We start from the raw sequence: 55,109 nt of genomic DNA, 5'->3' as shown, positions 1-55,109 counted from the left end.
CCCTGATGGTCCCGGTGATCCCCAACTTAGCAAGGGGATCACCATGACGACCCAGTAGTGCTACGGGACTTTCGCCGGCGCCGGCTCCTCGGCACGCTTGTCGATCACCTTGTCGACCAGACCGAACTCCTTGGCATCGTTTGCGGTCAGGAACTTGTCGCGCTCCAGCGCATCCTCGATCGACTTGTAGGTCTGGCCGGTGTGCTTCACGTAGATCTCGTTGAGCCGCTTCTTCAGGTTCAGGATTTCCTGGGCGTGCAGCATGATGTCGGTGGCCTGGCCCTGGAAGCCGCCGGAGGGCTGGTGCACCATGATGCGCGCGTTCGGCAGCGAGAAGCGCATGTCCTTCTCGCCGGCCGCAAGCAGCAGCGAGCCCATCGAGGCGGCCTGCCCCGTGCACAGCGTCGAGACCGGTGGGCGGATGAACTGCATGGTGTCGTAGATCGCAAGGCCCGACGTCACCACGCCGCCCGGCGAGTTGATGTACATCGAGATTTCCTTCTTCGGATTTTCCGCCTCGAGGAACAACAGCTGCGCGACGATCAGCGTCGACATGCCGTCCTCGACCGGGCCGGTCACGAAGATGATGCGCTCCTTCAGGAGGCGTGAGAAGATGTCGTAGGCGCGCTCGCCACGGTTGGTCTGCTCGACCACCATGGGCACGAGGTTCATGTAAGTTTCAACCGGATCGCGCATGAGTCACCTAGGGTTTTTCGGAGACGGACATCGCCGGGCCTGGCTGCCAGTTTGGCTGGATGTGCCGGAAGGGCGAATGGACGTCCCGTGATGCAGGAACTTGGTAGAGGTAGAAGACGTAGCGACAGATATAGCCCAATTCGCGCCTGACAAGTGCGGAGCGCATTAAGGGCTTAATCCGTCGGGGAGTTGAAGCTGATTCGCATAAAGAGGCCCAGCCGACCATCTGGCTAGCTGGACCTCTTTCCTGATCATCCTTAATAGAAAACTGTCCTAGAGCCCCGCTCCGATGGAATCGGAAAGGAGCTCTAGCTTCTATTTTTGACGCGTTTTCTTCACGCGAACCTGTATCCACTTCGCTCGAAAACGCTCCAGAGCCTTCAGGCAGCGGTCTTTTCCGCGTCATCGTCCTTGTAGAGGTCTTCGCGCGAGACCTTCTTCTCGGTCACGTTGGCGAGCTCGAGGATGAAGTCGACGACCTTGTCCTCATAGATCGGTGCACGAAGCTGGGCCAGCGCCTGGGCGTTGTTGCGGTAATAGTCCCAGACCTCCTTCTCGCGGCCGGGCATCGAGCGCGCGCGCTCGATCACGGCGCGGCCGACCTCATCGTCGGTCACGGTGATCTTGTTCTTCTCGCCGATCTCGGAGAGCACGAGGCCAAGCCGCACGCGGCGATCGGCGATCTTGCGGTACTCTTCCTTCGCCTTGTCCTCAGTGGTGTCCTCGTCGGCAAAGGTCTTGCCGGCGGAATCCATCTCGGCCTTGACCGAGTTCCACATCAGATTGAACTCCTCGTCGACGAGCGAGGGCGGCGCCTCGAAGCGATGCGCCTCGTCGAGGCGGTCGAGCAGCGCGCGCTTGACGCGCTGGCGCGTCGCGGTGGCGAACTCGGCAGAAAGGCGCTCGCGCGCCGCTTCCTTGAGCTTGTCCAGCGATTCCAGGCCGAGCGACTTGGCGAACTCGTCGTCGATCGCAAGGTCCTGCGGCGCCTCGATCAGGGTCGCGGTGGTCTCGAACTCGGCGGGCTGTCCGGCCAGCTTGTCGTTCATGTAGTTCTTGGGGAACGACACCTTCAGCGTGCGGGTCTCGCTCGCGCCGATGCCGATCAGCTGCTCTTCGAAGCCCGGGATGAAGGTGTTGGAGCCGATCACGACCTGGATGCCCTCGCCGGTGCCGCCCTCGAAGACTTCGCCGTTGATGCTGCCCTTGAAGTTGATGGTGACGCGGTCACCCGAGGCGGCCTTGGTACCCTCGCCCTTGTCGGCATAGGTGCGGTTGGAATCGGCGATGCGCTTGATCGCCTCGTCGACGTCGGTGTCGGAGACCTCGGCAACGGGCTTCTCGACCTGGAACGTCTTGAAGTCCGCGAGCGCGATCGCCGGCACCACCTCGATCGCGACCGTGTAGGTCAGATCGGTCTTGCCGCTCAGCAGCTCCTCGACGTCCTTCTGTTCCGTCGGCATGGTGATCTTCGGCTCGGTCGCGAGACGGAAGCCGCGCTCGGAGAACAGCTGCGTGTTGGTGTCGCGGATGGTCTGGTCGATGGTTTCGGCCATGACCGAACGGCCGTAGACCTTCTTCAGGTGCGCGACGGGCACCTTGCCCGGACGGAAGCCGTTGATGCGGACCTTGTCCTTGAGGTCGACGAGCTTGGCACCGGCCTTGGCATCGAGATCAGACGCGGGGACGCTGATCTTGAACTCGTGCTTCAAACCTTCCGAGAGGGTTTCTGTGACCTGCATGGCGTCCAATCTTCTTTTCGTTCGGTCCCGGCACGTCGCGCGTCGGGACGCTGTCATTAATCGATCCGGCGCGAGGCAAACGCCTCAACGCCGGTGGTTCATCGGACCGGCTCCAGACGGACGAACATCCGCGCGGAAGCAGGTCTCGTAATCCGTGCAAACGCGATAAGCGCTTGGTGCGGGCGGAGGGACTCGAACCCCCACAACTTTCGTCACTGGAACCTAAATCCAGCGCGTCTACCAGTTCCGCCACGCCCGCGTGAATTTGCATCAAGACCGGCCGCGATGCCGCGGGCGGCCGGGCTTATAGCATGTGCCTGACTGTTCGCAGCAAAAAAATGGCCTGATGGAGGCATGCTTCAAATAGGCACGGCGGCTGGACTTATCCAGCACGGCATGGTCCGGATCGTGCCATGACAACGCGGATCCATGCCCCACATCGGCGCGAGGTTTTGGCAGGCCTCGGTGCCTCGGCAGCCGGGCTGATCGCCGGCGCCGCCGCCCCGTCCATCACCGCCCAGCTCGCCCTCCAAGCAAGGTCGGCGACGCTGTCTCTAAGACCTGATCAGCCTGCTACACCAATCTGGGAGCTGGCCGCCGTAAGCCACCTCAGGGACGTCCGTCTCAAACGCGGCGACCGCTGCGAAGTGGTGTTTCGGAACGACCTGCCTGTGCCACTTGCGCCGGTCTGGTACGGCCTCAATGGAGTGCTCGCGACCGACCCGCTGCGAGGCCGCGCGCCCGCCGCGCCGGACACTTCAGAAACATCAATTATTTCAATACGAAGCGCAGGAACCCTGCTGACTGACTTCCGTCTCTTCGAGGCCGGCCTGAAGCAGCCCGCGCGCCCGCTCCCGATCATCGCGGCCGAGACCAGCCGGGTTGCCGTCGATCGTGACGAGATCCTGTTGATCGAGGAATGGCGCCTGCGGCCGGATGGCACCGCGGTCCCTCCGGGCCAGGACCCGAAGGACACGACACCGCTCTACACCGTCAATGGCAGAACTTCATTCGAACTCTCAGCCGCAGCTCATGAGCGGCTGCGGCTGCGCTTTATCAACGGCTCCCAACGTACTGTTCTGGCGATCAAATTGGAAAGCCATGAGGTCCGGGTCATGGCCCTGGACGGACAGCCAGCCGAGCCATTCCCCGCGCGCAACGGCGCGGTGGTGCTGGCTCCCGGCGCGCGAGCCGACGCGTTTGTGGATACGGCCATGTCGGCCGCATTCCTGCTGCACGACGGCAAGGAGGCGCGCCAGGTCGGACGTCTCGCCATCTCTGGGAAGCTGGAGCGCGCGCCGCTGTTGCCGCCGCAACCGCTCCCCTCGAACAACCTGCCTGACCAGCTCGACCTGAAAGGCGCCCTGCGGTTCGATGTCGCGCTCGGCGTAGCCGATGCTGGCTGGGCACGGCCCGCAAGCTTCGCCACCGCCTCCGCCCCCGCCTTCCGCGCCAAGACCGGCCGCACCGTCGTGCTGGCGCTCAAGAACCCTGCGCCTACCACGTCCGTGTTCCACTTGCACGGTCACCCCTTCCGCCTGCTCGACAAGCTCGACGACGGCTGGAAGCCCTACTGGCTCGACACGCTTGCGATCGAGCCCGGTCAAACCCAACGCATTGCGTTCGCGGCAACCTCACCCGGACGATGGCTGCTCGAATCCGTCGTGACCGACTGGGCCGCGCCGCGGCTGGTGCGCTGGTACGCGGTGGAGTGAGATTTTGTAGGATGGGTAGAGCGCAGCGAAACCCATCCTACCGCGCCGAGGTTTGAGATGATGGGTTTCGCTGCGCTCTACCCATCCTACCCGCCGTAGTGAACAGCTCAGTACTCCACGCCCAGCGCGCCATAGATCCGCCGGTGCACGGCCGGCAGCGTTTCGGTCAGATCCTCCGCGATCAGGCCTGGCCCGGCTTCGCTCGCGGCCTCGCCGTGCATCCAGACGCCGATGCTGGCGGACTCGAAGGCCGGCACGCCCTGCGCGAGGAGCCCTGCGATGATGCCGGAGAGCACATCGCCGGCACCTGCCGTGGCGAGCCAGGGCGGCGCGTTGGCAGCGATGGCGGCACGGCCATCGGGGGCGGCGATGGTGGTGTCCGGGCCCTTCAGGAGCACAACGGCGCCGGAGCGCTCGGCGGCGGCGCGGACGCGCTCGAGCTTGGAGCGGCCGGGATGCTTGTTGCTGAGGTCGGAGAACAGGCGTGGAAACTCGCCTTCGTGCGGGGTCAGCACCACCGCATTGTCCTGCGAGGACTTGATCGACTCGAATAGGTGCTCCGGGGTTGCGGCAAAGCTCGTCAGCGCGTCCGCGTCCAGCACCAGATGTCGTTGTGCGGCAAGCGCGGTGTGGACCATGTCGCAGGTGCGTTCGCCGATGCCGGCGCCGGGACCGATGATGCAGGTGTTGTAGCGCTTGTCGCCGAGCAGTTCGCCGAACTCGACCGCGGTGTCGACGGGGCGCACCATCACCGCGGTGAGCGCGGCAGCATTGATCGCGAGCGCATCGCGCGGTGAGGCGAGCGTCACCAGCCCGGCACCGGCGCGCAGCGCGCCGCGAGCCGCCAGCCGCGCCGCGCCGGTCGCGGCTGCATCGCCGGAGACCGCGAGCACATGACCGCGCGCGTATTTGTGGCCGTCGATGCGCGGCACCGGAAAGGCCGCGCCCCAGAGGTCCGGATCGTTCTCGAAGGTCTGCGGCGCGATCTCGTCCAGCACCTGCGCATTGATGCCGATGTCGGCGACGCGCACACGGCCGCAGTGCATGCGCCCGGGCAGCAGCAGATGCGCCGGCTTCTTGCGGAAGAAGGTGACGGTCTCGATGGCGTTCACCGCCACGCCCATCACGGCCGCGCTGGTGCCGTTGATGCCGCTCGGCAGGTCGACCGCGAGCACCGGGACGCCGTTGGCGTTGATCGCCTCGATCATTTCGCGCGCCTCGCCGTCCACGGTGCGGCTGAGGCCTGCACCGAACAGCGCATCGATGATCAGCGCCGGCCTTCCGATCGCCTGCGGATTGAACGGGAGCACCGGGTGCTTCCAGCCGCGCGCGGCGGAGGCCGCATCGCCCTGGAGCTGGTCGCGCTCGCACATGAGGATCACCGAGACCTCGCGCCCCTGGGCGGCGAGCTCGGCGGCTGCGACAAAACCATCGCCGCCATTGTTGCCGGGACCGGCGACGATCAGGATCGGCCCCTCCTCCACCAGCGCATGGGCGGCCTCGGCGACCGCCTGGCCCGCGCTCAGCATCAGCTTGAAACCGGGCGTGCCGGCCGCAATGGCGAGCTGGTCGGCCCGCTGCATCTCGGCGTTGCTCAGAACTTCCATGCCACTTCCTAGTACAAACGCCTCTTCAACAGGCATCTTCCTTGCCGATCCGACGGCGGGGACATCGATCTGCACATATATTGAACCGTTTGCCTATTTCGTAGTCTTCGGTATTTTGTGCAGATCGGCGCCACAGTCAGGGATGCTCGTTAGAAGGCTGATAACGCTCCAATAATCAGGGCATTTGCAACTTGGCATAGACCCTGCTTTCGAGGAAGCCGCTTCGGTTTGTCGTGCTCACTGGCATCGTACAGGGTGTGGCCGGCCGTCGTTGCCGGACTGGTCAGGGATCCCGGCATAGAGAAGACAAGATCGTGCGTTGAGAAATGCGCATCCTGACGAAGACGTTGCTATTTGATCGAAAGGCCGGGAGTCGCGCAGTGAAAAAAATCGAAGCCATCATCAAGCCATTCAAGCTCGACGAGGTGAAGGAAGCGCTTCAGGAAGTCGGTCTTCAGGGCATCACCGTCACCGAGGCCAAGGGCTTTGGCCGGCAGAAGGGGCACGCCGAGCTTTACCGCGGCGCAGAATACATCGTCGACTTCCTGCCGAAGGTAAAAATCGAGATTGTGATCGGCGACGATCTGGTCGAGCGCGCCATCGACGCGATCCGCCGCGCCGCGCAGACCGGCCGTATCGGCGACGGCAAGATTTTCGTCTCCAACATCGAAGAGGCGATCCGCATCCGAACCGGCGAATCCGGGCTGGACGCTATCTGAGCCGGGTGCTATCCCGCATTTTGCGACACTCCGATAAGAAATAAGGCTGCTTCGGCGGCCTGATTTCGTTTGTGCGGTCGCGCGCGAACTCGCCAAAAGCGAGAATAATCTTGCTCACCTGGAAACCGACCCGCAGAGCCATAAGGGGTATGCATGAAGACCGCCAAAGACGTCCTGAAATCGATCAAGGACAACGACGTGAAGTATGTCGACCTGCGCTTCACCGATCCGCGCGGCAAGTGGCAGCACGTCACGTTCGACGTCAGCATGATCGATGAAGACATCTTCGCCGAAGGGACGATGTTCGACGGCTCCTCGATCGCCGGCTGGAAGGCGATCAATGAGTCCGACATGTGCCTGATGCCCGATCCGGTGACCGCGACGATCGATCCGTTCTTCGCCGAGACCACGATGGTCATCACCTGCGACGTGCTCGAGCCGACCACCGGCGAGCCCTACAACCGCGACCCCCGCGGCATCGCCAAGAAGGCCGAGGCGATGGTGAAGTCGATGGGCGTGGGCGACAGCGTGTTCGTCGGCCCCGAAGCCGAGTTCTTCGTGTTCGACGACGTGCGCTTCTCCTCCACCCCCTACAACACCGGTTTCCGCCTCGACTCCTCGGAATTGCCGACCAACTCCGACACCGAATATGAAGGCGGCAATCTCGGCCACCGCGTCCGCACCAAGGGCGGCTATTTCCCGGTTCCGCCGCAGGACAGCGTGCAGGACATGCGCTCGGAAATGCTCGGGGCCATGGCCAAGATGGGCGTCAAGGTCGAGAAGCATCACCACGAGGTCGCTTCCGCCCAGCACGAGCTCGGCATGAAGTTCGACACGCTGACGCTGATGGCCGACCACATCCAGATCTACAAGTACTGCATCCACCAGGTCGCCCACATCTACGGCAAGACCGCCACCTTCATGCCGAAGCCGGTCTACGGCGACAACGGCTCGGGCATGCACGTGCACCAATCGATCTGGAAGGACGGCAAGCCGGTGTTCGCCGGCAACAAATATGCCGACCTGTCGGAGACCTGCCTCCACTATATCGGCGGCATCATCAAGCACGCCAAGGCGATCAACGCCTTCACCAATCCCTCGACCAACTCCTACAAGCGTCTGGTCCCGGGCTATGAGGCGCCCGTGCTGCTCGCCTATTCCGCGCGCAACCGCTCGGCCTCCTGCCGCATCCCCTATACCGCTTCGCCGAAGGCCAAGCGCGTCGAGGTACGCTTCCCCGATCCGCTCGCCAATCCCTATCTCGGCTTCGCCGCGATGCTGATGGCCGGTCTCGACGGCATCAAGAACAAGATCGACCCGGGCCCGGCGATGGACAAGGACCTCTACGACCTGCCGAAGGAAGAGCTGAAGCAGATCCCGACGGTGTGCGGCTCGCTTCGCGAGGCGCTCGAGAACCTCGACAAGGACCGCGCCTTCCTCAAGGCCGGCGGCGTGTTCGATGACGACTTCATCGACGCCTATATCGAGCTGAAGATGACCGAGGTCGAGCGCTTCGAGATGACCCCGCACCCGATCGAGTTCGACATGTACTATTCGGGCTAAATCGCCCGAACCGGACAAAGACAGGCAAAGGGCGCTCCGAAAGGGGCGCCTTTTCGTCTTGGATGCGTAGGACGGGTAGAGCCCTTGCGAAACCCATCATCCAACAACGTGCGAGGTCGATGGATTTCGCTTCCGCTCTACCCATCCTACTCGGCCGCTACCACGTCGCCGTGAACGCCTTCTGCAGGTCGGCCGGCGCCGTGACGCCGCTCGCGATCAGCAATTGGGCGAGAACGCGCGCCTTCTGCGGATTGAGGTCCTCGGACACGACGAAACCATTCTTATCGTCGTCGACCTCGACGTTCCTTGTGACGAAGCCGGATCGCACCCGCGTGGAGCGGACGACGAGGATGCCCTTCTTGGCCGCCGCTTCGAGCGCATCGAGCGCCGGCTTCGACGTGTTGCCGTCGCCGACGCCGGCCAGCACGATGCCCTTGGCGCCGCGCGAAATGGCGTCCTCGATGGGAACGGCATCCATGTTGGCGTGCGAGTAGACGATCGCGACCCGCGGCAATTGCTCGCCTGCCGGCAGCTGATAGGTCGCACGCTTGACGCCCGCAGCCTGGGTCATGAAACGGATGCCGCCGGCGGTGTCGACGTAGCCGATCGGCCCGTCATTGGGCGAGCTGAACGTCTCGATGCTCGTGGTGTTGGTCTTGGTGACCGAGCGGGCGCCTTGAATCTTGTCGTTCAGCACGGCCATGACGCCCCGCCCGCGCGAGCGCGGATCGGCGGCCACCTGCACCGCTTCGTAGAGATTGCCGGGACCGTCCGCGCTGATCGCCGTGGCCGGCCGCATCGAGCCGACCATCACCACCGGCTTGTCGCCGCGCACCACGTTGTCGAGAAAGAACGCGGTCTCCTCCAGCGTGTCGGTGCCGTGGGTGATGACGACGCCATCGGCTTCATTCTTCTCGAAGGCGTCCTGGATGCGGCGGGCCAGCGCAAACCAGACCTTGTCGTTCATGTCCTGGGATCCGATCGACGAAATCTGCTCGGCGTTCAGCTTGGCGAGCTTGTCCAGGCCCGGTACCGACTGCATCAGCTGCTCGCCCGTGATCTGGCCGGACTTGTAGGCGCCGGTCGCGCGCGGGTCGGCCTGGCCTGCGATGGTGCCGCCCGTCGCCAGCACGAGGATCCGGGGCAGATTGGCGGCAGGGGTGTCCTTGCCCGGCTCCGCGGCCTGCGCCGTTTCGCCGATCGGCCACGAACAAAGCGCGAAAGCGACCAGCGGAACGGCAAGCATGAATGTCCGACGCTGGCGGCGGCCTGGTGGACTAACGGCGTGCTTGGTCATCGAATGTTTCTCCCGTTTAAGTAGGCATCAACATTCGACACGCCCATTTGGGCGAAGATGGGTCGTCCTCGCCGCTACCCGCTACGGGTTGTTAGGCCGCGGCATAAAATGATCGAGCAAGCCGGTCGGGAGCGGAAACACCACGGTCGACGACCGTTCACCGGCGATGTCGTGCAGAGCCGCGAAGTAACGCAGCTGCATTGCCTGAGGCTCCTGCGCCAGGATCCGGCCGGCTTCGACGAGCTTTTCGGCGGCCTGCTGCTCGCCCATCGCATTGATCACCTTGGCCCGCCGCAAGCGCTCCGCCTCAGCCTGTTTGGCAATCGCGCGAACCATGGTTTCGTTGATATCGACGTCCTTAATCTCTATGCCGGTGACCTTGATGCCCCAGACGTCAGTCTGCTTGTCGAGGATCTCCTGGATGTCGGCGTTCAATCTGTCGCGCTCGGCAAGCATCTCGTCGAGCTCATGCTTGCCGAGTACCGAACGCAACGTGGTCTGGGCGAGCTGGCTGGTCGCCGCCATGAAGTCGCCGACCTTGATGATGGCGCGCTCGGGGTCGACGATGCGGAAGTACAGTACGGCGTTGACCTTGACGGACACGTTGTCCCGCGAAATCACGTCCTGCGGCGGCACGACCTGCACCATCACCCGCAGGTCGACCTTGACGAGTTGCTGCACGATCGGGATGAGGAGGATGAGGCCCGGGCCCTTCACACCGGTAAAGCGGCCGAGCGTGAAGACGACGCCGCGCTCGTATTCGCGCAGGATTCGAATAGCCTGGGATAGAAACATGACGACAAGCAGCGCGAGCGCCGCATACGTCAGATATTCCAGCATCATGATGTACCTCCCTCGCCTGTCCGGGCGGGTGTGCGGCGGATCAGCAGCGTCAGGTCGATGACGTTGGCGACTTCCACCGTCTCTCCGGGCTTGAACGTTTCCGCGCCGCGCGCCTGCCAGCGCTCACCATGGGCGAAGACATGACCTTCGTTCCCGTTCCAGTCGAGAACCTCGGCGGGCAAGCCGCGCATGGCCTGTGCGCCGACCAGCGCAGGAGCTTTGCCGACGCGCCGAAGCGAACCAAGCACGATCAGAGCAAAGCCGCTGAACACTGCCGCAGTGGTGCCGATCACCCACCACGACAGTTGGTAGCCAGGCGCCTCGCTCCTGAAAAGCATCATTGCTCCCAGCACGAAGGCGATGATCCCTCCGAAGCCGACCACCACGGTCGGGTTGAAGGCTTCGATGGTGAGAAGCACGAGTCCCACCAGCATCAGGGCGAGACCGGCATAGTTGATCGGCAGCAAATTGAGCGCATAGAGGCCGATCAGCAGGCAGATGGTGCCGACGACCCCCGGGGCAACGGCACCGGGAGACATGAACTCGAAGATCAGGCCGTAGATGCCGACCATCAAGAGAATGAACGCCACGTTCGGATTGGTAATGACCGCCAGGAAGCGCGATATCCGTCCCGGCTCGATGGCCTCGATGACCGCATCCCTTGTCACGAGGCGTTGTGTCTTGCCGCCCGCGACCTCCACCGCGCGGCCGTCGACCTGCCGCAGCAATTCAGCCTGGTCCCGCGCGACGAGATCGATGGCACGTGCCTCCAGCGCGCCGCTGGCGGACAGCGTGGCGGCCTCGCGAACCGCCTTTTCGGCCCAGTCCGCATTGCGGTTGCGCAGCTCGGCGAGGCTGCGGATAAAGGCGACGGCATCGTTCGTGGCCTTCGCGGTCATCGCGTCCTTCGGCTCATCCTTCTTGTCCTTGCCATCCTTGTCGGGTGTGCCGCTCGGCAGGCCCGGAAGCGGCCCGCCAATCTGCACCGGCGTCGCCGCGCCGATATTGGTGCCTGGTGCCATCGCCGCGATGTGGGTCGCATAAAGGATGTAGGTCCCGGCACTCGCCGCGTGGGCACCCGAGGGAGCGACATAGCCGATGACAGGGATGGGCGAGGCGAGCACATCCGCGATGATCTCACGCATGCTGGAATTGAGACCGCCGGGCGTGTTCATCCTCAGAAGCACGACCTCGGCGCGACGTTCGCCCGCCTCGGCCAAAGCCTCTCGCACGTAGCTGGCTGACGCTGGGCCAATGGCGCCGTCGATCGAAACGATCAGTGCAAGACGGCGGCTCTCCTCCGCTGAGCTGGGAAGGAGGCAGCAGGTCAAAGCCACGACGGTGAACGCCGCAACGAGGGCCGCCTTCATGGTCTGCACGGCAAGGGCTCCCTTGCAGGTCATATGGTGCTCTTCTCATGAACCTCAATGCTGCGCGTCGAGACCAACGTCGCGATTGTGCAACGCAATGCAAATGGCCATGCACGATGGGAAGTGATCGGCTGAGCAGAGGCAGTGGCGGACCATGCCGACGCCTGATCCGCCCTGCGTTAGGCGCTGCTATCGTGCCACCCTCACGCCGTCCGCTCCGATTGCGCCGAACGTGCTCGCGATGATCTCGCTCGTCGGCTGCATGCCGCCGAGCGACCGGTGCGAGGGCTCCTGCTCCTCGATCCTGACCCAGACGTTGCGGCGGATATCCGGGTTGCCCTGCCCTTCGACCTCGATCAGGACGTCGGTGACGCGTTCGAGCAGCGTCTTCTTAAGCGTCTGGCAGCTGAAACGGGATTTCGCGCCGCTCTGCTGCATCACGTGATTGGCGAGCGACAGGATTTCGGCGATCCCAGTGATCGCCGAAAGCATGCAACCTTCCAGCGCGAGAATTGCGGAGATCGTCAGCTTTCGTTCTGCATCTGACTCCAGTTCGTTCTCAAAGAACAAATCAGAGCCGCGAAAATCGGGACGGAGCAATTCCTACTGATTGGTTTATTCCATCCGGAATTTGGAATGCGCATTGGAAAAATCCGAGCCGCGATGCGGGTTTGAGGTTGTCAGTGGATCGCGGAAAGACTCTGGATTGCTTCGCTGCGCTCGCAATGACGGTGTAGCGAGATCATATCCCCACGACCTCTCGCTACGCTTGCCGCCTATGCCGCTGCCCTCTGCCTTGCCACCAGCGCTTCGCCAAAGGCTTCGAACAGCTTGCGGTTGATCGGATTGTGCTGCGGATCGTACTCCGCATGCCATTGCACGCCGAGCGCAAAGGTCGGAGCTTCCGCGATGCGGATCGCCTCGATGGTGCCGTCCTCGGCGATGCCCTCGATCAGCACGCGCTTGCCGGGATCGAGAATGCCCTGGCCGTGCAGCGAATTGACCCGGATCTTCTCGCAGCCGAGAATCTTTGCGAAGGCGCCGCCCGGCGTCAGATCGACGTCGTGACGGTCGGCGAACACCACGGTCGGATCGGGATGGATCTCGCCGTTCTCGAGCCGGGGCATGCGGTGGTTCATGCGGCCGGGGATCTCGCGGATCTCGGGGTGCAGCGAGCCGCCGAAGGCGACGTTCATCTCCTGCAGGCCGCGACAGATGCCGAACAGCGGGATGCCGCGGGCGACGCAGGCGACCGAGAGCGCCAGCGCCACCTCGTCGCGGTGGATGTCGTAGGGCTCGTGCTTCTCGCAAGGGTCGACGTTGAAACGGGTCGGGTGCACGTTGGCGCGGGCGCCGGTGAGGATGATGCCGTCCACGGTATCGAGCAGCGCCGCAATATCGGTGATATCAGGGGAGCCTGCAAACATCACCGGCAAGCCGCCGGAGACCTCGGCCACGGCGCGCAGGTTTCGCTCGCCGACCATCTGGACCTGAAATCGATTTTCGACGCGATGGGAATTCCCGATCACGCCGACCACCGGCTTTCTCATCTGTCGTTCCGCGCCTCCCGGTAACAAGATTCTCCAAACATGCCCCTCCGATGGAACAAATTCAACAGAGGGGATCGCGGGACGGCAATGCTATTTTCGCGCAAATGGCGGCGCCCCGGCGGCCCTGGGCAGGCCAAGCGGACGGCTGCTCCGATCCGCTCGGAGGGAGGCTACAGCCCCGCGGCGACGATCAGCGAGCCAAACCGGCGCCCCCCGCTTGATCCCCGGCAGGATTTCGCGAAAGAGTGCGTTGGCGCCGCCTCCCTCGAAAAGGACCTCACGTGACGATTCCTGTAGACAAACGCATCCGCAGCGACCTGGCTCGGGATCAGGCCTGGGCGATTTCCGTCGGAGGCATCGGCGTCGTGCTGTTCACCGCGCTGCTGGCGTTCACCTGGTATTTTGCGGCCACCCTGCTGCTGATCTTCACCGGCATGCTGCTCGGCCTCGGCCTCAACGCGCTGGTCAATGCGCTCGGCCGCCGGGTCCACCTGCCTCACACGATCCGACTTGCGATCGTCTGTGTCGCGCTCGCTTTGCTTCTGGCAGGCATCGCCTATCTCGGCGGCGCCACCATTGCCGAGCAGGCCTCGGTGCTGAGCAAGACCATCAAGTCGCAGATCGCCAATGTCAGGTCCTTGCTCGAGAACCACGGCATCGACACCAGCTTCTTCGATCTCGGCAACGCTGCGTCGGACTCCTCGGCCACCACGTCCTCGGAGGCGACACCCACGCCGGCAGCACCCTCGCGCGGTCCCTTGCCCGGCGCCGGCGCGCTCGCCTCCAGCGGCGGAGCGATCGTGAGCCAGACCCTCAAGCTACTGCTCGGCACCATTCACGGCGTGGGCAACATCTTCATCGTGCTGTTCCTGGGCCTCGCCTTCGCCGCCCAGCCGCGCGTCTATCATGACGGCCTGCTGTTCCTCGCACCGGCGAGGCACCGCACGCGTGTCGCCCTCGTCATCGACCGCACAGCCGAGACGCTGGAGCGCTGGCTGATCGCCCAGATCGTCGTCATGATCGCGGTCGGCGTCGTGACCTGGATCGGGCTTGCCGTCATCGGCATCCCCGGCGCGTTCATCCTGGGAATCCAGGCGGGCCTGCTCGCCTTCATCCCCACCGTCGGAGCCATCATCGCCGGCGTCATCGTGGTGCTGGCGAGCCTCGCCTCGGGCTGGATCCCCGCTTTGTCGGCCTTTCTGCTCTTCATGGGCGTGCACGCCATGGAAAGCTACGTGCTGACGCCGATCCTGCAGCGGCAGGCGCTGGACATCCCGCCGGCCACGCTGTTCGCGTTCCAGATCCTGCTCGGCGTCGTGTTCGGCATCTGGGGCCTTGCGCTGGCGCTGCCGCTGGTCGCCATCGCCAAGGTCATGATCGACCATTTCAAGACGTATGAGGCGCCGCCCCTGGCCGAGGCGGCCTGACGCTGCTCAGGGCCTCAGGTCGTCAGCACGGTCTCGGTGTGCTCGACCTCCGGGGGCGCGGCAAAATACTGGCCGACGAGGCCGCGCCATTCGGTGAAATTTTCCGAGCCACGGAAGTCGACGGTGTGGTTCTCCAGCGTCGCCCATTTCACCATCAGCCGGTAACGCTGCGGCTTCTCGATCGACTTGTGCAGCTCGAACCCGTGAAAGCCCTTGGCGCGGCCGAAAGCGGCCTTGGCCTTGGCGACGGCCGCTTCAAAGTCCTTCTCGCTGCCCGGCTTGACGTCGATTTGCGCGATCTCGGTGATCATCGGTTTCCCACCCTTTGTTGATGGCCGTGTCTACCGCAGACAGCGACCAAGAAAAAGGCGCCGAAAACGGCGCCCTGCCCGGCCTGGACATGCAGGCCTGTCAGGCGAACAGCAGGACCGTGCCCGCGACGATCAGCGCACAACTGACGAACAGCGCGAGCGGCCAATAGCTGCGCCCCTGCGTGTAGCGGCCCTGCGCGCGGCGCTCGGTGATCAGCGCCGTCTCGTATTCATCCGCGGTCGAGAACAGGCAGGCGAAACCGCCGCGTGCCGAGGCCGCGGCGGCTTCGAGCGACATCAGGGCGGCTTGCGGATTCTGTCGACGGATCGATTCCATACCGGAATGGTATGGGATCGAATGGTAAACAGGAGATTACCGCAAGGCCCCGCGGCTCAGGCGGTGGCCGGACGCGCCTGCGATGCGCCAGTTCGCGCGGCGCTCTGGCGGCGCCAGTTCTCCAGCGACAGCGGCAGCTCCTCGGCCGCCTCGACGCGGTTACGGCCGCCGCGCTTGGCCTGGTAGAGCGCGGTGTCGGCCGAGGCCAGCAGCACCTCGAGCTCGGTACCGGCCGGACCGCCGGCGACGCCGATGCTGACGGTGGTGTCGACCGGGCCTTCATCGACCACGACGCCGGAGGTCTCGAACGCCTCGCGCACGCGCTCGGCGACCAGCACGCCCTCCTCCAGCGAACACGGCAACAGCGCGGCGAACTCCTCGCCGCCGATGCGGCCCGAGAGATCGGAGATGCGCAAGTTGCTGACCACGACGGTGGAGAACAGCTTCAGCATCTCGTCGCCGGCGGGATGGCCGAAGCGGTCGTTGATCGACTTGAAGTGGTCGATGTCGAAGATCATCACGGTCACCGGCCGCCCGGCCTTGGCCTCGCGCTCGATCACGCGCGCACAGGCTTCCGAGAAGCCGCGCCGGTTGAGCATGCCGGTCAGTGGATCGGTCGACGCGGCGGTCCGGTGCGCGGTGACGGTGCGTTCCGACACCAGCATGAAGATCACGAACACGGTACCAACGGCATAGAGTATGAGCTCGACCGCGAACACGGTGATCCAGATGCTCGACGAGAAGCCGGCATCATGCGGGCGCAGGAAACTGCCGATCAGAATCGGCAGCATCAGCACGCAACCATGCATCACCGGCATCACGACGGCCGGCCAGCGCCGTTGCACGCTCTTGCGCCGTTCGGTCCAGAGCTCGCTCGCGGTCAGCGCCGCATAGACCGAGACGATGCCGGCACCGACGAGCATGCGCAGCATCGACGCTGTGGGAACGAGCAGCGTCGCAGCAGTGACCCAGGCGAGCGCGCCGAGCACGAGGCCGGGCCAGTTCGGCTTGCGTCCGTGGAAAACGCGCGCCGCGTTCCACACCATGCCGCAGGCGATGAAACCGACGGCGTTCAGCGCAAGGTAAATATGGGGGCCCAGCCTGTCACCCGCCGCGGTCCATAGCGCGACGGAGGCGGCACCGAGGAGATAGGCGGTGCCCCACCATTTCAGCGCCGGGCTGTTCTCCTGCTTGCCGAAAAACACCATCATGGCGCCGAGCAGTGCGGCAACCATGGTGGCGACCAAATAGAGCGTGATGCTATCGAGCGACATCATGTCGGCCCCCTCTAGAACATAGCAGTTACGCGATCGGCCCAGCCGATTTGCGCGCCCTTCCAAATGCGACGCTATGTCCCGCGGGTTCCATTCAGGTTTTCGCGAGTGCCTAAGTTTTCGGGAAACACGCCATCAATTTGCATACAAACGAACAACAAAAAGGGCGCTGAAAACAGCGCCCTTTTGCATCTCATTGAAGCCGCTTTCGCGGCGAATGCGACAGAAGCGATTAACGCTTCGAGAACTGGAAGGACCGGCGGGCCTTGGCCTTGCCGTACTTCTTGCGCTCGACCACGCGCGAGTCGCGGGTCAGGAAGCCGCCCTTCTTGAGCACAGAGCGCAGCTCCGGCTCGAAATAGGTCAGCGCCTTGGAGATGCCGTGACGGACCGCGCCGGCCTGGCCGGACAGTCCGCCGCCGGCGACGGTGCAGATCACGTCGTACTGGCCCGAACGCTGGGCCACCGAGAACGGCTGCTCGATCATCATGCGCAGCACGGGACGGGCGAAATAGACCTCGACCTCGCGCGAGTTGACCGTGACCTTGCCGGCGCCCGGCTTGATCCAGACGCGGGCGACCGCGTCCTTGCGCTTGCCGGTGGCATAGGCGCGGTTGAACTTGTCGACCTTCTTCTCGTGCTTGGGCGCCTCGGGCGCCGCCGCCGTCTTGAGCTGCGAGAGCTGGTCAAGCGACTGGATGGATTCGGCCATGTTATGCGGCCCTCGTGTTCTTGCGGTTCAACTTGGCGATGTCGATCTTCTCAGGCTGCTGCGCCTCGTGCGGATGATCGGCGCCGCCGTAGACACGGAGGTTGCCCATCTGCACGCGACCGAGCGGGCCACGCGGGATCATGCGCTCGACGGCCTTCTCGAGCACGCGCTCGGGATGCTTGCCCTCGAGGATCTGGCGCGCGGTGCGCTCCTTGACGTGGCCGACATAGCCGGTGTGCTTGTAATAGGTCTTCTGCTCGCGCTTGCGCCCCGTGAGGACCGCATGCTGCGCGTTGATGATGATGACGTTATCGCCGCAATCAACGTGCGGGGTATAGGTCGGGAGGTGCTTGCCGCGCAGGCGCATGGCGACGATGGTGGCGAGACGGCCGACGACCAGACCCTTGGCGTCGATCAGCACCCACTTCTTCGTCACCTCAGCCGGCTTTGCCGAAAAGGTTTTCATGTCAGAGTTTCCGTGGACGGGGAGCATCGGCGCGAACACCGCACCGGACTGCGCGGGTTTCTAGAGAAGAGAGACGCAACCGTCAATGCCCCAAGGCGGAAATTATGTCAATCGAATCAATAGTTTAAAAATATGGTGCGATATTACCTGCGAAAAGCTCAAACATTTGGAATGGAATAGGTCGAGGTGACATGAGCGATCGGATCGGCTGAGGTGCCGGACAAGAGGTTGACCTCCCCGACAGCCAGGCGCTTGCCGAGCTTGAGCAGCCGGGCCTCTGCCAGCACATCCTGCCCGGGCTGGCCCTTGCGCAGGAAATTGATGTTGAGATTGGTGGTGACGGCGAGCCCGATCGGCCCGATCGCGGACAGCAGCACCACATACATGGCGAAATCGGCGAGCGCCATCAGCGTCGGGCCGGATACGGTTCCCCCCGGCCGCAGCATCCTTTCGCTGTAGCGCTGGCGCAAAAGGCTGGTCTGGCCGTCCGCGCTCTCGATCGTGATGTCGTCGCCACTGAAGGCCTGGGGAAACTCGTCACGGAGGAACTGCTCGAGCTCCGCCACGCTCATTTTCGCTAACGCCATGCCGTTCCCCACCCTCGCTTCGCTTGCCCTGTTACATTAAGTTATTGGTGTCATCCAATTGCAATCATTTAGCGGAAATCGCGTCAATGTCCGTCCAGGCCGCCCGCGCCCCCTCCCCGCAACCACCGATCCTGCTGCGCGAGATCGTCGGCAGCGTCGCCGTGCTCACGCTGAACCGACCAGCCGCGCGCAACAGCCTTTCGGAGGCGATGATCGGACAGCTGCATGCGAGCCTCAATGCGATCGCGGAAGACAAGCACATCCGTGCGGCCGTCATCGCAGCGAACGGCCCCGCTTTTTCCGCCGGCCACGACATCAAGGAACTGACCGCGCGCCGCACCGATCCGGATCGCGGCCGGGCCTATTTTGCGCAGGTCATGGCGGCGTGCAGCGCGATGATGCAGGCGATCGTGCATCTGCCCAAACCGGTCGTCGCTGCCGTCCAGGGCATTGCGACCGCGGCGGGCTGCCAGCTCGTGGCGAGCTGCGATCTCGCGATCGCCTCGGAGGCGGCAAGCTTTGCCACGCCCGGCGTCGACATCGGTCTGTTCTGCTCGACCCCCATGGTGGCGCTGTCGCGCAACGTGCCGCGCAAGCAGGCGATGGAGATGCTGCTGACGGGCGAGCCTATTCCGGCGGCGCGCGCCCGCGAGATCGGGCTCATCAATCGCGTCGTCCCCGCCGGCACCGAGCGTGATGCGGCGATTGCGCTGGCGCAGAAGGTCGCGTTGAAATCCGCCTACACGATCAAGCTCGGCAAGGAGGCGTTCTACCGCCAGGCCGAGATGAGCCTTGCAGATGCCTACCGCCATACGGCAGAGGTCATGACCGAGAACATGATGGCGCGCGACGCCGAGGAAGGCATCGGCGCCTTCATCGAGAAGCGCACGCCGACATGGCGGGATGAGTAGAATCGTCATTGCGAGCGAAGCGAAGCAATCCAGAAATCCCTCCGCGGAAACAGACTGGATTGCTTCGTCGCTTCGCTCCTCGCAATGACAAGGAAGAAGAACGACATATGAACCACGACGCCTATCCCGACAATTACATCCGCGGCATCCTCAACAGCGTGAAGTCGATCGCGATGGTCGGCGCCTCGCCGGTCAACGTGCGACCGAGCTATTTCGCGTTCAAATATCTGGCGCAGCGCGGCTACGACATGATTCCGATCAATCCCGGCCATGTCGGCAAGGAGCTGCTTGGAAAGCCGTTCGTCGCCTCGCTCTCGGACATCGGCCGTCCCGTCGACATGATCGACATCTTCCGCAATTCCAGCCACATCATGCCCGTCGTCGAAGAGGCACTCACGCTCGATCCGCTGCCGAAGGTGATCTGGATGCAGCTCGGCGCGCGCGATGATGCCGCGGCGGCAAAGGCGGAGTCGGTCGGTATCAAGGTGGTCATGAACCGCTGCCCCAAGATCGAATATGGCCGCTTGTCGTCAGAGATATCTTGGATGGGCGTGAATTCGCGCACGCTCAGCTCAAAGCGGGCGCCGGCACCGACCCAGGGCATGCGGCTATCCCTCAATCGGATGAGCGTCGGTGGTGGCGAAACTGCAGCATCGGATCGCGCCGCGAAGAACAAGACCGAGCAGAGCTGACGCAATCCGCGAAGGATTCGTTTCGCGAGCGCGACAATGCGTAGCAAGATCGTTTCCAAATCATGCTGGTGTGAAGCGGCGCCTTGACGGCGAGCGCCGCGCCCATCAGCATGCCGCGCGATTTCAGACCACGAGAACAGGACGCCCTCAATGAGCGATCGCCTTCCGGGATTTTCAACGCTTGCCGTGCATGCCGGTGCACAGCCCGACCCAACCACCGGTGCGCGCGCGACTCCGATTTATCAAACGACCTCTTTCGTCTTCAACGATGCCGACCACGCCGCCTCGCTGTTCGGTTTGCAGGCGTTCGGCAACATCTACACCCGCATCGGCAACCCGACCAACGCCGTGCTGGAAGAGCGCGTCGCCGCGCTCGAAGGCGGCACGGCCGCGCTTGCGGTGGCATCCGGCCATGCCGCGCAGGTCGTGGTGCTGCAGCAATTGCTGCAGCCAGGCGACGAGTTCATCGCGGCGCGAAAGCTCTATGGCGGCTCGATCAACCAGTTCACGCATGCATTCAAAAGTTTTGGCTGGAACGTGGTGTGGGCCGATCCCGATGACATCTTAAGCTTCGAGCGCGCGGTGACGCCGCGCACCAAGGCGATCTTCATCGAGTCCATCGCCAACCCCGCCGGCAGCATCACCGACATCGAGGCGATCTCGACGGTGGCGCGCAAGGCCGGCGTGCCGCTGATCGTCGACAACACGCTGGCCTCGCCCTATTTGATCCGCCCGATCGATCACGGCGCCGACATCGTCGTGCACTCGCTGACGAAATTCCTCGGCGGCCACGGCAACTCGCTCGGCGGCATCATCGTCGATGCCGGCACCTTCGACTGGTCCACGGGCGGCAAATATCCGATGCTGTCGGAGCCGCGGCCGGAATATCACGGCATCCGGCTTCAGGAGACCTTCGGCAATTTCGCCTTCGCGATCGCCTGCCGCGTGCTGGGCTTGCGCGATCTCGGGCCGGCGCTGTCGCCGTTCAACGCCTTCATGATCCTCACCGGCATCGAGACGCTGCCGCTGCGCATGCAGAAGCACTGCGATAACGCCAAGGCTGTCGCCGAATATCTCGCGGGACATCCGGCGGTGGCCTCGGTCAGCTATGCGGGCCTGCCGAGCGACAAGTACAACCAGCTCGCGCGCAAATATGCTCCGAAAGGCGCGGGCGCCGTGTTCACCTTCAGCCTGAAGGGCGGCTATGACGCCGGCGTCAGCCTGGTGTCGAAACTGCAGTTGTTCTCGCACCTCGCCAATGTCGGCGACACCCGCTCGCTGGTGATCCACCCGGCCTCGACCACGCACAGCCAGCTCGATGATGCCGCCAAGGTGAAGTCAGGCGCCGGCCCCGACGTGGTCCGGCTCTCGATCGGCATCGAGGACAAGGAAGATTTGATCGCGGATCTGGAACAGGCGCTGGGGGCGTAGCTGTTGTCGCTCCGGGGCGGTGCGAAGCACCGAACCTTAGGTGCGCAATTGCGCACCGGGGAACCTCGATGTTGTCTGGTCAGCTCGAGATTCCGGGTTCGGTCCTACCGGACCGCCCCGGAATGACGGGCAGCGGCCTTGTGCCGGCGTCGACGGCCCCCGTTAACAGTCATTAACCATACCTGCCGCATACATCACCTTTGGATCGCCCTTTGATTCGGAGCCGACGATGCTGCGCTGGATGGTGCCTGCCCTTGCGGCGATGCTGACGGTTTCAGGCGCGCTCGCCGCCGATCTGCCGGCGACGCCGAAGCGTCGCGCGGCCGCGCCACCGCAGGACCCGCCACAGGTCTATGTCGAGACCGATCCGGATGCGCTGATCTCGCCGGCCTATGGCATCGGCAGCTATATCCGCAACCTGCCGGGCACGCCTCTCCTGCCCGGCTCCAGCACCTTGCCGGGCTATTACGGCCGGCCCTGGAGCTACGATTATCAGGGCCCGTATTACGGCGGGAAGCAGGTCGACTATTTCTGGCGCCTGCCCTATGCCTGCGGCGTATACGGTTATTGCTGATCAGCCGGGCTGATGGTGATCAGCCGGGCTGGCTGACAGGAACCGCGCGTGGCTGCGTCTCCGCAGACCGCCTTGATGCGAGCCGTTCAACCTGCATCACCGCGAGCGTCAGCACCAGTATCGCAACCGCCTGGTGCGCGAGCGCGAGATCGATCGGCACCTGGTTGAGCAGCGTGAGGATGCCGAGCACCGCCTGCAGGCTCACTGCCGCAAACAGCCACAGCGCGCCACTCGCTGCTGCCCCTGCGCGCGAGCGCACCGCGTCGATCGCATGCAGCGCCGCCAGCACGAACAGCGCATAAGCCGTCATGCGGTGCTCGAATTGCACCGTCAGCACATTGTCGAACATGTTGCGCCACCACGGCGTCTCGAACCACAACCGATCCGCCGACGGGATGAACGCGCCATCGATCTCAGGCCAGGTGTTGTAGGCGCGGCCTGCGCGCAAGCCCGCAACCAGTGCACCGAAATAGATCTGCACGAAGGTCACGACGAGCAGCAGCGCGCTGGTGAGCCGCAGCCGCGTGGCCGCGGCGATCTGCGGCCGCTCCTTGAGCCGCCGCACCGTCCAGACGATCCCGGCGAAGATCAGAAGCGCGAGCACCAGATGCGTCGCCAGCCGATATTGCGAGACCTCGATCCGCTCGGTCAGGCCCGAGGCGACCATCCACCAGCCGACCGCGCCCTGGAGACCGCCGAGCGCGAACAGCAGCCACAGCCGCCGCTTCAGCTCACCCGACAGGCCGCCGCGCCACAGGAAGAACAGGAACGGCAAGAGATAGGCGACGCCGATGAAGCGCCCGAGCAGCCGGTGGCTCCATTCCCACCAGAAGATCTCCTTGAACTCGGACAGGCTCATGCCCGCGTTGAGCTCGCGATATTGCGGGATCTTCTTGTAGGCCTCGAATGCCTCGGTCCACTGCGCCTCGGTGAGCGGCGGCACGCTGCCCGTAACGGGTTTCCATTCGACGATCGACAGGCCGGATTCCGTCAGCCGCGTCGCGCCGCCGACCAGCACCATCAGCGCAATCAGTGCGGCCACGGCGATCAGCCACCAGCGCACGGCGCGGTGCGGCTCGGACAGGGTGGACATCAGAGTCATTCGGGGCAAAAACCAGGCTTGAACCGGACTGCGTGCCCCTTATAGTCCCCCGCTCCCGCAGCGCAAGTTACGCCAAGACCGCGACATTCCGCCATGACGATCCGCACCCGCAAGTTCCTCGGCGCCATCCTGCTCCTGGTGCTGGCCACCGTCTGGGCCCTGCTCGGCATGGCCTTGGCGCAGATGCCCTGGATCGCGGAATCCGGCTGGCGACAGGCGATCTACTACGTCGCGGTCGGCATGGGCTGGGTGCTGCCGGCGATGCCGATCGTGAGCTGGATGCAACGTCCCGATCGCGTCAAGTCCACCCGTTAGGTCTTGCCCGTAGCGCTGCCCGTCGGCTTCACCGGCGCAAAGGCAACACCCGACACCAGCACGCGCAGCATCCGCAGCGAGCGCACGCGCCCGTCCCATGAAATCCGCGGCAGCGCCCGCAGATTTGTGCGTCCCTCAGCCTCCACGATGCCCGGGATCGTCGACACCGCGCTGGCAAAGCCGGCCTCCTCCGCCATCACGACGTGGCTGCGCCGGAACGACGAGCGGTCCCCAAACGGAAAGGCGAAATGCCCGATCTCGCGGCGGAAAGCCGATTCCGCAACGGCCTTTCCCATCGTCATCTCGCGCAATGCGGCGGCATCCTTCATGTTGGCGAGAACGGGATAGTTGACCGTGGCGCTGCCGATCGTCACCAGCGGATCGGCAGCGAGCTTCGCGAGATCTTCCCAATCCATCGATGCCTCGCGCGAGAGCGCAGCGAGGTCGACCCGGTAGCGCGTGCAGAGATCGGCGATCGCGACCGACAAATCCGCCGGCGGCAGCGAGCGAAGCCAGCTCTCCAGATACGAAAACAGCGCCTGCTTCCGGGCATTGTCGGTGACGGTGAAGCGCTGCTCCTTCTCGCCCATCATCAGGCTGATGCGGCTCTCGCGCGCGATCACCTGCTCGAGCCCGAGCCACCAGGCCTCGCCGACGCCATCGGGAAAGGCGGTGGGCACATAGATCGTGAAGGGCACGGCGTGACGCGCCAGTACCGGATAGGCGAAGGTGATGAGATCCTTGTTGGCGCCATCGAAGGTCAGCGCCACGAAGCGACGCTTCTCCGGCAGCGTCACCGCGCGCCGGCAGACCTCGTCCATGCCGAGGAAATCGTAGTTCCAGCGCCGCAGCGCGCGAATGGCGCGGTCGAGGAATTGCGGCGTTATCTCGTTCGCGCGCAGCGGCTGAAACCCGCCGCGGTGCCGCGGCCGCACGTGTTGAAAGCGCAGGATGGCGCCGGCGCCACGACTGCGCAGCGCTGCCTGACCGCTGAACCAGGCCAGCTCGAGGCGCAGCCGTTCCAGCCATCTGTCGTCGGAAGCCAAAATCCCACCCTTCGCGCGCGCCGGCGGTCCGTTCCCTCTCCCATTGTCATTACCCTTTGTTGACCTTTGTTTGCAAAGGTCGGCCACAGGCCGAAATACGTATTTTTAGTTTCTCGACAGGTTTCGCGAATGACCATGGCTGCGGCGATGCAAAGCCGGACGGCAGAAGCGCCAGCGCGGTCGAAAGCGAGCCGTATCGCGCAGGTCGACATCGTCACCGATCTCGCCGAGGCCGAGGCGGTCTGGCGCGCCTTCGAGGCGAACGGTCATCTCTTCACGCCCTACCAGCGCTTCGACCTGCTGAGCCCGTGGCAGCGACTGGTCGGCGCCGATGAAGGCGCGCACCCCTTCATCGTGATCGGCCGCGACGCCGATCGCCAGCCGCTGTTGCTGCTGCCGCTCTCGCTGCGCCAAAGCCACGGCGTGCGCACGGCGTGCTTCATGGGCGGCAAGCACACGACCTTCAATATGGGCCTGTGGAACGCCGAGTTCGCGGCGCAGGCCGCCACCGCCGATCTCGACGCGCTGCTTGCGTCGCTGCGTGCGCATGTCGACGTGCTCGCGCTGACGCAGCAGCCGCTGCGCTGGCACGACCAGCAGAACCCGTTCGCGGCTCTGCCGCGACAGAGCGCGATCAACGGCTGTCCGCGGCTGGTGATGGAGCCCGGCGGGCCGAAGGAATCGCGGATCAGCAATTCCCTCCGTCGCCGCCTCAAGAGCAAGGAAAAGAAGCTTCAGTCCCTCGCCGGCTATCGCTATCACCTTGCCACGTCGGACGCGGACATCACCCGCCTGCTCGACTGGTTCTTCCGCGTCAAGCCGGTGCGGATGGCAGAGCAAAAGCTCCCGAACGTCTTCGCCGAGCCGGGTGTCGAGCAGTTCGTCCGCAGCGCCTGCCTTGCGCCGCGCGGTGAAGGCCGTGTCATCGACATCCACGCCCTGGAATGCGACGACGAGGTGATCGCGATCTTCGCCGGCGTCGCCGACGGAGCGCGCTTCTCGATGATGTTCAACACCTACACGATGTCCGAGCACGCCCGCTACAGCCCCGGCCTGATCCTGATGCGCTACATCATCGATCGCTACGCCGAACGCGGCTACCGCTCGCTCGACCTCGGGATCGGTTCGGACGACTACAAGCGGGATGTTCTGCAAGGACGACGAGGATATCTTCGACAGCTTCGTCCCCCTGACCTCGCGCGGCAGGCTCGCGGCGATGGCGATGTCCTCGTTCAGCCGCGGCAAGCGGCTGGTGAAGCAGAACCAGATGCTGTTCGACCTCGCGCGCAGGCTGCGGCAGGCGTTCGGGTAGGCGCTGAATGCTCTCACTCTCTCCACTTGCGATCTGCCTCTTACCCTCCCCTGGAGGGTAGGGCTATCGCATATGGGCGAGAGTGGAGAGAAGGAAGTCGTTATTCCATCTGGCCTGGAGCATTTTGTGGCTGATGCGCGCGGGACCGGGCGTTGCCTGCAGGGCATTGATGGCCAGCTTGCGAATAAGAGCGAGATTTTCCGCAGCGTGATCCTTGCGGCTGCGGCAGGCGTCCTCGTCGAACAGAACGTCGAGAACCCAGTGCAGGTTGTTCTCGATGCTCCAGTGGGCGCGCACGGCCTCGAGCAGCTTTTTGGCCGACAGCAGGCGCGAGGCCAGGAAATATCGGACCGTATGCTTGGCGGTCTTGCCCGAGTTGGCGCGCCAACTGTCGATACGGCCGACGGCGGCGATAGCAGGGAAGTCGTATTGCTTCGCCAACTGTGGCGCCGGCGCGATGATGGCCTGCCGGCGTTCGATGCGGCCGTGGGCGGTGGCCCTTCGTTGACTCGCTCGCGCAGCCTTTCGGGCTGTGTCGACCAGCGTCTTGGCGGCCTTGAAGAGCCGGCCACGATTGCTCTTGATGGCCAACACGTAGTGCCCCTTCCGGTCGCGGATGGCTTGCGCGGTATCGGGCCGGCAATGCAAGGCGTCGGCGGTGACAAGAGCTCCGTCCAGATCGAGCAGCGCGAGGACTTCGAGAGCTCCAGCAACCTCGTTGCGATTGGGGGCCTTCCGCTGAGCCAACGCCATACGCGTGCCGGCCGCCCAGACGTTGACCATATGCAGCGGCGTGGCCTGCCGGCCACGCGCGAAGGCTCCGCGCAGAGCCTTGCCGTCGATGCTGACCACGCCCTCGACGCCGAAGCTCTTGCTGAACTTGCGCAAAACCGCTTCCAGACCTTTCGGGTCCAGCGCACGGAAGACGTTGCTGAACGTATCGTGGCTCGGAATACCGTGCCTAAGCTCCAGGAATCGCCGCAACAGTTCCTCGCGGCCTTGGCCGAAGAACTCGAACTCGGTGCAGGTCTTGGCGCCAGCCAGCGTAGCCGCCAATGCAATGACAAGGATATCCACCAGATCGTGTCGGCTGTTGCTGGCGCGCGGATCCTTGAGCGGTCGAAACAGGCGCTTGAGCTTGCGCATTTAGGGCTCCCTCGGGAATCGAGAGACACCCAAAGAATCCAGTTCCAGCCGCTTGGCAACACCCCGCCAACGCCATATGCGATTCCCCTACCCTCCAGGGGAGGGTAAGAGGCACCGACCTCGCTCAACTGAACCATAGACCGACGGCGAGCGCCCTCGCCTACGCCGCCACCACGCGCGGCGTCTCCATCGCATCCGACGGCTGCACCGGCTTGCTCAGCATCGTCACATCGCTGAAGCCGACGGCTCTCAGCTGTTCGCACATCTGCGCGCGCGCATCCGGTGCCATCGAGGCATCGGGAACCACGACGGCGCGGGCATGCGCCGTCAGCAGTTCGGCCGGAAGGTCGGAGGCGCTGCCGGCGTCGATCAGCACGTGATCGTAGGCGCGCAGCAGCGCGTCGATCGCGAGCGCCACGCGCGGCGACTGCAGGAGGCTGCGGTCGAATCCGGGACGGCCGGCCATGACCAGATGCAGCCGCGATAGCTTGTCGCGGGTGATGATTTGCGCGAACGAGGCCTCGCCCTGCATCAGTTCGGCAAGACCCGGAGCCGATGCATCGACGGACACCGCGGCAATGGTCGGTGAGGACGCGGCGAGATCGACCACGACGACGCGGGCATCGCGCGAAAGGTGCCGGGCCAGCGTCAATGTCGACAGGGTGATGGCTTCGCCGGACGCGGTGCCGAGCACCGTGACCTTCTTGGCCGCAGCGCCCGCCGCACGCAAATTGTCGGCCAGACGTTCGATCTCGGCGAATTCGCTGACGTCCACCTCGGTCGCCATCCCCGGCTGGAGCGGCGCGGGCTCTGCCAAGACCGGATCGATCACCGGATCGATCACCGGATCGTTGCCCCCTTCGACGACAGGCTCGACGACCCGCTGAACGACCAGCGGCTCTTGACGCCCCGGCGCCCGCGCCGGACCAGCCGCCACCGCTGCACGCGGCGCAGTCTGGCTCAGCAGCTCGCCGGTGACGACGACGCCGGACGACAGCAGCAGCGTCGCGATGGTCGCGATCAGCACGATCGGCAGCTTCTTCGGATAGGCCGGCGTGTTGGAGACGATGGCGCGCGAGATGATGCGGCCGTCCGTCGGCGCCGTGTCGATGGTCTCGCGGGTATTGGCTTCGCGGTACTTGGCAAGATACGTCTCGAGCAGGTCGCGCTGCGCCTTGGCCTCACGCTCGAGCGCGCGGAGCTGGACGTCCTGGCCGTTGGTCGAGGCCGCCTGCTTCTTGAGCTGCTCCAGACTCACAGTCAGGCCATCGACCCTGCCGCTGGCGATCCGGGCGTCGCTCTCCAGCGAGCGCGAGATCTTGGCCGCTTCGTCCCGGATCTGATTGTCGAGATCGCCGAGCTGCGCTTTCAGCTCCTTGATCCGCGGGTGATTGCCGAGCAGCGTGGACGACTGTTCGGCGAGCTGCGCCCGCAACGTCACCCTTTGCTCGGACAGCCGGCGCATCAATTCGGAGTTTACGACCTCGGATGCCTCGATCGGCTTGCCGCTCTGGAGCATCTCGCGGATCAACCGTGCCTTGGACTCGGCGTCGGCCTTCATCGAGCGCGCATTGTTGAGCTGGGTGTTGACCTCACCCATCTGCTGGTTCGACAGCGTGGTGTTGTTGGTGCCGACGAACAGGCTGGACTTGGAACGGAAGTCTTCGACCCTGGCCTCGGCCTCGGACACCTTCTTGCGCAAATTCTCGATCTCGCCGGCCAGCCACTGGCTGGCGTTCTTGGCCTGCTCCTGGCGCACGCCCTGCTGCAGCACGAGATAGCCGTCGGCGATCGAGTTGGCGACGCGGGCGGCAAGCTCGGGATCGGCGGACTGGAATTCGATCACGATCACGCGCGACTTGTCGACCGCATAGGCCTGGAGGCGCTCGTAATAGGCATCGAGCACGCGCTCTTCCGGCGTCATCGCGAACGGATCGCGGCCGATGCCGATCAGCGCGGCAAGCGACTTCAGCGGCGAGATACCTTGCAGCACCGGGTCGAATTCGGGGCGTTCCGCAAGCTTGTTCTTCTTGATGATCTCGCGCGCGAGATCGCGCGACAGCACGAGCTGCACCTGGCTGGTGACGGCCTCGGCGTCGAGCGCCTGCCGCTCCTCGGCACGGTCGCTGTTCGGGCGCAGGAACACGTTCTCGCGGCCGTCGATCAGGATTCGGGTTTCGGACTTGTAACGCGGCGTGACGAGATTGACGACAGCGAGGGACGCAACGAGCGCCAGCACCGTCGGCACGATGATCCAGCCGCGCTTGCGCGCCAATGCCGAGCCGAGCGCGTGCAGGTCGATGTCGCCGGATTCGACCTGCGCCGGCTTCGTGACGAGGGACGCAGGCTTTGCTTCGATCTTTTCGATCTTGGCTTCGACCTCGGGCGCGGCTTCGCCTTTGGACTTCGAGACGGCCCGCGCGATCACCGCCTTGTCCTTGCCGGCACGCCAAAACGCTAAACGCATCGAACACTCCCGCAGGGCAACGCTGCGACTCTACCTCAACCGTGGCGATTACACTCCATTAAGGTTGCCGCTGGGTTAATCGTGATATCGCACGCCTCGCGCGCGTGCGCCCGTCACCGTTTGTTAACCACGAGGGCCCTTAATCCCTCTCGATTATTTCGTGAGAATTGTTCGGCAGTCGCCGTCGAGCTGGTTTTGATCATGCCCCCCTCTCCCGACCGGCCGCTTCGCATCCTGCACGCCGTGCGTGCTCCGGTCGGCGGAATCTTCCGCCACATCCTCGACGTCGCCAACGGCCAGGTCGACCGCGGCCATCATGTCGGCATCCTCGCCGACAGCCTCACCGGCGGCGAACGTGCCGACAAGGCGCTGGCCGAGCTCGCGCCGCGGCTGAAGCTCGGCGTGCACCGCATGGCGATCCGCCGCGAGCCGTCCCCTGATGATATTATGGTGTGGCTGCGGATGCGGCGGCTGATCGCAATGCTCAAGCCCGACGTGATACACGGCCACGGCGCCAAGGCCGGCGCCTTCATCCGCATGCGGCGGCGCTCGGACGACACTATCCGCATCTACACCCCGCATGGCGGCTCGCTGCATTATCCCCTCAACACGTTCAAGGGCGAGTTCTACGCGCGGCTCGAACGCGCGCTGATGGACTCGACGGACCTGTTCCTGTTCGAGAGCGCGTTTGCCCGCGACACCTATCAGCGCATCGTCGGCACGCCCAAGGGCGTGGTCCATTGTGTCTTCAATGGTGTCACTCCGGAGGAGTTCGAGCCTGTCGTAATGGCCGACGATGCGACTGACCTCTGCTATGTCGGCGAGTTCAGGCACATCAAGGGCGCCGACCTGCTGGTCGATGCCGTGGCGCGCCTGCATGAAGGCGGCAAGAAGGTCACGCTCACGCTCGGCGGCGACGGCGAGGAGACGGCCGCGCTGAAGGCGCAGGTCGAAAGGCTCGGCCTCACCAGTGCCATCCGCTTCATCGGTCACGTCAAGGCGCGCTACGGCTTCTCCAAGGGGCGGCTGCTGGTCGTTCCCTCTCGCGGCGATTCCATGCCTTACGTCGTGATCGAGGCCGGCGCCGCAGGCATTCCGATGATCGCATCCAAGATCGGCGGCATCCCAGAGATCTTGGGCGCCGAGAGCCCGGCTCTGTTCGCGCCGAGCGATCCCGAAGCCATGGCGGAGGCGATCGCCGCCGTGCTGGACGATCCGCAAACCACCACGCAGCGCGCGGCGTCCTTGCGCGAGCGCATCTCGGCGCATTTCTCGCAAGCCGCGATGGTCGAGGGCGTGCTTGCCGGCTATCGCGACGCGTTTGCCAATCATTAACCATCCTTAAGCCCGCTTTAGAAATTCTTCCGATTTGTTCGATAATCGAAGCGCCAGGGGATGCTTGCCCGGACGCGCAAGGCCGCGCCGCGGGCCTTGGAATGGACGTGGACGCCCGTGGAACCGCTCAACGCACGCTCGATGCTCGATGCCGCGACCAGCGCTGCGGCAAAGCCTGCTGACCAGCCCTTTGTCGAACGCCGTCGCCGGCTCTCGCCTGCGGCGCTCGAAGTCGTCAACCAGAAGGTCGCCCGCGCCTATTCGCCGATCGTGATCGCCGGTTTCGTGCGCGTGGCCGATTTCGCGCTGCTGAGCCTCGTCGGCATTGCACTCTATGTCGGCTACGTCATGCCGCTGTCCGGCTTCAGCTGGATCTATCCTGCGGAGGTCATCGCCGTCGCCGTCGCCGCCGTGGTCTGCTTCCAGGCCGCCGACATCTACCAGGTGCAGCTGTTCCGTGGTCAGCTGCGGCAGATGACGCGGATGATCTCGTCCTGGTCGTTCGTCTTCCTGCTCTTCATCGGCATCTCCTTTTTCGCCAAATACGGCAGCGAAATCTCGCGGCTGTGGCTGGCGGCCTTCTATTTCCTCGGGCTCGCCGCGCTCATGGCCGAGCGACTTGTGCTGCGCTCGCTGGTGCGCGGCTGGGCACGCCAGGGCCGGCTCGACCGCCGCACCGTCATCGTCGGCTCCGACAGTAACGGCGAGCAGCTGGTCGAGGCGCTGAAGGCGCAGGAAGATTCCGACATCCACGTGCTCGGCGTGTTCGACGACCGCAACGACAGCCGTGCGCTCGACACCTGCGCCGGCGCGCGCAAGCTCGGCAAGGTCGACGACATCGTGGAATTCGCCCGCCGCACCCGCGTTGACCTCGTGCTGTTCGCGCTGCCGATCTCCGCGGAGACGCGCATCCTGGAGATGCTCAAGAAGCTCTGGGTGCTGCCGGTCGACATCCGCCTCTCCGCACACACCAACAAGCTGCGCTTCCGTCCCCGCTCCTATTCCTATCTCGGGGAGGTGCCGACGCTCGACGTGTTCGAGGCGCCGATCACCGACTGGGACCTGGTGATGAAATGGCTGTTCGACCGCATCGCCGGCAGCCTGGCGCTGCTCGCCGCCCTGCCGGTGATGGGACTGGTGGCGCTGGCGGTGAAGCTCGACAGCCCCGGCCCGGTGCTGTTCCGCCAGAAGCGCTTCGGCTTCAACAACGAGCGCATCGACGTCTACAAATTCCGCTCGATGTACCACCATCAGGCCGATCCGACCGCTTCGAAGGTCGTGACCAAGAACGATCCGCGCGTCACCCGCGTCGGCCGCTTCATCCGCAAGACCAGCCTCGACGAACTGCCGCAGCTCTTCAACGTGGTGTTTTCCGGCAACCTCTCCTTGGTCGGCCCGCGCCCCCATGCGGTGCAGGGCAAGCTGCAGAGCCGCCTGTTCGACGAAGCCGTCGACGGCTATTTCGCCCGCCACCGCGTCAAGCCCGGCATCACCGGCTGGGCCCAGATCAACGGCTGGCGCGGCGAGATCGACAACGAAGAGAAGATCCAGAAGCGCGTCGAGTTCGACCTCTATTACATCGAGAACTGGTCGGTGCTGTTCGACCTTTATATTCTGCTGAAGACGCCGATCTCGCTGCTGACGAAGAACGAGAACGCGTATTGATTTTTCCGTCATGCCCCGGCTTGACCGGGGCATCCAGTACGCCGCAGCGCCGGCCGTTTTCCACAATGGCCGCCGCGGAGTACTGGATCGCCCGGTCAAGCCGGGCGATGACAGCGGTGTTTGTGGCGTACGAGTAGCGTGAGCGTGTGATGGCGTATGCGGCGACAGCCGGTGGAGTGAACGTTGCCGCGCCGGCTGCGCCCGGCGTGCTGGCGCTCCAGCGCGCGCTGGTGTGGCTGGTCGGCGCCTGCGGCGCCATCGTCTTCATCGAGCCGAGCCCCTACGAGATAGCGACGCTGCTCGCCACCGTCGCCTTCTTCGCCACCGGCCTGCGGCTGCGGCTCGTGCTGATGCCGCTGTTAGCGCTGCTGGTCCTGCTCAATGTCGGCTACACCATCAGCGCGATCCCGCTGCTCGAGCAGCCCGAGGTGGTGAGCTGGATCGCGACCTCCTGGTACATGGCGGTGACCGTGGTGTTCTTCGCCATGGTCATCTCGGAGGACACAGCGGCCCGGCTCGACATGCTTCGCCGCGGCCTCGTGGTCGGCGCGATGGTTGCCTCGCTGCTCGCGGTCGCAGGCTACTTCCATCTGGTCCCCGGCGGCAACGATCTCCTGACGCTCTACGGACGCGCGCGCGGCACGTTCAAGGATCCCAACGTGCTCGGCGCCTTCCTGATCTTGCCGGCGCTGTTCGCGCTGCAAAGCGTGGTCTCGGACAAGCTGGCCAAGGCCTTCCGCAACGTCATCGCCTTCGGCATCATGTCGCTGGCGATCCTGCTCGCCTTCTCCCGCGCCGCCTGGGGCGGACTGGTGCTGACCTCCGCCTTCATGCTGGCGCTGATGGTGCTGACCAGCCGCACCAACGCGCAACGCTCGCGCATCATCATCATGGCGATCGTCGCCGCGGTGCTTGGCCTCGCGCTGATCGCCGTGCTGCTGTCGTTCGATTCCACCGCCGAGATGTTCAAGCAGCGCGCGAGCTTCGACCAGAGCTATGACGAAGGCCGCTTCGGCCGGTTCGGCCGGCACATCCTCGGCGCGGAGATGGCGCTCGACCTGCCGTTCGGCATCGGCCCTCTGCAATTCCACCGCTACTTCCCCGAGGACACCCACAACTCCTACCTCAACGCCTTCATGTCCGGCGGCTGGCTTTCCGGCGTGTGCTATCCGGCGCTGGTCTTCACCACGGTCATCATGGGCTTCCGGCACGTCTTCATCCCCGTGCCGTGGCAGCGCGCCTATCTCGCGGTGTTCTCCGCCTTCCTCGGCACGGTTGGCGAGAGCTTGGTGATCGACACCGACCACTGGCGGCACTTCTGGATGATGCTGGGTGCGATGTGGGGCATGATCGCGGCCGCGCAGGCCTACAAGACTAGGGACGCTACCGCTCCGATGGAATCGGAACGGTAGTGTCTGGTTTCTTGTTTTGACGCGTTTTCTTGACGCGGACCGGTATCCACTTCGCTCGAAAACGCTCTAGCGAGGACGCTTCTTCAACTTGAGATCGGGACGCTTCTCCGGTGGCGTATCGATCAGGCGCTTGAGCGCCTCTGTTGCCGCGAGCACTGCCTTGTAGCCCTCGTTGGCGAAACGCAACAGCAGGCGCAGCTCCTCGTCGGAATAGGCGTTGCAGACCTTCTCCATTGCCTGCTGCATCGGCACGTAGAACTGGCCGAGCTTTGCGATCGTCTCCGGCACGACCGCGATGAAGACCTTGCGGCGGTCTTTCTCATCGCGCTCGCGGCGCACCAGCCCGGCCTTTTCGAGCCGGTCGACCACGCCCGTGATCGCGCCCGTGGTGAGGCCCGTGACTTCGGCGAGCCGGCCCGCGGTGACGCGTCCCTCGAGATAGAGGATGTCCATGCATTCGAGGTCGGAATTGGCAATTCCGGCAACGTTGGCAACGGTCTGGCCGTAGAGCACGCCCTGCGCCGACGACCTGCGCATCGCGGCCTCGAGTTCCTGCAACAATGCCGCACGCGCCTTCGTCCTTGACAAGACCGGCCCTTTCTCTTACTCGATTTATATCTTAGTCGCTAAGAGATTTAGCGACCATAATTTCTCCTAGCACCACGGAAACGTCGGGAGCAAGCCATGTCCAGCCGTCCCCGCAAGGCCCTGATCATCGGCGCCGGCATCGCCGGGCCCGTTGCCGCCATCCTGCTGCGCCGCGCCGGCATCGAATCCGAGATCTATGAGGCCTGGCCCTATTCGAAAGGCATCGGCGGCGGCCTCCAGATCGCGCCGAACGGCATGCATGTCATGGACGAGATCAGCCTTTCGAAGGAGCTGATCAGCCGCGGCTCGGTCGCGGAAGCCTTCGACTTCTATTCGCAGGGCGGCGAGAAGCTCGGCTCGATCAACCGCGACTTGGCGCGGCGCTTCGGCCAGCCGGCCGTCAACATCTCCCGCGCCACGCTGAACGAGATCCTGATCGACAAGGCCTGGTGCGCCTGCGTTTCGCTCTACTTCGAGAAGCGCCTGATCAAGATCGAGGATCGCGGCGACCGGCCGATCATCGCCTATTTCGCCGACGGCACCACCGCCGAAGGCGATTTCCTGATCGGCGCCGACGGCGTGCATTCGGTCGTGCGGCGCCAGGTCGTGCCCGACGGGCCGCAGCCGTTCGACACCGGCCTGATCGGCTTCGGCGGCTTCGTGCCACACGCCGTGCTCGACGGCAGGCCGATCGGCCGGCGCGTCGAGACCACGTTCGGCCAGAGCGGCTTCTTCGGCTACGGCCATTGCAGCCCCGATCCGAATGACGGCGTGATGTGGTGGAGCACCCAGCCTGCGCATGGCATGGACGCGGCGATGTTCCGCGCGCTTGACCATGCGACGCTGAAGCAGCATCTGCGCGGCTTTCACCAAGGCTGGCACGATCCGATTCCCGCCATCATCGAAGCCGCCGAGAACATCGCCGTCACCGACACGCTCGACGTCGCGACCCTGCCGACCTGGTCGCGCAAGCGCTCGCTCTTGATCGGCGATGCCGCGCATGCGACCAGCCCTCACGCGGGCCAGGGCGCCTCGCTGGCGCTCGAGGACGCGATGCGGCTTGCGCGGCTGATGCAAGAGGGCCAGGAGCTCGGCGCCACCTTCCACGCCTTCGAGGCCGAGCGCCGCCCGCGCACCGAGAAAATCGTCGCGATCGCCCGCCGCAACGGCAACAGCAAGCACGAGTTCAGCGCCACCGGCGCCTGGATGCGCAATCAGATGCTGAAATGGCTGCTGCCGCTGGGATCGAAGCGCATGGAGTTCATGTACGCGTATGATGCAAGGGCGGCGTAGCAGCGCGCGCGCAGCCGTAGGGTGGGCAAAGGCGCAACGCGCCGTGCCCACCATCTTCAGCAATCGCGACCAGTGGTGGGCACGCTTCCGCCTTCGTTCTTCGAGCTACGGCGGACAAGTCGCTTTGCCCACCCTACGATACCGAGCTAACCTTCCACCTTGAACGTCAGCCCCGCATTGTCCTGCAGCCGCTTGATCAGCTTGTGCTGCATCGCAGCTCCGGGCGTCCAGAAGCCGGCCGGAACGTCCGCCGCATCACGCAGCAGGCAGACGGCGCATTCGGAGATCATCTTCGAGGTCGAGCCGTAGCCGGGATCGCGGTCGCCGGTGATACCGGCGCGGACCTGGCGGCCGTCGGGCGCGATCGCGACGTAGAGCAGATTGAACAGACCGTTCTCGCGCTCCTCCTTCGACGGCCCCTCGCCCGGCTTCGGCGCGTTCGGGCCGGTCTTCTCGGCATTGGCCGTCATCACGCGCTTCGCGTTGGCCTCGCCCTTCTCGCCGGGGCCGGTCAAAACCATCTCGTCGTAGACGAACTCCTTGCCGTAGGGAAAGCCCATCAGCATGTTGGAGCGATGGACGTTGCGCGTGTTGATCAGCGCCATCATGAACGGCGCGGCCCAGGATTGCAGGTCCTCCTCGTAAGTAGCCCTGTTGCCCTTCGGCTGCTTCGGGCCGGTGAAGCCCGGCGTCAGCGCAAAATGATCGTTGAGGATGGCGACGAGGCCGAGATCCTTGGCGACGGCATCGAAGGTCGCCTTCGCACTCGCCGCGGTGCCGCCTGACAGCGTGCCGCGCATGTCGCGCACACGGCCCTTCACGCGCGCGGCCGGCGCGCCGAACACGCGCCGGGCCTCTTCCTGCACGAACAAGGTGCCAAGCTCGAACGGCACGGAATCATAGCCGCAGGAAAACACGATGCGTGCGCCGCTCGCCTTGGCCGCCGCCTCGTACTTATCGATCATCTGCCGCATCCAGACCGGCTCGCCGCAGAGATCGAAATAGTCCGCACCCGCCGCGACGCAGGCCGCGAGCAGATCCTCGCCGTAGAACTGGTACGGACCGACCGTCGTGATCACGGATTTGGTCTGCGCCACCATCGCCTTCAGCGACGCGGCGTCCGACGCATCGGCCACGATGAGCGGCGTGTCCGCGGGCGCGCCGATCGCCTCGCGCACCGCTTTCAGCTTGTCGAGGCTGCGGCCCGCCATCGCCCATCTCAGCGCCTTGTCGTCCTTGTAATGCGCCGCCAGATATTCGGCGACGAGCTGGCCGGTGAAGCCGGTCGCGCCGTAGACGACGATGTCGAATTTCGCAGAGCTCATGGTCGGCCTTTACTTCTTCGCGTAGCTCACGCCCATGCCGGCACGGACGTCGCTTTGAATGCCATAGGGCGGGATTGGATAGCGCAGGCCGTTCCTGGCCAGCGCCTTCATGCCCTCGATTGCCTTGGCGAGATGCGGGGGCTTCAAGGCCATCAGCATCTCCTCGTCCGGCACGCCGCCATAGCGCCGTTCGGCATAGCATGGCAAGGACAGGCTGGGCTCCCCGGTCTTGAGCGCCCGCCCCCAGGAATCCGCGCACGCGGTCTCGCCGACGACGCCCCATTCGAACTTCTTGTAGCCGGTATATTGCAGCCCGTTGATCAGGATGATCATCTGCCCCGGCGTCGCGTAGACGAGGCAGATGTCGGGCGGATCGAGCCGGCCGCTCGCCAGCGGACTGACGGCGAGCGCCCGATAGTGCCCGAACGGAACCACATCCAGCGCCTCCTGGCGCTTGCGCGCGTCTTCCGCCGTGCCGTGCCAGACCCCGACATAGTTTTCGCCAGCGAGCCATTTCTCGTCCTGGGGCGCAAGCCCGATCACCGCGCGGCACTGCGCGCCGACGAGATCGTCGGCGGTGATGCCGACGGTCCAGCCGAGGCGCGCCGCCATGCTGACGATCTGATCCGTAGTATGGATCGCGTTCGGACGGCGGATTTTTGGGATCGCCTTCATCTCTTCGGCGGTCGCGAACAACTTCATGCCGATCACAGTCGTCTTCAGCCGCAGCAGGCTGTTGAGATCGGCGACGAGGCCGGCAAGATCGATCCTGTCTACGCTCTGCTGTTGCATGGCTTCCTCCCGACCGGCGATCGCGCGCCGTGTTTTTTTTGCGGTCCTCGTTCTAGTCCTTGCGCGGTCCTGGAAGCAACTCGCCGATCCTGCCCATCAGACGGTAAGCCACGAGGCCGATCCACTCGCGTACGGCGACTTCGGTTCGACCCAGCCCGTCCGCTCCAACATTCGTGAACGAGAAAAGATCGCCTCGTCCCCCCATCCGCCAGTCCACGGGATAGGCCTCGACGTCAAATCCGGCCTTGCGGAAGATTCCCATCGAGCGCGGCATGTGGAACGCCGACGTCACCAGGAGCCAGCGCTCGCCCGGTTTCGGCGATACCAATCCCTTGGTGAAGATCGCATTCTCCCAGGTGTTGCGGGAGTCACGTTCGAGGATCAGGCGCTCCTTCGGTATGCCGAGGTTCTCCAGGATCGGCGCGGAATAGTCGGCCTCCTTCGCCTCGGTCGAAACCAGGTTCGCTGAGCCTCCGGTAAAGACGATGCGCGCGTTCGGATAGCGGCGCGCGAGCTCGGCCGGCGCAAACAGACGATCGGCCGCGTGTGCGACGACCGGCGTGCGATGCGCCGCCGACAGATCGGTGTCGACGGAGCCGCCGAGAACGATGATGCCGTCGGGCGCGCCGCGTGACGGATCCCACGCCGGGAAGCGCGACTCCAGCGGATAAATCAGAAGATTGCCGAGCGGCGAGAATGCAGCGAGCGCCAGCAGCACCAGCGTGGTCACGGCAAGCCTGCGGCCGAACGCGGCAAAGCGCGTCGCCATCAGAACGACAGAGAGGATTCCGAGCTCGACCAGGAGGTTGATCGGCAGCAGCGCGGTGCCGAGGGTCTTGGACAGAACGAAAAACAGGGGAGCCTCGCTGAAATCATCTTGTCTGTCTGTGCGGGGCTTGACCGGCCCCGCCATCTTCGGAAATCTTCTTGGAAGAGGATCGATCGCCGGGTCAAGCCCGCGGCCGATGAAACCGACCGGACGCGGCACATGACCCATCATCACCTGCATTCCAGCCCCGAGACCTGCCATTGGGGCTTCTTCGAAGCCGCGCTCAAGCCCGTCCTCACCATTGCCAGCGGCGATGAGGTGACCGTCGACACCATCAGCGGCGGCCCCGACATGCTGCCCGATCGCGACAAATTTCACATCCCGCCCGAGATGCACCAGGTTCATGCCACAAACGAGCGCATGCTGCCGGGCCACATCCTCACCGGTCCGATCGCGGTCGAAGGGGCCGAGCCCGGCGACGTGCTCGCGGTCGAGATCCTCGACGTCCAGCTCCGGCAGGATTGGGGCTGGAACATGATCAAGCCGCTGTCAGGCACCCTGCCCGATGATTTTCACGAGATGCGCATCCTCAACATCCCGCTCGACCGGGCGCGGATGACCGGCCGCATGCCGTGGGGCCTCGACCTGCCGCTCAAGCCGTTCTTCGGCGTGATGGGCGTGTCGCCGCCGCCAGCTTGGGGCCGCATCTCCTCGCTGATCCCGCGCGCGATGGGCGGTAATCTCGACAACAAGGAGTTAGGTGCGGGTGCGACGCTCTTTCTGCCGGTGTTCGTCCCACGCGCGATGTTCTCCTGCGGCGACGGCCATGGCGTGCAGGGCGACGGCGAGGTCTGCGTCACCGCGATCGAGACTGCGCTGCAGGGCCGTTTCCGCCTGACGCTGCGCAAGGACCTCAGGCTCGACTACCCCCGCGCCGAGACGCCGACGCACTACATGACCATGGCGATGGACCCCGATCTTGACCAGTGCGTGGTGCGCGCGCTGCGCGACATGATCGCGCTGCTCGGCGAGACGCGAAACCTGTCGCGCGAGGACGCCTACACGCTGTGCAGCCTCGCCGCCGATCTCAGGGTGACCCAGACCGTCAACGGCGCCAAGGGCATCCATTGCATGATCGAAAAGGCCATCGTGCACGGCTGAGCCGCCGCGCCCTTCCCTGACCTGCCGACATTGAGCCGCCGCCCGGTCCTTCGTGCGGCGCGCCGCGGCGCGTCCGATTCCCAAGCGATTCCAATCAGGTGAGCTGCCGCCTCAGCAGCGATTTGACTTCCACCCCCGAACCTAAATAGAGTCTTAATCGTTACTTTTATGTACCCGAGTAAGAGGCTAGCGTTCGGGCCATGGCCACCGAAAAAGCCGAGACTGACCGCATTCCCGTAACCTTGGCGCTCTCGACCATCGCCTATCTGGAGAAACTGGTGAGGCAGGGCACCCACGGCACCAGCGTTCCCGGCGTCGCACGGACACTGATCGAGGAAGGCATCCGTCTCGCCATCAAGGACGGGCTTTTGTCGATCCGCGACAATGGCAGGACGTGAGCGCGCGCCGGACGTGAGGCGGACGGATCTCGAGACAGCGGATGGCCGACATCTGCAACCTGGGACCGTTACACATGCCTGTTCTCTCACCCACTTGGACCGATGAACGCATCGAACTTCTGAAGCAGCACTTCGAGGCCGGCCTCTCCTGCCGCGAGATCGCCGCCGACATCGGCGTCAGCCGCAATGCGGTGATCGGCAAGCTGTCGCGGCTGAATCTGACGCGCGGCCGGACGGTCGACGACCGCAAGGTCCAGGACAGACGCTTGGCGCCGGCGCGGGTGCGCAGGGTCGTGCCGAGGCTGCAATACGAGATGCTCGCCACGATCTATGGCGAGACCGACGCGCCCGTGATCGCCGGCCCGATCGACGAGGCCAATCGCTGCTCGCTGCTGGAGCTGTCCGAGAACCGCTGCAGATGGCCGATCTCGACGCCGGGCGAACACGATTTCTGCTTCTGCGGCAACACGGCTCCCGACGGCCAGCCCTATTGCGCCGGTCACAGCCGCCTCGCCTACCGGCCGCATACGCGTGCCCGCATGATGCGCGGCTGATGCTGCGCCATCCAAAAACAAAAAACCTCCGGCGGGGCATCACCGGAGGTCTCTGGAGGCTTAGCATGAAGCTAAGAGCCGCAACTTTCGTATTTGGCTGAGCGCTATATAGCTTAGTAACTCAGGTAAGTAAATAAATTTGAGGCAAACGAATCGCATGGCTCGTCTTCGCCCTCCGCAAAGGGTTTCCCAACACCGCTCCGCGCGAAAAAAAGCCCCGGCGTTTTCCCGCCGGGGCTTCATCAAAGTTTGGTAACCTCAGGGCTTACCAGTTGCGCTGGGCGCGCAGCAGCAGGCTGTAGGTGTCCTGGTCCTTCAGCTCGTAGGTGGCCGCCGGCTTGGCCACGCTCGTCAGTGCTCCGGTCGTGATCGCGCCCGAATACTTCTGGTCGAGGTGGCTGTAGGTGAAGTCGGCCGAGAAGGTCAGGTTCTTCACCGGCGTCCAGCGGGTGATGACGCCGACCTGGCCGATGTTGAAGTCCGGGTTGCAGGTGCCGGTCAGGGTGGCGAACGCGGCGCTGCCGCAAATCAGGCCCTTCGCCGTGCCGTTGTAGTTGACCGCAGCCCACGCGCCGTAGAGCGCGGTGTTCCAGTACGGGCTCCAGTTGTGGGTGTAGGCACCACGGAAGCCGTAGGTCTTGGTCAGCTCGAGGTTGCCGCCGGGGCCGAACACCGCGTCAGAGACGCCGGCGAAGCCGATGCTCTGATAGGCGGCGTTCGAGCTGCCGAACATCGAGTAGCTGGTCGCTGCCAGCGACTGGAAGTTGTAGCGGCTCGCGCCCTCGGTGTAGACGCCCGAGATGTTGATCACGTCGCCGGCGCCGGTCGGAATGTTCTTGATCGACAGAGCGAGCTGGACGGCCCAGCCCCACTTGTCTTCCGGATGACCGGTGACTTCAGTGGCCCCGTAGTAGCCGACGTGATTGTCGTGCGCGGCGACCGACGCCTGGAACAGGCCCCAGGCCTGGTCGACGCGGACGGTGCCGACGATGTCGGGCGACCGGGTGCCGCCGATGTCGTTCGAGCCGTACGCGCCGCCGAGGACACCGGTGGTGCTCATGCCGGCCGTGTTCCAGATGTTGGTCGTGAAGAACTGAGTCTGGTCCTGCGCCGAGATCGTCGCCGTCACGCCCTGGCCGAAATCGGCCGTGTAGGTGAACTGGGCGACGCCGTTGGTCGAGCCGCTACCGCCGACCAGCTGGTCGAAGTTGTTGCCGGGATAGTTGACCCAGGGCGCGTCGAACTGCGACACGGACTTACCCATGGTGAAGCCGGCGAACTGGATGAAGGCATAATAGACGCCGAGCGAACCGCCCGAGATGCCGCCGTCCGTCGGGTTGATGCTGGACGAGCCAGCCGTCGTGGCACTGTAGCCGGTCGCACCTGTGGCAGAGCCGGTGCCGACATAGCTGCCGGTCGTCCAGGTGAAGACCGCATCGAAATAGGTGCGGACCACGCCGTACTCGGTCGCGGTGCGCGTGTCGATGTTGAGATCTTCACGAGCGCGCATCGAGTAGTAGTTTGTCAGGCGGTTGTTGGCCGCGAACACGCCGTTGTACTGGGCGCTGTAATTGCCGCCGGCATTGAGCGCCACTTCGGCCCGCAGATAGCCGCCCAACTTGATGCAGGTGTCGCTGCCCGGGATGTAGTAGAAGCCGGCGCCGTACAGCGAACAGATCTTGACGTATTCGACCGCCTTGGCCTTGACCGGAAGATCGGCCGCCTGCGCTCCGCCGACGGCGATCAGACCCGCCGCAGTGCCGAGCAAAAGGCTCTTCACCATTCTCATTTAAAACCTCCAAGTTGCTCATTTTGCGGAGACCGGCCCGTGAGGCCCCCATGATCCCCGTCTCTCAAATCCGCTCGGCCGTTTTGCGCTTTCGGCCACACCCGCATTCGAGGCGAGGGACGTGAGCGAACCACCTGCAACGGGACGATCGAGTACCCCCACCGTCGCGGATCAATATGCCTGCGCTGTTCCGCTAATCAAAATAGTTTATTAGATCAGCTTATTGGTTTCACTAAACCTGTGCCCTGCGTGCAACACCCGGGCCAGGCCAATCTGCTGAGCTGATCATCTTTGTAGTTTTAGTGACGAAATTACCCTGCTCTGCACTTGCGTCAGAGCAGGCTTGCGTGGACTATGGCATCCACGAACACCGACCTGAGCAATCGGTTCACGGAGTGACGCTGTGTCCGCGACGAGGAAAGAAGGAGCGCGCCTGCGCGCCATCGGCAATCTGGATATCATCAGGCGCTTCACCTGGGAGATATCGTCGATCAACATGTATCTCGAGGAGCTGCGTCAGTTCTGGGCGAGGACGCTCGGCATCAGCGGGCCGCAATGGCTGATCCTGATGGCCATTTCCGACCTCGACAAGGACGACGGTATCCCGGTCAACGTCGTGTCGAAGCTCCTCCACGTCGATCCGTCCTTCGTCACCACGCAGTCCAAGCTGCTGGAGAAGAAGGGCCTGTTGCGCCGCCGCCCCTCGCCGACCGACGCGCGCGTGGTCCGGCTGTCCCTGACCGAGAAGACGCAGAAGCACCTGGCGAGCCTCAACGAGCAGTACAAGACCATCAAGGAATTCGTCTTCCAGGAGTTCGACGAGGCCGAGCTGACGGAATTCACCACCAAGCTCGCGACGTTGAAGACCCGTCTGGAAAAGGCCTGCGTCCGTCTGACCCTGGACTTTTGACGCTCGGCTTCTGACGCGGGCCGCTAGATCCGCACGGCGGCGCCGAGCCGCGATTCCAGCCAGTCGAAGATGTATTCGTTGGCAAGGCTCGGATTGTCCGCATGGCTCTGCGCCGCGCCCGTCTCCGCCGCAGTGAACACCTTCAGCATGACATCCGAACTGCCGAGCCGGGAGTTCTGGACGAGCTGACGCGCCCGATCGGCCTTGAGCCAGCCGTCCTCGCCGAGCGTGATCAGCACCGGACAGTCGGCGCTGGAGGCCATCAGCGGCGCATGCGGCACCGGAACGATGCTGACGTCGCTCATCGCGAATCGACTGGCAAAGAAGGCCCGCTCGTGCAGGTCCCACAGGCCGCCGTCGCAGACGGCGGCGGCCAGCCGCGGCTCCTGCAACACCGCGCGTGCCACGAAGGACGAGCCCCAGCCATCGGCGATGATCCCGACGCGCGCGAAGTCGACGTCGCCGCGCGTCTCCAGATAGTCCATGACGCCAGGGATCGCGCTCTCGAGATCCCGGCGCCGCAACAGCGCGTCGAGATAGTCGTCGCGCTGGTCGCCGAACAGGTCGAGCGCCAGCATCGAGAAGCCGCGCTCGCGCGCATGCGGCACGAGCTTGACCAGAAACTCTTCCTTGCGGTGGCCGGGCTCGCCGATGCAGATCACGGTCGGAGCCCGCCCGCGTCCCGACGGCGCAGGAAGGAAGTAGCCCTGCAGCGAATGCCCGTCGAGCCAGGGTATCGTCACCACCTCGCCGGCCGGGCTGCGCGCGGCGAGGTAGCGGCGAGCGCATTCCTGCATCGCCAGCACCGCAACCCAGCGGCGCTCGTCCGCCGGGTCAAGCGGCATCGCCGCGGCACCATAGTAGTTCATCGCGCGCAGCCAATTGCGCTGCGCGCTCGCAAGGTGGCCTTCTGCGAACGCCGCTTCGGCGCGCTGCCGATTGGTTTGTGCCAGCTTCTTCCACTCGCGATGCCAGGACCGGTCGTCGCCGCGCTTCAGCTGCCGCGCGATCATGAGGCATTCCGCAATCGTGGCGCCGCCCTCCTGGGCCGCAGTGAGCAGCCGCGTGAACTCGGCAGAAATGTCCTCTCGCTCCGGGCAAAGGGTCCAGTCGTCGGAGAGGCATGCAGGCATCATCGGGAGCTACGCTCTAATCGTCGCGTTACCCCGATTGACTAAACCATTTCGGCTCGCCCACCAAGCCGCCGCACGCGCCATTACAGGCGTTTGAGATCAACATCGCTTGAACATCGTCATGCCGCATGCGCGACATTCCGACTGGTCATGGAGCGGGCGAAAATTGGCAAGAGGTGGCACGCAAAATTGCTGACCCATCTCTTGCCATGATGATCATCATACCCATATTTGCGCCCGCTCGGAGGCGGCCTCAACCAAGCCGCCAGCCGACCTCCTGCGTGATACTTTCGAAGAAGGCGCGGTCGTAAGCCTGCTCCGGGGTGGCGCGCACGCGCTCGTCGAGGCGTTTGGCGTCCTCGCCGACGAGGATGCGCCAGCGCTCCGCCTTGACGCCGTCGAGGATGATCTTCGCCGCCTCTGCCGCCGTCGTCGGCGCGTCCTCCAGGAAGCTGCGCGCGCGCTCGGCGAATGCCGCCTGGATGTCCTCGTCCGACATCTTGTCGGCATCCGGCACGCCGGCCGCGACCATGCGCTTGCGGGTCAGTGCCACCTCGTCGGCATTGAGCCGCTCCGAGTCATCGGCGCTCTGCACCTTGCGCGAATTGGAGACGATCGAGGTGCCGATGTGGCCGGGCATCACCACCGAGCATTTGACGTGCGGGGCGTGCAGGCGGAGGTCATTGATCAGCGCTTCGGTAAATCCTTTCACCGCGAACTTGGCCGAGCTGTAGGCGGTGTGCGCCTGGTTCATGCCGATCGAGGCCCAGAAGCCGTTGACGCTGGCGGTGTTGACGATGTGGGCTTCGTCAGCCGCAACCAGCATCGGCAGGAAGGTGCGCACGCCGAGATAGACGCCGCCCCAGCAGATGTTGAAGGTGCGCTCCCACTGCTCGCGCGTGTTGGTGAACAGGCTGCCGCCGCCACCGATGCCGGCATTGTTGAACAAGAGATGGATCTTGTCCGTCTTCTGCTGCTCGGCGATCTCGTCGCGAAAACGCTTCAGGTGATCCTCAATCGCGACGTCGGCGACATGCGTCGTGACACGCAGGCCCTGAGGCAGCTTCTCGGTCTCGCACAGCCGCTTGGTCTCGGCCATCGCGGCTTCCGAGACGTCGCACATCGCGACGTTGCAGCCCTCGGAGACCAGCTGCCGCGCGAGCTCGCGCCCCATGCCCGTGCCGCCGCCGGTGATGACTGCGATCTTTCCAGCAAAATCCTTCATGGGACTTCGGTCCCTCCCCTTGTCGGTATGTTTCTTCGTCACGGCGCCGCTGACCAGGGCGCGCGCAAAACTGTAGCAGCGCCACATCCGCAGGTAAAAGCGGCGCGCTGCCGTGTTCGACATCAGTTATTTCGGCGGACGGACTATTCCGCCGCTTCAACGCGCGGCCGGCTCAGCGCATCGGGCACGCCTCGCGTGGCGCCGGTCCCACAATCGGGGGATGATTGCCCGGTTCCCGTATTTGTCCGGCTTCGGGTTAGGGGCAATTTTTTTACAATCCGAATCGTGGGGATGGACGCTGGGTTGAGTCGGCTAGGCCAGCGTGTTGCTTGCGTGTCACAGGCTCTGGCACTCCGCTTGCATCCTCTTCGTGGTCAGAAACAACCGATGAGGTGACAGGAATGTTCGTGACCGTCGTTGCCGTGCTCTGCCGGCTTGGCGTAGCCAGCTCAGGCAGTTGCGTCGAGGAAATCGTGACCGACAGCAACATGACGCCCGAAATGTCGATGATGCAGTGTGCAATCGGCGCACAGGCCCCCTTAGCGAAATGGATGGGCGAGCATCCGATCTATCACGCCAATTGGCGCCTCGAGCGCTACAAATGCGTGCCGGGTCACTACGAGATCAAGGGCCACGCGTAAGGACCCGCAAAACGACCGGCACCAAGACCGCGGATACTAGGACGACCGATCCAAGAGGAAACGCCCTGGGGGCCGTTTATCCCCGCGTGCGGACACCGCAAGCGCCAGACCGATCGCGGGCGCTCTGTGACAAGGATCACGCCCTCCCACCGCGTCCTCGCCGAGCAGATCCCCGCTCCGGCCACCTCAAGGACATCGAAACTTCAAACCACGAAGTCCATGCCCTCGCGCGCGCCTATCTCGAACGCCACCGCAAGGACATGCGCAAGCTCGACCCCGCGCTCGCAGCGTTCATGTGCGTAAGCACGATCGAAGCGATCGCGCACAACACGGTGCTGAAACGAGAGAGCTACGCACGACGCTTCTTAATATCCCGCATCTGGCCTGATGACGATCGCTCTCCCTGCGCCCAAAGCTGATCGTATTGCGCCACTCACCTCCGCCGGGACGTGACCACCTCTGTCGTAGCCCGGCAGCTCACCCCGCTGATTTAAATATTTAAATATATTTAATTTCAGCAAATTAATTGCCGTATCATTTGCGGTCAGGGAGAGCGGGACCGCGGTCAATCTCACTCGGGTACGCTCTCGATCCGCGATGTCGGTATGTCATCACCATTTTGCGGCGTGTTAAGGAACGCGACCTCTGAGCTTGCATTGTCGGCTTGATCTTCAATCATTCATGAGGTCGACAATGCATCTTCTCGTCAGAATGGCGGCGATTGCGACACTCCCTGCTTGGATCGGATTGAACGCGAACAGCGCTGCAGCACAGGATTTCAATGACCGATGGTCCATCATTCCGAAGGCTCACGCAGAGCCGGCGCCTGCTGGACTAGAACAGACGAAGAAGGATCAGGTTGAGTCTCCACCTCCAGTCGCACAGGAGCCATCGGCTGATCGCTCGGGCATGCGATCTTTCAATCGCGTCTTTTCGGGAAAGGCCTCCTATTATTGGTATTCCAAAGGCAAGACAGCGAGCGGTTCGTCATTCAATCGGAATCACCTCACCGCAGCGCACCGCAGCCTGCCATTCGGCACCAAGGTCCGCGTGACCCATGGAGGAAGCAGCGTCATCGTCACCATCAATGACAGAGGCCCGTTCATTCGTGGCCGCGTCCTCGATCTCTCGCTCGCTGCCGCGCGCAGCTTGGGGATTACGAATCACGGCGTAGCTCAGGTTCGTGCCGAGGTGTTGTAGCGCATGACTTTTGAAGCGCCCTGACATTAAATAACCCGACGCGCTTGTGAATATAACCCCTCGAGTACTCGCCGCCTTCATCGGCGTCAGCGCGATAAAGGCGGTCGCGCACAATGCCGTGCTGGCGTGATGGCCACGGAGATGGTGCGGACGCCGGTGGACGGAAGCCACGCGGATGGCGATGGGGTAAGGCCGTCAGGTCTCCTTCCGTTTCACGCTGATATTGCCGTCACCCTCGATATATGCCTCTACGACGTCCGCCGGGCTCGCTATGCCCTCCTCGCGAAGTTTGCTCATCAACTCATCCATCGTCACCAGCTCCTGCCGCATGTGGCGGCGAAGGACCTGCCCGTTCTTGATGAGAAGGAGCGGCGCGGGCCGAGCAAGCCGCTCCACGAAAGGCACGTGATACCCGACCCAGTCGATGGCGAAATTCCAGAAGATGATCGTGGCAACGAGCACGATACCTTCTGTGATCGAGTGGTATTCACCCGCCATGCCATTCTGCGCCGCGTCCGCCAGCAGGACGACGAGAAGCAGATCGGGGATGCTGAGCCCGCCGGTTTGTCGCTTCAAAATGAAGCGCATCAGCGTGAAGATGCCGAGATACATGATGGTGCCCCGCACGATCATTTCGATGACGGAATGCGTCGGGACGAAGATCTCGCTCCACGATAACTGAAACATGTGTTGCCCTCGCACCTAAATGGAAGCGGCCTGATGCCACGTATCGATGGTCCGCCATGAGGCGGCTGACGGTCGCGTCTTCTGGGAGGCTGATATTAGGCGGGGATCTTGCCGTCCGGGTCAGATTTAGGGCATCCGCAATCTGTCGGGACAGGGGATCTCGAAAATAAGGAAAGTGCCCATCCTCCAAGAGCATGCGAAGCCGCCGAGTCAGGGCGGTCGCCTTCATCCATCATCGCATTTGGGGATGCCGACGTTCCCTCAGCTCCCTAATCTGTCGTCCAATTGCGATCGCCCGCTCCTGCGCCCAGAGCTGGTCGTATTGGGCGACTTCATGCCTGACGAGACCTTCCGTCGTCGCCCCCTGGACGATCCGCTCCTTACCCTTCTGGCTGCAGAAGTGCGCGACGAGTCCGGCAATCTTCCGTTGCTCGTCTGGAGGTTGATTGGACAATCGTGCCAAGCTCTCGCGCCACAGACAATCCTCGCGCGCGATCTCGTCACGCAGAACCTGCATGAGCCGATCAGTCTCCTGATCTTTTGGGCTGTCACTGGCCAACGTAGGCGAAGCGGTCAGCGCGAACGTGCAGAGCAAAGCGATCCGATACATGCCCCATCCCACGGGTCAGCATGATGACAGTATGCCCCTGTTTTACCCGACGCGTCAAATTGCTTCGGAAAAACGTCATTTCGTCAATGACCTTCGCTACTGTGCATGGGGTTGTTTTCGGCATTTTGATTTAACGACCACCGCCCCAGCCACCGCCACGGCCATCGCGCACCCGTCCCCGGCGGGAGCAGGGCTCCACGCCGACGTTCATCCACCCGACAGATATTGAAAAAAATGGTCGGAGCGAGAGGATTTGAACCTCCGACCCCTAGTCTCCCAGGCGATGGCGAAGCGTTGATTTCACAGGTCAATTCTTGGAAACGGATGAAAGGCTCTAGATTGCGAAGACAGGCGATTTTACCAGAATTGTAAACTGACCAGGAGGCTGGGGCTCTCGTCAGTAGAGACGAGCTGCCCCGCGGTCAAAAATGGTAGTTCACGCCAACTCGGGCCACGTGGAAATCGGCACGGCCGAGGCCTGCTGTGTAGCTCGACGGGTTTGGACCAATGCCCGTTGCGAGAGCTTTCGCCGATACTGACGATTTGCCGAGATCAACGTAGAGATATTCGGCCTTAAAGCTCCAGCGAGGTGCAAAGCGCCACTCGCCGCCTCCACCCAGGGTCCAGCCGGCCTGAACGCGGGAATTGGTACCCGTGAAGCAAGTTGATCCCGAGGTACACAAGAATGAAGTGCCAGTGTCGGAGACAGCATATGCGCCTCCCGGACCGTTAAACATGTAGTCGCTAAAGGTCCTTACCCCGCCAACAGCGAAACCGCCGGTCCCATACAAAAGTACGCTGGGCGAGATCAACACTCCAAGGCGCCCTCTCATGGTCCCCCACCAGTCGACCTTTTGCTCCGCCGAGATAGTGTGCGTGAAAGCTGGGGGAAGAAGGGGCGTTGTTTCACGTCCGCTTCCGCGCAAGCTCGCTGCGCTCAAGTCACCTTCAACGCCAGCCAGCCATTTACCGCCAAGCTGCCAATTATAACCCGCTTGCAACCCTCCGGTAACACCACTCATTGAGAAGTCGTAGGCTGTGAAAGCAACCTGCCCCGGAAAGGGAGCTAGGAGCGGAATTCCAGGATTGAAGAGGAAAGCGGAAACGGAATCACCTGCGAAATTCACGGATCGCTTTGCCCATGCGCCGCCGACGTTGCCGCCAGCATAAAATCCCGTCCAGCTTGGGCTGGCGTCGACCGTGCGCGTTTTCGTGAAAAGTGCAGGGCTTTGGTCAGCAGCTTCCGCCCCCGACGCGACACTCGCCAAGACTGCTACGGCAGCCAGTGCTCTTCTCACGGGACGCCCCCTCCGCGATTCCAACGCGCCCGAAATTCTTAAATCATGTTGACGCTGCACGCTGTGACGCCAGGGCAACACTCGCGGTACGTTGCAACCCACCCGCAAACGTGCGGCCGGCGGTAACTCGCCCGAAAAGGAATCTGATTCTTTGAAAAATGGTCGGAGCGAGAGGATTTGAACCTCCGACCCCTAGTCTCCCAGACTAGTGCGCTAACCGGGCTGCGCCACGCTCCGAACGTCGTTCCATTAGCTAGGATCGCTGCTTTGCGCAAGGCGACGTCACACCATTTTGGTGTATCCGCCCAAAGCGCTCCGGAACTACCCGCCAAGCCGGCAGAAAGCCGCCCCTACCCGTCCTTCAGCGCCTGATCCAGCATCTCCTTAGCTGCGACGAGGTCGGCGAGCGCCCGGCCCAGCCGCTCCCGGTCGAGCGCGCTGGGGCCGGCGGGCGCTGTGGCGGCGCCGCCCTTGCGGAAGGTGGTGAGGATCTCCTCGTCGTCGATCTCGGTGAAGCGGAAGTCGATGCCTTCCTCCTCATCGCCCTGGAAATCGTCGTCGTCGGTGTCGGTGATGCCCTTGATGGGCGCCTCGTCCTCGGGCTCCATCAGGCTCTGGCCAATGGCATCCTCGATGGCCCCGAAGGAGACCGCGGCCGCGCTGTCGGCGAGGCCCTGCACCGATTTGACGCCGTGCTCTTTCAGGATCCGCTGCACCCCGCGGATGGTGTAGCCCTCGCCGTACAGGAGCCGGCGGATCCCCTTGAGCAGGTCGACGTCGTCGGGGCGGTAATAGCGGCGGCCGCCGCTGCGCTTCATCGGCTTGATCTGGGAGAACCGGGTCTCCCAGAACCGCAGCACGTGCTGCGGAATGTCGAGTTCCTGCGCTACTTCGCTGATGGTTCGGAACGCATCCGGCGCCTTGTCCAAATGGCAGTCCTTTCCGAAAGGCGGTTACGCCTCTTCTTGAGCCTTGGTGGCGTCGCCGTTGGTGCGGTGCTGGGCGTTGATCCGCTGCTTCAGGATCGCCGACGGCTTGAACACCATGACGCGGCGCGGCGAGATCGGCACCTCGGTGCCGGTCTTCGGATTGCGGCCGATGCGCTGACCCTTCTTGCGCACCATGAAGGACCCGAACGAGGACAATTTCACCGTCTCGCCCTTCTCCAGGCAGTCGGTGATCTCCTTCAGCACGAGTTCCACAAAGGCGGATGATTCCGTGCGCGACAGGCCCACCTTCTGGTAGACGGCTTCGCACAGATCGACACGCGTTACGGTTTTACTTTGATCGGTCATCGCCCTGCCCCACATCACGGCGAACAATTGTTGTCTGAAATTAGGAGGTTACGATACGACGGTCAACAGCGCTCATCAATGCCGAGGCATCGATAATCGGCGCTGATTCCGGCAAAATTTTATCTGATGTGGCCTACCAGCGCACCAGCGCGGAACCCCAGGTGAAGCCGCCGCCCATGGCTTCCAGCAGGACCATGTCGCCCTTCTTGATGCGGCCGTCCTTGCGCGCCACCGAGAGCGCCAGCGGGATCGAGGCCGCCGAGGTATTGCCGTGACGGTCCACCGTCAGCACCACCTTCTCCGGCGCGATATGCAGCTTGTGCGCGGAGGCATCGATGATTCGCTTGTTGGCCTGGTGCGGCACGAACCAGTCGATGCTGTCGGCATTGAGCCCGGTCGCGTTGAAGGCGTCGACGATGACGTCAGTGATCATGCCGACCGCGTGCTTGAAGACCTCGCGGCCCTCCATGCGCAGATGGCCGACGGTCTGGGTCGAAGACGGTCCGCCGTCGACGAACAGCTTGGCCTTGTGGCGGCCATCGGAGCGCAAGTGCGTGGTCACGACGCCGCGGTCGGTCGCGGCATTGCCCGGCTGCTCCTGCGCCTGCAGCACCACCGCGCCGGCGCCGTCGCCGAACAGCACGCAGGTGCCACGATCGTTCCAGTCGAGGATGCGCGAGAAGGTCTCGGCGCCGATCACCAGCGCGCGCTTGTAGGCGCCGGTGCGCAGGAAATTGTCGGCGGTGGCGAGCGCGAACACGAAGCCCGAGCACACCGCCTGGAGGTCGAAGGCCGCGCCATGGTTGATGCCGAGCCCATGCTGCACGGCGACCGCCGTCGCGGGGAACGTGTTGTCCGGCGTCGAGGTCGCCAGCACGATCAGCTCGATCGATTGTGCGTCCACACCAGCGTCAGTGAGCGCCGCCTGCGCCGCCTTGAGCGCCAGATGCGAGGTGAACTCGCCCTCGGCCGCGATGTGCCGCTCGCGAATGCCGGTGCGCTGCACGATCCACTCGTCGGAGGTGTCGATCCGCGCCGCCAATTGGGCGTTGGTCACCACCTGCTCCGGCAGGTAGGAGCCGCAGCCGAGCACGACCGAACGAATTTGAGTCACGAAACAGCCTCCTGCGCGGCCTGCACGGAACTGAGTGCACCACCCTCGCGGTTGAGCATCTGATTGATCTTGTTCAGGAGATCGTAGTGAGCCATCTCATAGCCAACATCGATCGCATAGGCAAAGCCTTCGGCGTTGGTTCCGCCATGGCTCTTGACCACCACCCCGTTCAGTCCCAGCAGCACGCCGCCATTGGACTTGTTGGGGTCCATCTTGTCGCGCAGGGCCTGGAAGGCGCTGCGGGCGAAGATATAGCCGAGCTTGGACAGCCAGCTCCGCTGCATCTCGTTCCGAAGTAATTCCGCCATCTGCCGCGCAGTTCCCTCGGCGGCCTTGAGCGCGATGTTGCCGCTGAAGCCCTCGGTCACGATCACGTCGGCCAGCCCCTTGCCGATGCCGTCGCCCTCGACGAAGCCGATATAGTCGAGCTCGGGCAGGTTCCGCGCCCGCAGGATCTCGCTGGCCTCGCGGATCTCCTCGTGCCCCTTGATCTCCTCGGCGCCGATATTGAGCAGCCCGACCGTGGGCCGCGTCTTGTTGAACAGCACGCTCGCCTTGGCCGCGCCCATCACCGCCATCGACACCAAATGGTGGGCATCGCCGCCGAGGGTGGCGCCGAGGTCGAGCACGACGGATTCGCCGCGCTTGGTCGGCCAGATGGCGGAGATGGCTGGGCGGTCGATGCCCGGCAGCGTGCGCAGATGGAAGCGCGCCATCGCCATCAGCGCGCCGGTATTGCCGGCGGAGATCGCGACATCCGCCTCGCCCTTCTTGACCGCATCGATCGCGAGCCACATCGAGGAGGTCTTGCGGCCGCGCCGCAGCGCCTGGCTCGGCTTGTCCTCCATGGTGACGGCGACGTCGGTATGGACAATCTTGGAGGCGGCCTTCAGCTTCGGGTGCCTATCGAGCTCGGGCTCGATCCGGGCTCGGTCGCCGACCAGCAGAAACTCGGTATCGCGATGCCTGCCAAGCGAGATGGCGGCGCCCGGAATGACCACGGCGGGGCCGACATCGCCTCCCATGGCGTCCAGCGCGATGCGAACCTTGCTTGGCATAAAAATCCCGGAAACCTGGTCTGGTGCGGTCTTGAGCTAGCGGGGCCGCAAAATGGGTTCGCCACGGACATGGCGATCGGCCAAGCGCCACGCCGCACCCGGACCGGGGCGCGACAATAGCGTTTTGTGCCCCCGAAACAACCTCTTGCCCCCAGCCTTTTGCATTCGTGGCGATCCGGGAACGGACGGATTGATTGGCAAAAAACACATTGCAATCAATCGGATATGGCCGCCCTTCAAACCATCGCGGCAAACGGCTCATGTTCCGCCCCAAGCCGCCGGGGCGGAATGCTGGGGCTATTTGCCCTTTTTCCCGTCCTGCAGCGCCTTCAGCGCCGCGAAGGGATGATCCTCGGGATCGGGAGCTGTGACCTCCGCCTCGAAGACGGCCCCCTCCTTGCGCGGATATGGATCGATCGCCAGGAACAGCGCGTCGGTGGCGAGCCGGCCGAGGTCGATGATGCCACCCGCGATCGGCTCGGGAGGGTCGGCGACCTCAGGCGGCTCCCCGTCGTCCTGCCCCTCCTCGATCAGGTCGGCCAGCCGGCGCGCCTCGGCCTCGGGGGCGAACATCAGATCCACCTCCTCCTCGATCTCGCTCTCGATCGGATCGAGCGTGACGACGCAGGTCTGGCCGATCCGGCCGCGGACAAGCCCCGTGACCTGGACCCGCCCGCCGCTTTTCGGCACGACATCGAAGCTGGCATGGGCGGACAGGATCTCGCGGAGCCCTGCGACCTCCGCCATGGCCTGCCGCTCGGCCGCTGAGGCCTCAAGCTCGCGATGCAGCCCGGCGTCTGGGATCTGCGCAACGATGACGGGCGCCCGCCAGGGATCGGGACCGGATCCGGCATTCTGTCGGCTCATGGCGTGACATCCTCAGGAAGTGCTGGAGGAAACTTGAAGGCGGCGCGCAGCAGCGCGGCCTCATCGGTCCGGCCAAGATCGGCCTCACTGGCCCGGGCATAGGCCGCAAGCCGCTGCGCCTGGTCGAAGCCGGTCCCATTCAAGATATTCTTGCAGATCGCCGACGCCAGCGCCTCGCCGCCAGCCTCCATGGCCTGGTCGTAGGCCTGGACGCGGCCGTAGAAGGCCTCACCGAAGGCCCGCATCCGCTTCGGCACGGTCTGGTCGCCCACCCCCATCTCGCGCAGATTGTCGTCCATGTCCTCGCAGAAGCGGTCGAACAGCGCCTGGGACAGCTCCGTGGCGCCTCCAGTGCCGCCTTGGACCCTGCGCAGGCGGCGCAGCAACAGCCAGAGATGCAGCAGCAACAGGTCGAAACGCCCGTTAACCGTATCGGGCACGCCCAAGTCGCGGTAAAATATGGGTTCTCGCGCCTGCGTCACGATCATGCCATAGATGGCTTCAATGGTGCCCGACGGGGCTAGCCGGGGTTTCCTGAAATGATTGAACGGCCAAAGCATTGTGGTTTCCGCAAGCGGGCGCGCGCGTGTTGCATTCAGAGCCTCCGCCCGGTACTTCAGCGCCTCGCGCGACGCAAGGGGACGGAATCAGTTCCGCTATGACGACAACGAACCAGACCGGCCTGCGCGCGGACAAGCGGCGCGGCCTTCACGCATGCTGGCGCGGCTTGCGCATGCTCGCGGCTACGACCGTGGTCGGCGTCGCGCTTGCGGCATGC

Annotated in this window: 55 protein-coding genes, 2 tRNA genes and 1 pseudogene (1 of these 58 running past the window's edge); 22 read left to right on the top strand and 36 right to left on the bottom strand. The window is 64.1% G+C overall.

The window, feature by feature from the left end:
- Positions 1-60 precede the first annotated feature (60 nt).
- The 3 genes from ACVIIV_RS23435 to ACVIIV_RS23425 all read right to left on the bottom strand — a co-directional run bounded on the left by ACVIIV_RS23435 (position 61) and on the right by ACVIIV_RS23425 (position 2,697).
- Entirely contained in the window at positions 61-696 is a 636-nt protein-coding gene (locus tag ACVIIV_RS23435; protein WP_197959283.1) for an ATP-dependent Clp protease proteolytic subunit, read from the bottom strand.
- Positions 697-1,076: 380 nt separating this feature from the next.
- Positions 1,077-2,438 carry a trigger factor gene (tig, locus tag ACVIIV_RS23430; RefSeq protein WP_456746257.1) on the bottom strand — a complete coding sequence of 454 codons (1,362 nt, stop codon included), beginning with the start codon at positions 2,436-2,438 and terminating at the stop codon, positions 1,077-1,079.
- 174 nt (positions 2,439-2,612) lie between these two features.
- A tRNA-Leu gene (locus tag ACVIIV_RS23425) sits at positions 2,613-2,697 on the bottom strand.
- Positions 2,698-2,851: 154 nt separating this feature from the next.
- Between ACVIIV_RS23425 and ACVIIV_RS23420 the strand changes: the two genes are divergently transcribed.
- Positions 2,852-4,153 (top strand): multicopper oxidase family protein, encoded by a 1,302-nt coding sequence (locus ACVIIV_RS23420; protein ID WP_456746256.1) that lies wholly within the window; start codon positions 2,852-2,854, stop codon positions 4,151-4,153.
- Between the two features lie 107 nt (positions 4,154-4,260).
- Here the strand turns inward: ACVIIV_RS23420 and ACVIIV_RS23415 are convergent, their stop codons facing one another.
- Positions 4,261-5,760 carry an NAD(P)H-hydrate dehydratase gene (locus ACVIIV_RS23415; RefSeq protein ID WP_456746255.1) on the bottom strand — a complete coding sequence of 500 codons (1,500 nt, stop codon included), beginning with the start codon at positions 5,758-5,760 and terminating at the stop codon, positions 4,261-4,263.
- 380 nt (positions 5,761-6,140) lie between these two features.
- Here ACVIIV_RS23415 and ACVIIV_RS23410 point away from each other — a divergent pair, with 380 nt between their 5' ends.
- Entirely contained in the window at positions 6,141-6,479 is a 339-nt protein-coding gene (locus ACVIIV_RS23410; protein ID WP_007603495.1) for a P-II family nitrogen regulator, read from the top strand.
- A 153-nt stretch (positions 6,480-6,632) separates the two neighbouring features.
- On the top strand, positions 6,633-8,042 hold the full coding sequence (gene glnA, locus ACVIIV_RS23405) for a type I glutamate--ammonia ligase (protein ID WP_456746254.1): 1,410 nt from the start codon (positions 6,633-6,635) through the stop codon (positions 8,040-8,042).
- Positions 8,043-8,199: 157 nt separating this feature from the next.
- Here glnA and ACVIIV_RS23400 read toward each other — a convergent pair whose 3' ends face one another.
- The 5 genes from ACVIIV_RS23400 to ACVIIV_RS23380 all read right to left on the bottom strand — a co-directional run bounded on the left by ACVIIV_RS23400 (position 8,200) and on the right by ACVIIV_RS23380 (position 13,102).
- A complete protein-coding gene (locus ACVIIV_RS23400) occupies positions 8,200-9,339 on the bottom strand; it encodes an asparaginase (protein ID WP_456746253.1) in 1,140 nt (379 codons plus the stop codon).
- 81 nt (positions 9,340-9,420) lie between these two features.
- The gene (locus ACVIIV_RS23395) at positions 9,421-10,182 is read right to left on the bottom strand and encodes a slipin family protein (protein WP_456746252.1); all 762 of its coding nucleotides are present in this window, start codon (positions 10,180-10,182) and stop codon (positions 9,421-9,423) included.
- On the bottom strand, positions 10,179-11,561 hold the full coding sequence (locus ACVIIV_RS23390) for an NfeD family protein (RefSeq protein WP_456748802.1): 1,383 nt from the start codon (positions 11,559-11,561) through the stop codon (positions 10,179-10,181). The genes ACVIIV_RS23395 and ACVIIV_RS23390 overlap by 4 nt, the downstream gene beginning before the upstream one ends.
- Before the next feature lie 180 nt (positions 11,562-11,741).
- Positions 11,742-11,990, bottom strand: a complete 249-nt coding sequence (locus ACVIIV_RS23385) for a tautomerase family protein (RefSeq protein ID WP_456748801.1) — start codon at positions 11,988-11,990, stop codon at positions 11,742-11,744.
- Positions 11,991-12,328: 338 nt separating this feature from the next.
- Positions 12,329-13,102, bottom strand: a complete 774-nt coding sequence (locus ACVIIV_RS23380) for a gamma-glutamyl-gamma-aminobutyrate hydrolase family protein (protein WP_456746251.1) — start codon at positions 13,100-13,102, stop codon at positions 12,329-12,331.
- A 281-nt stretch (positions 13,103-13,383) separates the two neighbouring features.
- Between ACVIIV_RS23380 and ACVIIV_RS23375 the strand changes: the two genes are divergently transcribed.
- A complete protein-coding gene (locus ACVIIV_RS23375; protein ID WP_456746250.1) occupies positions 13,384-14,529 on the top strand; it encodes an AI-2E family transporter in 1,146 nt (381 codons plus the stop codon).
- Between the two features lie 14 nt (positions 14,530-14,543).
- Here the strand turns inward: ACVIIV_RS23375 and ACVIIV_RS23370 are convergent, their stop codons facing one another.
- The 6 genes from ACVIIV_RS23370 to ACVIIV_RS23345 form a co-directional block, all read right to left on the bottom strand.
- Positions 14,544-14,840 carry an antibiotic biosynthesis monooxygenase family protein gene (locus ACVIIV_RS23370; RefSeq protein WP_080136963.1) on the bottom strand — a complete coding sequence of 99 codons (297 nt, stop codon included), beginning with the start codon at positions 14,838-14,840 and terminating at the stop codon, positions 14,544-14,546.
- Between the two features lie 100 nt (positions 14,841-14,940).
- A complete protein-coding gene (locus ACVIIV_RS23365; RefSeq protein WP_456746249.1) occupies positions 14,941-15,177 on the bottom strand; it encodes a hypothetical protein in 237 nt (78 codons plus the stop codon).
- A gap of 56 nt (positions 15,178-15,233) precedes the next feature.
- On the bottom strand, positions 15,234-16,454 hold the full coding sequence (locus tag ACVIIV_RS23360) for a diguanylate cyclase (protein WP_456746248.1): 1,221 nt from the start codon (positions 16,452-16,454) through the stop codon (positions 15,234-15,236).
- A gap of 229 nt (positions 16,455-16,683) precedes the next feature.
- Positions 16,684-17,163 carry a 30S ribosomal protein S9 gene (gene rpsI, locus ACVIIV_RS23355; protein ID WP_018642439.1) on the bottom strand — a complete coding sequence of 160 codons (480 nt, stop codon included), beginning with the start codon at positions 17,161-17,163 and terminating at the stop codon, positions 16,684-16,686.
- Between the two features lies 1 nt (position 17,164).
- Positions 17,165-17,629: a 50S ribosomal protein L13 gene (gene rplM / locus ACVIIV_RS23350; protein WP_011087726.1), complete on the bottom strand. Its 465-nt coding sequence runs from the start codon at positions 17,627-17,629 to the stop codon at positions 17,165-17,167.
- 158 nt (positions 17,630-17,787) lie between these two features.
- Positions 17,788-18,216 (bottom strand): PaaI family thioesterase, encoded by a 429-nt coding sequence (locus ACVIIV_RS23345; RefSeq protein ID WP_260370809.1) that lies wholly within the window; start codon positions 18,214-18,216, stop codon positions 17,788-17,790.
- An 86-nt stretch (positions 18,217-18,302) separates the two neighbouring features.
- Here ACVIIV_RS23345 and ACVIIV_RS23340 point away from each other — a divergent pair, with 86 nt between their 5' ends.
- The 4 genes from ACVIIV_RS23340 (at position 18,303) to ACVIIV_RS23325 (ending at position 21,824) form a co-directional block, all read left to right on the top strand.
- The gene (locus tag ACVIIV_RS23340; RefSeq protein WP_456746247.1) at positions 18,303-19,127 is read left to right on the top strand and encodes an enoyl-CoA hydratase; all 825 of its coding nucleotides are present in this window, start codon (positions 18,303-18,305) and stop codon (positions 19,125-19,127) included.
- Between the two features lie 107 nt (positions 19,128-19,234).
- On the top strand, positions 19,235-19,819 hold the full coding sequence (locus ACVIIV_RS23335; RefSeq protein ID WP_456746246.1) for a CoA-binding protein: 585 nt from the start codon (positions 19,235-19,237) through the stop codon (positions 19,817-19,819).
- A 150-nt stretch (positions 19,820-19,969) separates the two neighbouring features.
- The gene (locus ACVIIV_RS23330) at positions 19,970-21,250 is read left to right on the top strand and encodes an O-acetylhomoserine aminocarboxypropyltransferase (RefSeq protein ID WP_456746245.1); all 1,281 of its coding nucleotides are present in this window, start codon (positions 19,970-19,972) and stop codon (positions 21,248-21,250) included.
- Between the two features lie 229 nt (positions 21,251-21,479).
- Positions 21,480-21,824: a hypothetical protein gene (locus tag ACVIIV_RS23325; RefSeq protein WP_456746244.1), complete on the top strand. Its 345-nt coding sequence runs from the start codon at positions 21,480-21,482 to the stop codon at positions 21,822-21,824.
- 19 nt (positions 21,825-21,843) lie between these two features.
- Here ACVIIV_RS23325 and ACVIIV_RS23320 read toward each other — a convergent pair whose 3' ends face one another.
- On the bottom strand, positions 21,844-22,926 hold the full coding sequence (locus ACVIIV_RS23320) for a COX15/CtaA family protein (protein WP_456746243.1): 1,083 nt from the start codon (positions 22,924-22,926) through the stop codon (positions 21,844-21,846).
- Between the two features lie 93 nt (positions 22,927-23,019).
- Between ACVIIV_RS23320 and ACVIIV_RS23315 the strand changes: the two genes are divergently transcribed.
- Positions 23,020-23,241, top strand: coding sequence for a DUF2842 domain-containing protein (locus tag ACVIIV_RS23315; protein WP_456746242.1), 222 nt, complete (start codon positions 23,020-23,022; stop codon positions 23,239-23,241).
- On the opposite strand, the gene ACVIIV_RS23310 is transcribed toward ACVIIV_RS23315, so the two are convergent.
- Entirely contained in the window at positions 23,238-24,287 is a 1,050-nt protein-coding gene (locus ACVIIV_RS23310; protein ID WP_456746241.1) for a polysaccharide deacetylase family protein, read from the bottom strand. The genes ACVIIV_RS23315 and ACVIIV_RS23310 overlap by 4 nt on opposite strands.
- 129 nt (positions 24,288-24,416) lie before the next feature.
- Here ACVIIV_RS23310 and ACVIIV_RS23305 point away from each other — a divergent pair.
- Positions 24,417-25,599 (top strand): annotated as a pseudogene (locus tag ACVIIV_RS23305) (GNAT family N-acetyltransferase).
- Positions 25,600-25,662: 63 nt separating this feature from the next.
- Here the strand turns inward: ACVIIV_RS23305 and ACVIIV_RS23300 are convergent.
- Together ACVIIV_RS23300 and ACVIIV_RS23295 are read right to left on the bottom strand one after the other, a co-directional pair.
- On the bottom strand, positions 25,663-26,745 hold the full coding sequence (locus tag ACVIIV_RS23300) for an ISAs1 family transposase (RefSeq protein ID WP_456746240.1): 1,083 nt from the start codon (positions 26,743-26,745) through the stop codon (positions 25,663-25,665).
- A 160-nt stretch (positions 26,746-26,905) separates the two neighbouring features.
- Complete coding sequence (locus tag ACVIIV_RS23295; protein ID WP_456746239.1) at positions 26,906-29,212, bottom strand: GumC family protein; 2,307 nt, start codon at positions 29,210-29,212, stop codon at positions 26,906-26,908.
- 201 nt (positions 29,213-29,413) lie between these two features.
- On the opposite strand from ACVIIV_RS23295, the gene ACVIIV_RS23290 reads away from it, so the two are divergent.
- The 3 genes from ACVIIV_RS23290 (at position 29,414) to ACVIIV_RS23280 (ending at position 33,624) form a co-directional block, all read left to right on the top strand.
- Positions 29,414-30,547 carry a glycosyltransferase family 4 protein gene (locus ACVIIV_RS23290; protein WP_456746238.1) on the top strand — a complete coding sequence of 378 codons (1,134 nt, stop codon included), beginning with the start codon at positions 29,414-29,416 and terminating at the stop codon, positions 30,545-30,547.
- Positions 30,548-30,664: 117 nt separating this feature from the next.
- A complete protein-coding gene (locus tag ACVIIV_RS23285; RefSeq protein ID WP_456746237.1) occupies positions 30,665-32,212 on the top strand; it encodes an undecaprenyl-phosphate glucose phosphotransferase in 1,548 nt (515 codons plus the stop codon).
- 149 nt (positions 32,213-32,361) lie between these two features.
- The gene (locus ACVIIV_RS23280) at positions 32,362-33,624 is read left to right on the top strand and encodes an O-antigen ligase family protein (RefSeq protein ID WP_456746236.1); all 1,263 of its coding nucleotides are present in this window, start codon (positions 32,362-32,364) and stop codon (positions 33,622-33,624) included.
- Between the two features lie 66 nt (positions 33,625-33,690).
- On the opposite strand, the gene ACVIIV_RS23275 is transcribed toward ACVIIV_RS23280, so the two are convergent.
- The gene (locus ACVIIV_RS23275) at positions 33,691-34,161 is read right to left on the bottom strand and encodes a MarR family winged helix-turn-helix transcriptional regulator (protein WP_456748800.1); all 471 of its coding nucleotides are present in this window, start codon (positions 34,159-34,161) and stop codon (positions 33,691-33,693) included.
- 147 nt (positions 34,162-34,308) lie between these two features.
- On the opposite strand from ACVIIV_RS23275, the gene ACVIIV_RS23270 reads away from it, so the two are divergent.
- Positions 34,309-35,505, top strand: coding sequence for an FAD-dependent monooxygenase (locus tag ACVIIV_RS23270; RefSeq protein WP_456746235.1), 1,197 nt, complete (start codon positions 34,309-34,311; stop codon positions 35,503-35,505).
- Positions 35,506-35,651: 146 nt separating this feature from the next.
- Here ACVIIV_RS23270 and ACVIIV_RS23265 read toward each other — a convergent pair whose 3' ends face one another.
- From ACVIIV_RS23265 to ACVIIV_RS23255, 3 genes are read right to left on the bottom strand one after another with little or no spacing between them, the layout of a single operon-like run.
- Positions 35,652-36,830 (bottom strand): saccharopine dehydrogenase family protein, encoded by a 1,179-nt coding sequence (locus tag ACVIIV_RS23265; protein ID WP_456746234.1) that lies wholly within the window; start codon positions 36,828-36,830, stop codon positions 35,652-35,654.
- 9 nt (positions 36,831-36,839) lie between these two features.
- Positions 36,840-37,622 (bottom strand): DUF169 domain-containing protein, encoded by a 783-nt coding sequence (locus ACVIIV_RS23260; protein WP_456746233.1) that lies wholly within the window; start codon positions 37,620-37,622, stop codon positions 36,840-36,842.
- Between the two features lie 52 nt (positions 37,623-37,674).
- Positions 37,675-38,442: a YdcF family protein gene (locus ACVIIV_RS23255; protein WP_456748799.1), complete on the bottom strand. Its 768-nt coding sequence runs from the start codon at positions 38,440-38,442 to the stop codon at positions 37,675-37,677.
- Positions 38,443-38,610: 168 nt separating this feature from the next.
- Here ACVIIV_RS23255 and ACVIIV_RS23250 point away from each other — a divergent pair, with 168 nt between their 5' ends.
- The 3 genes from ACVIIV_RS23250 (at position 38,611) to ACVIIV_RS23240 (ending at position 40,504) form a co-directional block, all read left to right on the top strand.
- Positions 38,611-39,552 carry an acetamidase/formamidase family protein gene (locus tag ACVIIV_RS23250; RefSeq protein WP_456746232.1) on the top strand — a complete coding sequence of 314 codons (942 nt, stop codon included), beginning with the start codon at positions 38,611-38,613 and terminating at the stop codon, positions 39,550-39,552.
- 200 nt (positions 39,553-39,752) lie between these two features.
- Positions 39,753-39,950, top strand: a complete 198-nt coding sequence (locus ACVIIV_RS23245; RefSeq protein ID WP_024341172.1) for a hypothetical protein — start codon at positions 39,753-39,755, stop codon at positions 39,948-39,950.
- A 74-nt stretch (positions 39,951-40,024) separates the two neighbouring features.
- Positions 40,025-40,504: a GcrA family cell cycle regulator gene (locus ACVIIV_RS23240; RefSeq protein ID WP_456746231.1), complete on the top strand. Its 480-nt coding sequence runs from the start codon at positions 40,025-40,027 to the stop codon at positions 40,502-40,504.
- A 265-nt stretch (positions 40,505-40,769) separates the two neighbouring features.
- Here the strand turns inward: ACVIIV_RS23240 and ACVIIV_RS23235 are convergent, their stop codons facing one another.
- On the bottom strand, positions 40,770-42,293 hold the full coding sequence (locus ACVIIV_RS23235) for a porin (RefSeq protein ID WP_456746230.1): 1,524 nt from the start codon (positions 42,291-42,293) through the stop codon (positions 40,770-40,772).
- Between the two features lie 403 nt (positions 42,294-42,696).
- On the opposite strand from ACVIIV_RS23235, the gene ACVIIV_RS23230 reads away from it, so the two are divergent.
- Complete coding sequence (locus ACVIIV_RS23230; protein ID WP_027576527.1) at positions 42,697-43,203, top strand: MarR family winged helix-turn-helix transcriptional regulator; 507 nt, start codon at positions 42,697-42,699, stop codon at positions 43,201-43,203.
- A 23-nt stretch (positions 43,204-43,226) separates the two neighbouring features.
- On the opposite strand, the gene ACVIIV_RS23225 is transcribed toward ACVIIV_RS23230, so the two are convergent.
- Both ACVIIV_RS23225 and ACVIIV_RS23220 read right to left on the bottom strand, forming a co-directional pair.
- Entirely contained in the window at positions 43,227-44,339 is a 1,113-nt protein-coding gene (locus ACVIIV_RS23225) for an alpha/beta hydrolase family protein (protein ID WP_456746229.1), read from the bottom strand.
- 250 nt (positions 44,340-44,589) lie between these two features.
- Positions 44,590-45,561, bottom strand: a complete 972-nt coding sequence (locus tag ACVIIV_RS23220; protein ID WP_456748798.1) for an SDR family NAD(P)-dependent oxidoreductase — start codon at positions 45,559-45,561, stop codon at positions 44,590-44,592.
- Between the two features lie 401 nt (positions 45,562-45,962).
- Between ACVIIV_RS23220 and ACVIIV_RS23215 the strand changes: the two genes are divergently transcribed.
- From ACVIIV_RS23215 to ACVIIV_RS23205, 3 genes are all read left to right on the top strand, one after another.
- Positions 45,963-46,202 (top strand): hypothetical protein, encoded by a 240-nt coding sequence (locus ACVIIV_RS23215; protein ID WP_456746228.1) that lies wholly within the window; start codon positions 45,963-45,965, stop codon positions 46,200-46,202.
- Complete coding sequence (locus tag ACVIIV_RS23210) at positions 46,109-46,621, top strand: hypothetical protein (RefSeq protein ID WP_456746227.1); 513 nt, start codon at positions 46,109-46,111, stop codon at positions 46,619-46,621. The genes ACVIIV_RS23215 and ACVIIV_RS23210 overlap by 94 nt, the downstream gene beginning before the upstream one ends.
- Before the next feature lie 274 nt (positions 46,622-46,895).
- Positions 46,896-47,402, top strand: coding sequence for a septal ring lytic transglycosylase RlpA family protein (locus ACVIIV_RS23205; RefSeq protein ID WP_456746226.1), 507 nt, complete (start codon positions 46,896-46,898; stop codon positions 47,400-47,402).
- Positions 47,403-47,597: 195 nt separating this feature from the next.
- On the opposite strand, the gene ACVIIV_RS23200 is transcribed toward ACVIIV_RS23205, so the two are convergent.
- The 10 genes from ACVIIV_RS23200 to ACVIIV_RS23155 form a co-directional block, all read right to left on the bottom strand.
- Positions 47,598-48,014, bottom strand: coding sequence for a DUF421 domain-containing protein (locus ACVIIV_RS23200; protein WP_456746225.1), 417 nt, complete (start codon positions 48,012-48,014; stop codon positions 47,598-47,600).
- Between the two features lie 307 nt (positions 48,015-48,321).
- Positions 48,322-48,699 carry a hypothetical protein gene (locus tag ACVIIV_RS23195; RefSeq protein WP_456746224.1) on the bottom strand — a complete coding sequence of 126 codons (378 nt, stop codon included), beginning with the start codon at positions 48,697-48,699 and terminating at the stop codon, positions 48,322-48,324.
- A 422-nt stretch (positions 48,700-49,121) separates the two neighbouring features.
- Positions 49,122-49,997, bottom strand: a complete 876-nt coding sequence (locus tag ACVIIV_RS23190) for an outer membrane protein (RefSeq protein WP_456746223.1) — start codon at positions 49,995-49,997, stop codon at positions 49,122-49,124.
- A 159-nt stretch (positions 49,998-50,156) separates the two neighbouring features.
- A tRNA-Pro gene (locus ACVIIV_RS23185) sits at positions 50,157-50,234 on the bottom strand.
- A gap of 113 nt (positions 50,235-50,347) precedes the next feature.
- Positions 50,348-50,926, bottom strand: coding sequence for a MerR family transcriptional regulator (locus ACVIIV_RS23180; protein ID WP_456746222.1), 579 nt, complete (start codon positions 50,924-50,926; stop codon positions 50,348-50,350).
- A gap of 24 nt (positions 50,927-50,950) precedes the next feature.
- The gene (locus ACVIIV_RS23175; protein ID WP_212374710.1) at positions 50,951-51,292 is read right to left on the bottom strand and encodes an integration host factor subunit alpha; all 342 of its coding nucleotides are present in this window, start codon (positions 51,290-51,292) and stop codon (positions 50,951-50,953) included.
- A gap of 133 nt (positions 51,293-51,425) precedes the next feature.
- Entirely contained in the window at positions 51,426-52,406 is a 981-nt protein-coding gene (locus ACVIIV_RS23170) for a beta-ketoacyl-ACP synthase III (RefSeq protein WP_456746221.1), read from the bottom strand.
- Positions 52,403-53,464, bottom strand: a complete 1,062-nt coding sequence (gene plsX, locus ACVIIV_RS23165; protein ID WP_456746220.1) for a phosphate acyltransferase PlsX — start codon at positions 53,462-53,464, stop codon at positions 52,403-52,405. The genes ACVIIV_RS23170 and plsX overlap by 4 nt, the downstream gene beginning before the upstream one ends.
- A gap of 297 nt (positions 53,465-53,761) precedes the next feature.
- Positions 53,762-54,331: a YceD family protein gene (locus tag ACVIIV_RS23160; protein ID WP_456746219.1), complete on the bottom strand. Its 570-nt coding sequence runs from the start codon at positions 54,329-54,331 to the stop codon at positions 53,762-53,764.
- Positions 54,328-54,891, bottom strand: coding sequence for a ubiquinol-cytochrome C chaperone family protein (locus ACVIIV_RS23155; RefSeq protein WP_456746218.1), 564 nt, complete (start codon positions 54,889-54,891; stop codon positions 54,328-54,330). Before ACVIIV_RS23155 ends, ACVIIV_RS23160 begins: the two co-directional genes overlap by 4 nt.
- Before the next feature lie 98 nt (positions 54,892-54,989).
- Here ACVIIV_RS23155 and ACVIIV_RS23150 point away from each other — a divergent pair, with 98 nt between their 5' ends.
- On the top strand, positions 54,990-55,109 hold the beginning of the coding sequence (locus ACVIIV_RS23150) for an outer membrane protein assembly factor BamE (RefSeq protein WP_456746217.1). 366 nt of this gene lie beyond the right edge of the window; 120 of the gene's 486 nt are visible here — the first part of the coding sequence; it begins with the start codon at positions 54,990-54,992; the stop codon falls past the right edge of the window.

The organism is Bradyrhizobium sp. USDA 4354 (assembly GCF_054060315.1).
The sequence above is the reverse complement of the archived record's forward strand: the minus strand, read 5'-3'. Positions and strand labels throughout refer to the sequence as shown.

Excerpts from the sequence above, each read along its gene's own strand:
- ACVIIV_RS23270 (WP_456746235.1), top strand. The coding sequence starts at position 34,309 with ATGTCCAGCCGTCCCCGCAAGGCCCTGATCATCGGCGCCGGCATCGCC.
- ACVIIV_RS23295 (WP_456746239.1), bottom strand. The coding sequence starts at position 29,212 with ATGCGTTTAGCGTTTTGGCGTGCCGGCAAGGACAAGGCGGTGATCGCG.
- ACVIIV_RS23420 (WP_456746256.1), top strand. The coding sequence starts at position 2,852 with ATGACAACGCGGATCCATGCCCCACATCGGCGCGAGGTTTTGGCAGGC.
- ACVIIV_RS23400 (WP_456746253.1), bottom strand. The coding sequence starts at position 9,339 with ATGACCAAGCACGCCGTTAGTCCACCAGGCCGCCGCCAGCGTCGGACA.
- ACVIIV_RS23300 (WP_456746240.1), bottom strand. The coding sequence starts at position 26,745 with ATGCGCAAGCTCAAGCGCCTGTTTCGACCGCTCAAGGATCCGCGCGCC.
- ACVIIV_RS23215 (WP_456746228.1), top strand. The coding sequence starts at position 45,963 with ATGTTCGTGACCGTCGTTGCCGTGCTCTGCCGGCTTGGCGTAGCCAGC.
- plsX (WP_456746220.1), bottom strand. The coding sequence starts at position 53,464 with ATGCCAAGCAAGGTTCGCATCGCGCTGGACGCCATGGGAGGCGATGTC.
- ACVIIV_RS23380 (WP_456746251.1), bottom strand. The coding sequence starts at position 13,102 with ATGAGAAAGCCGGTGGTCGGCGTGATCGGGAATTCCCATCGCGTCGAA.
- ACVIIV_RS23205 (WP_456746226.1), top strand. The coding sequence starts at position 46,896 with ATGCATCTTCTCGTCAGAATGGCGGCGATTGCGACACTCCCTGCTTGG.
- ACVIIV_RS23395 (WP_456746252.1), bottom strand. The coding sequence starts at position 10,182 with ATGATGCTGGAATATCTGACGTATGCGGCGCTCGCGCTGCTTGTCGTC.
- ACVIIV_RS23330 (WP_456746245.1), top strand. The coding sequence starts at position 19,970 with ATGAGCGATCGCCTTCCGGGATTTTCAACGCTTGCCGTGCATGCCGGT.
- rplM (WP_011087726.1), bottom strand. The coding sequence starts at position 17,629 with ATGAAAACCTTTTCGGCAAAGCCGGCTGAGGTGACGAAGAAGTGGGTG.
- ACVIIV_RS23335 (WP_456746246.1), top strand. The coding sequence starts at position 19,235 with ATGAACCACGACGCCTATCCCGACAATTACATCCGCGGCATCCTCAAC.
- ACVIIV_RS23160 (WP_456746219.1), bottom strand. The coding sequence starts at position 54,331 with ATGAGCCGACAGAATGCCGGATCCGGTCCCGATCCCTGGCGGGCGCCC.
- ACVIIV_RS23175 (WP_212374710.1), bottom strand. The coding sequence starts at position 51,292 with ATGACCGATCAAAGTAAAACCGTAACGCGTGTCGATCTGTGCGAAGCC.
- ACVIIV_RS23250 (WP_456746232.1), top strand. The coding sequence starts at position 38,611 with ATGACCCATCATCACCTGCATTCCAGCCCCGAGACCTGCCATTGGGGC.
- ACVIIV_RS23235 (WP_456746230.1), bottom strand. The coding sequence starts at position 42,293 with ATGAGAATGGTGAAGAGCCTTTTGCTCGGCACTGCGGCGGGTCTGATC.
- ACVIIV_RS23385 (WP_456748801.1), bottom strand. The coding sequence starts at position 11,990 with ATGCAGCAGAGCGGCGCGAAATCCCGTTTCAGCTGCCAGACGCTTAAG.
- ACVIIV_RS23200 (WP_456746225.1), bottom strand. The coding sequence starts at position 48,014 with ATGTATCTCGGCATCTTCACGCTGATGCGCTTCATTTTGAAGCGACAA.
- ACVIIV_RS23365 (WP_456746249.1), bottom strand. The coding sequence starts at position 15,177 with ATGGAATCGATCCGTCGACAGAATCCGCAAGCCGCCCTGATGTCGCTC.
- ACVIIV_RS23210 (WP_456746227.1), top strand. The coding sequence starts at position 46,109 with ATGGATGGGCGAGCATCCGATCTATCACGCCAATTGGCGCCTCGAGCG.
- ACVIIV_RS23320 (WP_456746243.1), bottom strand. The coding sequence starts at position 22,926 with ATGACTCTGATGTCCACCCTGTCCGAGCCGCACCGCGCCGTGCGCTGG.
- ACVIIV_RS23325 (WP_456746244.1), top strand. The coding sequence starts at position 21,480 with ATGCTGCGCTGGATGGTGCCTGCCCTTGCGGCGATGCTGACGGTTTCA.
- ACVIIV_RS23275 (WP_456748800.1), bottom strand. The coding sequence starts at position 34,161 with ATGCGCAGGTCGTCGGCGCAGGGCGTGCTCTACGGCCAGACCGTTGCC.
- ACVIIV_RS23260 (WP_456746233.1), bottom strand. The coding sequence starts at position 37,622 with ATGCAACAGCAGAGCGTAGACAGGATCGATCTTGCCGGCCTCGTCGCC.
- ACVIIV_RS23220 (WP_456748798.1), bottom strand. The coding sequence starts at position 45,561 with ATGAAGGATTTTGCTGGAAAGATCGCAGTCATCACCGGCGGCGGCACG.
- ACVIIV_RS23240 (WP_456746231.1), top strand. The coding sequence starts at position 40,025 with ATGCCTGTTCTCTCACCCACTTGGACCGATGAACGCATCGAACTTCTG.
- ACVIIV_RS23280 (WP_456746236.1), top strand. The coding sequence starts at position 32,362 with ATGGCGTATGCGGCGACAGCCGGTGGAGTGAACGTTGCCGCGCCGGCT.
- ACVIIV_RS23245 (WP_024341172.1), top strand. The coding sequence starts at position 39,753 with ATGGCCACCGAAAAAGCCGAGACTGACCGCATTCCCGTAACCTTGGCG.
- ACVIIV_RS23225 (WP_456746229.1), bottom strand. The coding sequence starts at position 44,339 with ATGATGCCTGCATGCCTCTCCGACGACTGGACCCTTTGCCCGGAGCGA.
- ACVIIV_RS23155 (WP_456746218.1), bottom strand. The coding sequence starts at position 54,891 with ATGCTTTGGCCGTTCAATCATTTCAGGAAACCCCGGCTAGCCCCGTCG.
- tig (WP_456746257.1), bottom strand. The coding sequence starts at position 2,438 with ATGCAGGTCACAGAAACCCTCTCGGAAGGTTTGAAGCACGAGTTCAAG.
- ACVIIV_RS23415 (WP_456746255.1), bottom strand. The coding sequence starts at position 5,760 with ATGGAAGTTCTGAGCAACGCCGAGATGCAGCGGGCCGACCAGCTCGCC.
- glnA (WP_456746254.1), top strand. The coding sequence starts at position 6,633 with ATGAAGACCGCCAAAGACGTCCTGAAATCGATCAAGGACAACGACGTG.
- ACVIIV_RS23315 (WP_456746242.1), top strand. The coding sequence starts at position 23,020 with ATGACGATCCGCACCCGCAAGTTCCTCGGCGCCATCCTGCTCCTGGTG.
- ACVIIV_RS23435 (WP_197959283.1), bottom strand. The coding sequence starts at position 696 with ATGCGCGATCCGGTTGAAACTTACATGAACCTCGTGCCCATGGTGGTC.
- ACVIIV_RS23290 (WP_456746238.1), top strand. The coding sequence starts at position 29,414 with ATGCCCCCCTCTCCCGACCGGCCGCTTCGCATCCTGCACGCCGTGCGT.
- ACVIIV_RS23340 (WP_456746247.1), top strand. The coding sequence starts at position 18,303 with ATGTCCGTCCAGGCCGCCCGCGCCCCCTCCCCGCAACCACCGATCCTG.
- ACVIIV_RS23370 (WP_080136963.1), bottom strand. The coding sequence starts at position 14,840 with ATGATCACCGAGATCGCGCAAATCGACGTCAAGCCGGGCAGCGAGAAG.
- rpsI (WP_018642439.1), bottom strand. The coding sequence starts at position 17,163 with ATGGCCGAATCCATCCAGTCGCTTGACCAGCTCTCGCAGCTCAAGACG.
- ACVIIV_RS23265 (WP_456746234.1), bottom strand. The coding sequence starts at position 36,830 with ATGAGCTCTGCGAAATTCGACATCGTCGTCTACGGCGCGACCGGCTTC.
- ACVIIV_RS23345 (WP_260370809.1), bottom strand. The coding sequence starts at position 18,216 with ATGGCGTTAGCGAAAATGAGCGTGGCGGAGCTCGAGCAGTTCCTCCGT.
- ACVIIV_RS23195 (WP_456746224.1), bottom strand. The coding sequence starts at position 48,699 with ATGTATCGGATCGCTTTGCTCTGCACGTTCGCGCTGACCGCTTCGCCT.
- ACVIIV_RS23360 (WP_456746248.1), bottom strand. The coding sequence starts at position 16,454 with ATGATGTCGCTCGATAGCATCACGCTCTATTTGGTCGCCACCATGGTT.